The following is a 57,671-nucleotide window of genomic DNA, read 5'->3' on the forward strand; positions in this document are numbered from 1 at the left end:
CCTCTGCAATTCAAGCCCGGGTAAGGTTCCTCGCGTATCATCGAATTAAACCACATGTTCCTCCGCTTGTGCGGGCCCCCGTCAATTCCTTTGAGTTTCACCGTTGCCGGCGTACTCCCCAGGTGGGATGCTTAATGCTTTCGCTTGGCCGCTGGCCCAGGTGGGTCAACAGCGGGCATCCATCGTTTACCGTGCGGACTACCAGGGTATCTAATCCTGTTCGATACCCGCACTTTCGAGCTTCAGCGTCAGTTGTGCTCCCGTAAGCTGCCTTCGCAATCGGAGTTCTTCGTGATATCTAAGCATTTCACCGCTACACCACGAATTCCGCCTACGTTGCGCACACTCAAGTCTGCCAGTTCGCGCTGCAATTCAGATGTTGAGCATCTACATTTCACAACACGCTTAACAGACGGCCTACGCTCCCTTTAAACCCAATAAATCCGGATAACGCCTGGACCTTCCGTATTACCGCGGCTGCTGGCACGGAATTAGCCGGTCCTTATTCATACAGTACCTGCAAATAACCACACGTGGCTAACTTTATCCCTGTATAAAAGCAGTTTACAACCCATAGGGCCGTCATCCTGCACGCTACTTGGCTGGTTCAGGCTTTCGCCCATTGACCAATATTCCTCACTGCTGCCTCCCGTAGGAGTTTGGACCGTGTCTCAGTTCCAATGTGGGGGACCTTCCTCTCAGAACCCCTACTGATCGTTGCCTTGGTGGGCCGTTACCCCGCCAACAAGCTAATCAGACGCATCCCCATCCATAACCGATAAATCTTTATTCCTAATCAGATGCCGTCAAAGGAAATTATAGAGCATTAGTCTTACTTTCGCAAGGTTATTCCCTAGTTGTGGGCAGGTTGGATACGCGTTACTCACCCGTGCGCCGGTCGTCGACAAGGAAAGCAAGCTTTCCTCTCGTTACCCCTCGACTTGCATGTGTTAAGCCTGTAGCTAGCGTTCATCCTGAGCCAGGATCAAACTCTCCATTGTAAAATATTATATATTCTATTTCTAGAATGTCTGTAATCTGTTCAGAACGAATCTCCTAAATTATTGTAGTCTAAAACCTGATTTTTTCGAAACCGAACCTAAGTCCGGTGACGGTTTGTTTCTTTTTACCCGAGTACCGAAATAAATCCCAGCACTCGCTTCTTGTACTACTTTTCTGTCTATGTAAATCTTTTCAAAGAACTCTTTCTTTTGCTGTAAGAGAAGCGTTGTTCTCAAAAGCGAATGCAAAAGTATAGGTTTTTATCCGAACCTCCAAATCTTTTTATGAAAAAGTTTCAATTATATTTCATTATTTCCGTTTTGTTGACAGAATCATGTATTTCAAAATATATACACATTATTATATATAGAAGGAACTCTTAATGCTTATAGTTATGTCTGACAAATAGCTAAACAAAGGGGATTCCTACCTGTGGAAATTCGTTTTTTCTAGCTACGAAGCTACGTAAACGGATTAACTTACTGTCATTTAGCAAGTTACGTAATATTTTACAGAAATACAGCTACGGCAGGCTACGTTCGAGCTACGGCATGGGATGGCGTTTCAACGATGAAACGGAAAAGATGGAATTATTCGGGATTACTTTTGAACCGGAAAAAGAAAACGTTTTAACGATGGAATGGAAACGTTTTAACGATACAACGGAAACGTTTGATCGATGGAATGCAAACGTTATGTCGTAGGAATGAAAACGTTATAACGATACAATAGAAACGTTTGATCGTAGAAACGGTTTGATGGATGGGTATTAATGGTCTGCCGTCAGTCTTCTAGGTTTCATTCTTCCTACATACAGTTTTCTAAAAAAAAAGCGTCGAAGTGTCGAGTCCTTGATCATCAGGAAGTTATGTTAAGAACAAGTGTCGGCAAGGTGTCGGTGAAGTGTCGGTAAAAATCAGAAATGCGCCGACACCTTACCGACACTTCACCGACACTTAAATCACAGCTAACATATTGATAGTCAGACATTCGACACTTAGACACTTATATTTCAAAAACTCCTAGTACGCGCGTACGTACATAACATATATAAGCGTTTAAAAATATATCCCAGAAAGAATGTCATATTGAAATTCACCTATGATTTTGGGCTAAGACTCCAATTCTATATCAAAACACCTGATATTGGCGTAGCTTGAACGTAGCCTGACGTAGCTAACTTTCCTTGTTAAAACATTCTCCTTCCCTTTGTATAAAGGCGGTTCAGAAGATGACGTAGCTTCGTAGCTAAAAAACATAATTACATGTATAACATCCCAAGCCACATGCGTGTAAACGCTTTGACTTGGTCTGCCATTTTTATTAATGCTTCTGCGTCGATTAATAATTTGTAATTCTATATTTACTTGGAGTCATACATTTAATGCGACGAAACACACGGCAGAAATATGGGATATCATTAAAGCCCGATTTATAACAAACTTGCGATATATTAAAGTCTGTCTTTTTAAGTAATTCACATGCTTTTGCTATTCGATACTCATTTAGATAATTCACAAATGACATACCTATATTATACTTAAAAAAACGGCAAAACGAAGTACGGTTCATATTTACATGACGAGCTACATCATCAATAGTTATTGACCTATAGAAATTACATAGCACATAAGTTTTTATTAGATTAAGCTGATATTCTCTTGCATCAATTTTATTGTTATGTCCTACAATATAAATATCCTTATTATCAGACGAAACACTAAGGAGCCGTATTAGCGAAGCTAATTTCTCTGCATTATTTTCTTTCTTCATACCATTTAAAATAGATATGATTACACCAGCTTTTCTCTTACCGAATTTTACAGCATCAATATTCTCACGTATCTTCATTATCACAGCAGACATTTCAGGAAATGCTGAAGCACATTTATTCAAGAAAACATCATCAAAAGTAACAGTTATATTTGCTATATGACCATTAATATCAGTTTCAAAATCATTAAATGACCAACAATGAGGTATTTCTGGAGGTATAAGGACTACATCTCCAGAATTAAACATTTCGGTCTTATCTCCTATAGTTCGAATCCCTGAACCCACAGATACATAAGATAACTCCCATGTTGATTGCTGGTGCAAATCAATTTGATTCTTAGGAGCAATATGAATATCATGGTAAGAAAAAGAATGTAGGATGTTGTCATTCATATATAGTTGGTATTATAATACGAGATGCAAATATAAGACAATTCTAATAAACAATAATACAATTATATGTTTTTTATTTCTTATAATTTTACCGACACAAATTAAACAATCAATTATGGCATCAACTTATTTGGCATCAAAGCCACGATATGAAATACTAGATGGACTGCGCGGTGTTGCAGCAATGATCGTAGTAGCATTCCATTTGTTTGAGACTTATTCAAAAGGACCAGTTTTTCAGATATTGAATCATGGTTATCTAGCTGTAGATTTCTTTTTCGTTCTGTCAGGATTTGTTATTGGTTATGCTTATGACGACCGTTGGAACAAAATGACAACATGGGGATTTTTCAAACGACGTCTTGTACGTCTACACCCTATGGTCATAATGGGGACAGCTTTAGGGGCCTTATTGTTCTACTTCAGTGACTGCTCTGGATTTCCACTTATCAGCAAAACATCATGGCAAGAGTTGATAATGATGATGTTGTTTGCTTTCACTATGCTACCTGCCACAACGAAAATGGATATACGAGGATGGGGAGAAACAAATCCTTTGAACGGTCCAGCTTGGTCTCTTCAATGGGAGTATATAGCTAATATTCTATATGCAACTATCATACGTCATTTTTCGAAGACGATGCTAGCTATATTCTTGGTTTTTGCAGCATTCCTGACATTAAATTTAACAATGAACTGGGATGTTTTAAATGTACTTCAAACTCGCAATTATGCTGCATATACAGTAATTGGAGGATGGAGTTTAACCCCCGACAAAATATGTATAGGAGCATCTCGCCTACTATATCCAGTTTTTGCTGGTCTACTACTATCACGTATCAACAAACTGATAAAGGTAAGAGCAGGATTCTGGTGGTGTTCTTTACTCATTGCAGCGCTACTAGTGATGCCTAGAATAGGAGGCACAGACAAAATGTGGATGAATGGAATATATGAATCAACAACAATTATAGTTCTTTTCCCCTTAATTGTATCAATGGGAGCAGGCAGTAATGTGTCAGGAAGATCGGTTACCGTATGTAAGTTTTTTGGAGAAATATCATATCCATTATACATCATTCACTACCCATTAGTCTACCTACAAGTAGCATGGATGCGAAGCCACCCTGATGCCCCACTGGGAGTACATATTTTTGTAAGCATATCAGTATTTGCAATGGCTATAGCTGTAGCATACGCATGTCTCAAACTATATGATATCCCAGTACGCAACTGGTTGAAAAAGAATTGGCTTATGAAATAACGGCATATAATATTAGCAGACAAGTTCAACAAAAAACATCTGCATTATCTGTAGATAGACAAACAAAAGATAAAAAAATTACTGCATCTCATTAGATGCAGTAATTTTTTATTTATCTATAATCACCATTAATATCCAGGATTTTGCAAAACTTGTTTTTCATCATCTGAAAGAGAAACACCATTAGCCTTTGTAATAGAGTTTAAGAACGTTTGAGGAATTGGACGATAATAATGCTTCGCTGCATCAAACTTACCAACACCACGAACAGAGCCATCATTGAATGCATTCCAACGTGCCTCAAGAGTCTTTGTACGTGCAAGATCATACCAGCGTAAACTTTCTCCACACAATTCACGAGTACGCTCATCTAGTAAGAAACACAGCATTTTCTGAGCGTTCGTCGTACAACCTAAAGCTTGATATATTGGACTATCAACAACAGAGTTATATACATCACTTACACTATTTAAATGCATTGCACTCTTTGTAGATTCTGTTGTGGCACTAACATTATTAGATTCGTAATATGTATTCTCACTTGAGAAAATTGCACCATCAGCAGAATAGCCACCTCCCTTATCCTTACAATAAGCATTATTCTTATAAGCCTGACCTCCATCAACATTTACTGCACGATCTTCACCTGAAGCATATCCAGCACGGTCACGCAACATATTAATATAGGTAAGGGCATCATCATAATGACTTTCACCCTGCCTTATGTAAGCCTCAGCCACCATAAGAGCATCTTCGGCACTGCGAGCTATAATAGCGTCACGGGTACCAAACTGCGAAGCTATTGCTATACGATATCCATCACGGAACTTACTCAAAGCAACAAAACGCTTCTGCGCACCATAATACCCTTCATTACCATGAGCATCAAGCCAAGAGTTTTTTTCATCTTTAAAATAACGCACGAAAGTATGTGTTGCATCCAACACTCCATTTTTTAACACATCAGCTTCTGCCGTTCCATATTTTACATATCTGTTATCCCCTGCATTATTTACAATATATTTTGTAGCGACCTGACCTCCTACAAATCTTTTTGCATTGGCTGCAGCACCAGATGGGCAAACGCCGGCTGCGATGGCAGCAGCATTCCATGCAGGGGCATCAGAACTACTATTACAACCATAACATGTAACAAATGATTTCCAAAAACGAGAGTCGTTTACACGGTCAAAGACATCCATTGTGTAATTAGTAGAACGTGCGTAACAGAATTCACGATCTCCTGAAATATCACGTTTCGTACCAGACATATCCTGGTAAACAGCTGGATAATAAAGATGCATCTGATTTCCATAACGTCCCCATGTATTTTGATCATCAGAGAACTGTGCTGCAAGAACAACTTCGCTCACTTTTTCGTTTACATCATTAGCCTTGGTGTAATTCCATAAATCCACATAATTAGAACAAATAGGACATGCAGTAACAACCTCCTTACCATATTTTATAACAGCTTCTAGATCAGAAGATACATAGTCTTTATTCCATGAAGAGTATAATTCACTTGCACGGGCAAGATGAACAGAAGCAAGGAAATGTGCAGCAGCCCATTTCGTTATTTTTCCAGTACCATCCTGTTTTGTTGGCAACAAATTATAAGCTTGCTCTAAATCAGATATAATTTGAGCAAAACAAGCATCTTCTGAAGCACGAGTAAAATATGTCTCTACGCCTGCAGATGGTTGTAATTTTAAAGGAACTCCACCATATTGCTGTACTAATCTATAATAATAAAATCCACGGAAGAAATACCCTTCTCCAAGACGTGTATTGTAATTCGCGTCAGACTTATTATAATATTGAGGTATGTTAGCTATCATTGTATTAGCAGATTCTATACCACTGAAATAATTATCCCATATAGGGGAATTCACTTCTGTATTAGTAGAATTTAAAGTCTCACCATAATTATTATAGTCTGGTCCAGAATTATTAGCATCTGTAAATTCATCAACACCCCAATTAAAAGCCTTTATTCCCCAAGTGTAGTTAAACTGGAACTTCAATTTCTGATAAGTTCCTACAGATAACTCGTCTAGTCCTGACTGAGTCTTAAAATGATCAGTACTATATTGTGTAGTTAGCTTTTCATCCAAGAAATCACTACTACAAGATGTAGCAAGCCCTAATGTAGAAGCCGCCATAAATGCTAATAAATATATATTATTTTTCATTGTATTCTTTAATTATGAATTAGAAACTTAAATTCAAACCAAATGCCCAAGAGCGTGTAGAAACTCCTGCTCCTGAAGTAACCGTATTATTGTCATAGCTTGACAAATCTGTATCAAGATATTTAATTCGGTGATAAATCATAAAAGGATTTAATGCCTGCACATATAATTTTAGTGCACCAATGCCTAACTTATCAAGATATCTTTTAGGAACATTGTAGCCAAAACTAATATTACGCATCTTAATAAACGAACCATCATGGTAATTCATTGAAGAACTATAAGTATCGGCAGCCTCTCCATTTGAACCAGGAGCATAATACTCTGCATTTTCATTAGTATTTGCGACCCAATAATCGATTTTTCTCTGTGCATAGCGACCGTCCAAAGTCAGCCCACCAGTGCGTACCATAAATCCCCAACGCGCATACATGAAGAATGATAGTTCAAAGTCTTTGTAAGTAAATGTGTTTGTCATACCTCCACTCCATTTAGGACGTAGATAACCACGTATGCAACGATCATGCGTAGCATCAATTTTACCATCGCCATCCAAATCTTTTACTTTGATCTGTCCTGGTTTACGATTATACTTAGCAGCTTCTGTTGCTTCTGACGTTTTCCATATACCATCATAGACATAATCATAACCTACAATTCCAATTTGTCTTCCAACAAACCATCCATTATTCAAATCCTCTTTCACACCATTAGCAAGTTCACTGATTTCGCTTCTATCCATAGAATACGTGATGTTTGTCATCCAATGAAAATCCTTAGTCATGATATTAATAGTATTCAACTGAAAATCAATACCCCATCCTTTGGTCTTGCCAACATTTGCATAAGTTGAAGTATAGCCCGTGAGAGAAGGAATTGACATATCCATAAGCAGATCATTAGTTTTTGTACTATATATATCAAAACTACCAGTAATTCTATTTTTAAGGAAACTATAATCCAAACCAAAATTGTATTGTGAAGTACGCTCCCAACCTAAGTTAGAATTAGCCATTTTTGCAGGATGTGATTGTGAAGGATCAGATGCGACATAGCCAATCGAAGAATCTGTATTACCATAATTATAATAAAGAGTTGTAATAGCTCCCTTAGTTCCATAAGGAGATATTGCGGCATTACCTGTAACACCATATCCAAGACGAAGTTTCAAGCCGTCAATCCAAGTTATACCTTTCATAAAATCTTCCTGATCAATACGCCATCCAAGTGCTAGAGAAGGAAAATTAGCCCATTTATGACCTTCAGCTAACTGTGACGCACCATCACGGCGAACAGAAGCTGTGAGCAAGTATTTATCTTTATAACTATAGTTAAAACGTGCCATGTAAGATTCCAGCTGCTTCTCTGTTAGCCCTGTACCGAAAGAATTCAATTTACCTGCAGAAAACAAATTAAACCATTTTTCGTCTGTTGTTGCAGTACCTATAGCTTTCATATCCCCTAACTCATAATGATAGTCAGAAGATGATTGCAACAATGTTAGGTTTATTTTGTGATTTTGTGCAATTGTACGATCATAGTAAACCAAGTTATCCCAAGTCCAACTACGAGTTTGATTCGTATTATAACTAGCAGTATTATTACCATCACCATTTATGCCATCGGCTGCATAAGCAACACCATCACGATAATATCTAAATTCAGGTCCAAACTGCGTACGAAATCGAAGTCCTGTAAGCGGTTTCCACATTTCACCGATATTGAGTTCTGCATAGAAGCTACCATTCAATGTAAGTTGCTGACGATTATTCTCTGTATATTGCAACTCATTAATAGGATTAATGATATTGACATCGCCAGCTGCCGGATTTCGAATATATAATCCGTTATCGTCATAAGGAACAGTCCAAGGTAACATTGATTTTAAAGCTGAGTAATAATCTCCTGAACCAGTAACTGATTTAGCAAAGTTATATCCATACTGCTGATCACCAAAAGCGGCATTGATATTAGCGCCCATTTTGAACCAAGTCTGTGGAGTTGCATCTACACTTACCTTTGCTGTATAGCGTTTATACAACTGACCAGGCTGAGTACTTTCCTGACGCAAGAAGCCGAATGAACCATAAGCTTGTATCTTATCTGTACCACCAGCTACGCTAAGCGTATGTTCGGTAGATACACCAGTCTGCTTACCATATTTTGTCCAATCATAAGTAATGGCATCATCACCATTCCAAGTACTATGATCTGCGGACCACCCAGCCTCTATATTAGCCCAAGAAGCACCTATAGATCCCCAAATAGCTTTGTCTGCATTATAAGAAGGAGTGTCTGAACCATACAAGTTCTGTCCTGTTTTACTAATTTGATTCATTTTTGCCTGACGTGCATAAGCTATCCATTCTCCCGTATTCATCATGTGAGTCACGTCATACATATTTTCAACAGTAACAGATCCAGAATAACTAATGACAGCTTTACCATTACGTCCATGTTTCGTGGTTACAAGAATAACTCCATTGGCACCACGTGAACCATAAATAGCAGTAGCAGAAGCATCTTTTAATACATCAATAGACTCAATATCCTGTGGATTTAAGTTTTCAATACCTCCATTCTGAATAATCATTCCATCAACAACATACAATGGTCCCTGATCAGCATTTAATGAACGTACACCACGTATACTAATACCACCAGTTTCACCAGGGCGTTGATTTGTCGTAATATCCACACCTGCTGTTTTACCTTGCATAGCTTGTAATGCATCTTTTACTGGCATAGCATTCAATTCAGTTTGTCCGATACGAGTCAAAGCACCTGTAACATCACTTTTTTTCTGAACACCATAACCAACAACGACAACTTCTTCCAAAGTTTTTTTATCTTCAACTAAAGATACTTTTAATTCGTGACGACCATTCGTAACGATAGTTTGCGACTCATATCCTATATACGACACTACCAAAGTAGCATTCTGTGGTGCATTTAGAATAGAGAAATTACCATTTAGATCGGTAATAGAACCATTAGTCGTTCCCCGCACCACAACACTGGCACCAATAACAGGTTCCCCAGTAATATCAGTCACGACTCCTGTAATTTTATTTTGCGCAAATGCTCCTATAGCGAAGACTATAAACAAAATAAAAAACGATAACCTTTGGATATTATCCAAATGATTTTTCACAAAAATACTCACGCTTTTTTTCATGTTATTTTTTAGGTTTAATTAGATATTGTTATAATAGACTATTATTTTACAAAGATATGTTTAACATTTTTTTCTCTACACAGTTTTTTGATTTTTAAGCTATAATTTTTGATATCAGTACATAAAAAAGGAGCACTCTCGTGCTCCTTTGTAATCAAAGTATCCTTTGTTATTTTACAACATCATCACTCAATGACCATCCCATCATTGCAGATATTTGGGGAATGAGGGTCATGGCTATCTTACGTTGTCCTATGTAATTAGGATGCCAATCGGAACCTAAATCGGTATCATCAACTATAATATTAGCTAAAGAATTAGCCATGTGAACATTTTTGTCGTCAGCCACACGCTCCTTCAATAATTGCAAAGCTGCACAAAGATAGCGAGTAGCAGAGTGTGGGGTAATACATAATATTGGAACATTACCATAATGTTTGCGTAAACTTGCTATCAACTTCAAGTATTGCCCAACATATTGTTCGTCCGTAGGAATTGCGGTTGGTGAAAAATCATTAGTACCAAGATTTATCATAACAAGACTTGGTTTGTATGCAGCAAATGAATATACAGTGGTATCATGCTGATCCATCACTTTGTCATGGCGAATATACATATTAATATCTGACATCTGATTCTTATCCGCCCAATCACGCACCATGCCTTGTCCACTATGAGCAACTAGTGCATAATCCGCATCAAAATATCGGGCTATGATACATCCATACGCCTTATTGCAATTCTCTGTAGACAACTTAAAAGGTTCATTATACTTCAAGCCCTCTGCTCCATATCCACATGTATAAGAATCACCATATACTTCAATAAACCTTTTTTTAGCCGGCACTTTATAAGTTAAACCACCAGTAGCAAGATAAACCCCACATACTGTCGTCATGCCATATTGGCCCTCAGTGCATTTCTGCAAACGTAGACGATGCATGCCCTTTGAAAGATTCTCGGCAAGAACCACTGCATGAGGCTGTTTGCCATACACCTTTATTTTTTTCAAAAGCTGTCCATCAATAAATACATTATGATAACTGGTGTCAGCCTCAGATATATCAACTGCAATTGAACCACCAGTAAAGTCTGTTTGCAAATACGTACCAATCCAATCATAGCTTACATTTCCCTTTGTATCAGAGACAGTTCTACCAGTATAAGAAATACCACTATTAAAAAGTTTGTTGAAATTAATACGTGTAGCATGTGCAACACTAAATGTCGCACAAAAGATTAAAGACCATATTATTTGCTTTTTCATATTAAATTATTATAAAAATACAATTATACAACGTTTTCTTATGGATATTATTGTGAAAAAAGAAAAGGCGTACCAGCTTCACAGCTGCAATACGCCCCATACTTAAATTGACTCAAGTAAATAAAATTCTTTTATCATTCGATATGCATATAAATTATTAAAGTCTGCAATAGACATTTAAATATTTCATCTTTACAGCATAGAATGGACATTTCCACGATCATTATTCTATCATGTAATTATATATCAAAAATTATGAGTCGTTTTCAAAACAAAAAATATTGTTTCATTTATCTCTTTTGCAATCCAAAATATTGCTAAACATTTACAAGCTTTATCTTAACACTTACATTCACCTATTTTATACTTTTAGGCATCGCAAAGGTATAAAAATATATTTAAACTCCCAAACTTTATACGAATAATTATTTATTAAAAAAGGAATAAAATAGCCACATTCCTTTCAGAATGTGGCTTAAAGGGGGGTATAGCAAGTATTTAGCAGCTATATTGTAATTTTTATCAATAAATATTCAAAACAGACTTTATACTAGATAATATCTGTTCATCTGTAAGATTATTATCCATCAACAACTTATTTACATCATAACGATCATAAAGAGCCTTCTTAACTCCGAAGTTTAAAACTTTCATTGTTGTAGGACCATAGAAACGAGAAATACGTTCTCCGAATCCACCATCAAGACTTCCATCCTCAATTGTAACCACAATCTGATGATCTTTTTTAAGTCCGTCAAGCATATTCTCATCCACCCCAGACAAATAACGAGGATTGATAAGAGTTGCATCTATTCCATCATTTGCAAGAGATTGTCTGATAGCATCTCCTTTTTGGAAAAAGTTACCAACAGCAATGATCGCAACTTTCTCACCACAATGCGCCATTTTAAACTTATTCAAATCACTATAATCGGTATCATATTCTTCTGGACTATGAACAACGGGTCCTTCTGGTACACGAATTGCAATGCTGTATTTATCCTGATTGATTGCCCATTTCTCCATTGCAATAAGTTCCTCATAACTTGTTGGCGCAAGATAATGCAGATTAGGTATATGACTAATCATTGGAATATCAAAGAAACAAATATGGGTGAAATCATTCATTCCATATATTGTTGCTCCAAGAACATTAAACACTGCCGGATTACCATTCACGGCTAAATCTTGGCACAGTTGATCGTAAGTACGCTGAAAGAAGGTAGCAAAATCACTGAACACAGGATGCGCTCCTCGCTTTGCCATACCAGAAGCCAAAGCAACAGCTTCCTCTTCAGCAATACCGACATCAATAAACTGCTTACCGGCTTGTAATCTTTCTTCTTTTGTAAATCCGAAACTAGCAGGTGTACCTGCTGTAATAACAACAAGCTTCTCGTCACGTTTCATTTCATCCAACAGCCAATGACCAAGCATCGAAGAAATAGATTCTTTACTATTTATTGCCTTTAGACTTCCATCTTCAATATTAAAAGGCATACTCCAATGCCAACGTTCTTTATTCTCAACAGCTGGTTTATATCCATGTCCTTTTTCAGTATGTATATGAACTACCATTGGATGATCAATATCTTTCACCTTATTGAAGGCATCAACAAGCCTAGATATATCATTACCATCATTTACATACATATAGTCAAATCCCATTGATTTAAAGAAATTCAACTCAGCCTGACCATTGGATTCACGTAGCAGTTTCAAGTTCTTATACAATCCACCATGATTTTCAGCAATGCTCATTTCATTATCATTAACAACAACAATAATGTTAGTTCCTATTTCGCTTGCTGTATCTAAGCCCTCGAAAGCTTCACCACCAGATAACGATCCATCACCGATTACAGCAATAACATTTTCTGTTCCGCCAATTATATCACGAGCTTTCTGCAAACCAGAAGCAAGAGCTATAGATGTAGAAGTATGACCTATTTCGAAATTATCATACTCAGGATTTTCTAATGGAGAAGAATACCCAGAAATTGCATCCATATCACTAACATCAAGAAATCCTTTTGCACGACCTGTAAGCATCTTATGAGGATAGCTTTGATGACTGATATCAAAAACGAATTTATCTTCAGGAGCATTAAAAACATAATGCAGTGCAACTGTGGCCTCGGTGAAACCCAAATTAGGTCCAACATGTCCTCCATGATTACTTACACGATTAAGAACTCCTGCACGAACTTCATCAGCTACAATTTTTAGTTGTTCAATGCTAAGTCCCTTCAGATCTTTAGGACTATTAATTTTTTCTATATACATAAATTTCTATCAATTATATTCATATTCTTACGGATGCAAAGGTATTTCAAATAATTGAAATACATAATAACCAAATTACTGATTAATTTACCAAAAATACGTTTTTGCATTTTCACCTTAATTATATTACCTTTGCAGAATGGGAAACAAAATTGAGAAAGATAAAGATACGATCCAGCAGATGGTAACTTTATATTGTCGCCACAAACTAAACATGCCAAAGCCAGACGAGCAATATCAAAAATTGATATCCTATTGTTGTTTGCGTCTTGATAAATGCAAATGGGGTGAAAACAAAATGGCATGTAAGAATTGTCCAGTGCATTGCTATAAACCAGAAATGCGCGAACAAATAAGAAGAGTTATGAGATGGGCAGGACCAAGAATGCTTTTCTATAAGCCAATAGCTGCAATAAAACATCTACTAGGTAAATAAGAACTTTCTTGCAAATTTCATTTTTCTTTATTATATTTGCAGATACATATAAAATCGGATTAGGATGATAAACGACAGAGTATTACATGCATTGCATAAATGCCCTTTATTTGAAGGGATGAACGATATTAGTATTGAACTAACACTTGGCGGTTCAAACTACAAATTAGTAAAATATGCAAAACGAGATGTATACATACTCGCAGGAATGCCATGTAAATACGCAGATATCGTTATAAGCGGAAGACTTTTATGTCGATTGGTTTCATTGAGTGGAAAACAAGTTGAAGTGAGCCAACTTAAAGAGGGTGACATTATCGCCCCTGCATTTATTTTCTCACATAAAAGGGATATGCCTGTAAGCGTAGAGACAGACACGGAAGTTACGATATTACGAATGGCTCCCGAAACCTTGAAAAGACTCATTGACACTGACGAAACAATAAGAATGAATTTTATTCGTTCACTTTCGGATATAGACGTATTTCTTACTAACAAGATGAAAGTACTTAGTCTTTTTACTATCCGCGAAAAGGTAGCTTACCTCCTTTTGGAACGTGCAGGAGAAAAAGATTCTAACATCATTCACCTTCATCGCAGCCGTCAGGAAATAGCAGACTCATTTGGTATTCAAAAATTTTCACTCCTGAGAGTATTAAGTGCCTTTGAGAAAGAAGGCGCAATAAGAATTGACGGAAAAACCATAGAAATACTAAACAGAGAAATATTAAGATAATATCAAATGTTCCACAAATTCACTAATTATCCAGATACTCTACCTGTAAGATTTAACAATCCATTTTATTACGAACCTGACCAACTATGCTTAAAAGCTGTTGACGAGGTTAAAAATTGGATAGAGAATGCCGATGCAACATTTCTCTCGGAAATAGAACAAGGCAAGATGTTTGGTGTCCTAATTGTGGAAAATAAAAAAGAATTAGGATTTATAGCTGGCTATAGCGGTCAAATATGTGGGCGCAGTGACTGGAAAGGTTATGTTCCTGCCGTATTTGACTATTTGCAACCTAACGGATATTTCAAGTTGCATGAAGCTGAGATATCATCCATTAACAAAGAAATAATATCATATGAAAACAGTGTTGAAAAAAGAAATGCGGTAGAGGAATTACAATCAACATGCAATGAAGCAAAACTTGAAACAGAAAAATATAAAGAGTATATAAAAGAAGTGAAGTCTGAACGTCCTGAGAATAAACCATTGACACAGGAAATGATTCACCAATCACAATTCATGAAGGCTGAACTGCATAGGATCAAGAAAAGATATTCATCACTGATAGCTGAAAAACAAGCCGTTGTTGATAATATTAATAAGGAGATAAATACACTAAAGCAACAGCGTCGACAAAAAAGCGATTACCTGCAACGTTGGCTTTTCAAGCAATTCATGATGCTGAATGCCAATGGTGAACAAAAAGACCTTATTGACATATTCTATAATTATAACGAGCTACATACAATTCCACCAGCTGGAAGCGGAGAATGCTGTGAACCGAAAATGCTACAATATGCTTTTTCACACAATATGCGCCCTATAAGTATGGCAATGTTCTGGTGGGGCAAGAGTCCAAAAGAAGAAATACGCCATCATCTACATTTCTATCCTGCATGCAACAATAAGTGTAAGCCTATATTAAAGTGGATGCTTCAAGGCATAGACGTAGAACCTAATGCTTTAGACCGCGAAGACAGCAGAACATTAGAAATAATATACGAGGACGAAGATATTGCAATCGTGAACAAACCTGCAGGAATGCTGAGTGTTCCTGGAAAAAGTAATAGACAAAGCGTGTATAGTATAATGAGAAGCAGATATAAAGACAATGCTGATAGTCCACTTATCGTACATCGCCTAGACATGGCGACAAGCGGTCTGCTAATTATAGCACGTACGATGAATGCATATCTTGATATTCAAAGGCAGTTTAAACAGCATAAAGTTCACAAAAAATATGTGGCACGTCTAAGTACACCACATACCAATGATAAAGACGGAACAATATCTCTCCCATTGAGACCCGACATAAACGACCGTCCAAGACAACTCGTTGACCATATCAACGGAAAAGAGGCTATAACAAAATACCACTTCACTGAGACTGATCGTGTGGAGCTGTATCCACAGACTGGCAGAACACACCAGTTGCGCATGCATTGCGCTCATAATGAAGGCTTAGCAAATCCAATAAAAGGTGACGAACTATACGGGAAAAAAGACAAGCGACTATATCTGCATGCAGAAGAACTGACCTTTATACACCCTACCACAAAAAAAGAAGTTACATTCTTCTACAAGGCAGAATTTTAAGCATCGTAGGCTTCTTTTGAACAATAATACCACTTTTTGAACTATTTTTGTGTAATTAAGGACCTTAAATATCCTAATTTTGCATATATAAAATCAAAAACAATATAACATGAAAAAGATTACAGCGACAGCGCTAATCATGCTTATGTCTCTTGGTACAGCTTGTGCACAACAAAACATATTAGAGACAGCCCAGAAGGTAAACAATTATTTCATAAAAAAGTATGCTGATCCAACAGTGCCTACATTCGTGAAAAAAGAAAGAGCAAGTAGTTTATGGACACGTGCCGTATACTATGAAGGTCTTATGTCCTTATATGCAATTGACAAACAACAAAGATATCTTGACTATACAGATACTTGGGCAAACTTTCACAAATGGACTCCACGCAATGGTACAACAACAACCGATGCCGATGATCAATGCTGCGCTCAGACTTATCTTGACAGATACAAAATGGAAGGCGGCAATGAGAAACTAGACAAGGTGAAAGAAAATCTTGACAAGCAAATATCATCAGGAAAAGCCGACTATTGGACTTGGATTGACGCGATACAGATGTCTATGCCTGTTTATGCAAGAATGTATAACATCACAAAAGATAGGAAATACATCGACTATGCAATGAATGCATATAACTGGAGTCGCAACACATGTGGTGGCGGACTCTTCAATACTAAAAATGGATTATGGTGGAGAGACAAGGATTTTGTACCACCATACAAAGAAAATGACGGAAAAGACTGTTATTGGAGTCGTGGTAACGGTTGGGTATATGCAGCACTTGTAAGGGTAATGAATGAACTCTCACCTAAAGACAAATATTACAAAGAGCTTAAAAATGATTTCATAAAGATGAGTGCCGGCATAATTAGCTGCCAACACAAAGATGGTTTCTGGTATCCAAGCCTTGTGTCAACAAACTATGCAGGAAAAGAGATGACTGGTACAGCACTGTTTCTTTACGGAATGAGTTGGGGTATAAATAAGGGATACCTTAACAAGAAAGTTTATCTTCCAGCTTGCAAAAAAGCATGGAAAGCACTTGAGGAATGTGCACACGAAAATGGGTTCTTAGGTTGGAATCAAGGAACAGGAAAAGACCCTTCAGCTGGTCAGCCTGTTACATATACAAGCGTACCTGATTTTGAAGACTATGGTACAGGTTGCTTCCTGCTTGGAGCTTCTGAATATTACAAACTAAACAACAAATGAAAAGAATATTTTTATGTGTTATATGCGCTATAGCAACATTGAGCATATATTCACAATCATGGCCTAAACAGTTACCTGAATCACTTCCCGGCACACGCTGGTGGTGGTTTGGCTCTGCTGTAGACTCGACCAACCTGAAATGGAATCTAGCAGAATATGCATCACATGGATTGGGAGCTGTAGAAATAACTCCAATATATGGAGTACAGGGAAATGATAAAAACGAGTTACGCTATCTCTCTCCGGAATGGATGAAGGCTTTGCAATATACAGAATGTCAAGCAAAAGCCAATCATATAGAGGTTGATATGGCTACTGGTACAGGCTGGCCTTTCGGTGGTCCATGGGTTCCTATAAACGAAGCTGCGTGCAAGGCTGTATTTATAGACACACTCGTAAGCCTCAACACTAAAATAAAAGATATAGCCTTTGCATTACCTAGTAAGGAGAAGTCGTTTGCAACACTCCAAAAGGCAATGGCTTTCAAATCTGACATCAAAGGAAAGAAAAGAGTTATAGCACTATATATAAGCCGGACACGACAGATGGTAAAACGTGCCGCTCCTGGTGGAGAAGGATATGTGATCGATCATTTTGATAAGAATGCCGTTATGCACTATCTGGCACATATTGACAGTGCCTTTAATGCAACAAATACCCCATATCCACATACATTCTTCAATGACAGCTATGAGGTATATGGCGCAGACTGGACACCAACATTACTTGATGAATTTGCGAAACGCAGAGGATACAAACTAGAGACTTGCTTCGACAAGCTACTTGACGGAGACAGCAAGACGTTATCTGATTATCGTGAAACATTAAGTGATATGCTATTGGAGAATTTCACGAATCAATGGACAGCATGGGCACACAGCCACGGAGCTATAACACGAAATCAGGCTCATGGAAGTCCAGCAAACCTCATTGATTGTTACGCTGCAGTTGATATCCCTGAGATAGAAGGATTCGGATTGTCAGACTTCAAAATAAAAGGATTGCGTAAAGATCCAGGAATGACAAGACCTAATTTCAGTGATCTAAGTATGCTGAGATATGCTCCTTCAGCAGCCCATATCACAGGAAAGCAGTTCACATCAAGTGAAACATTCACTTGGCTTACCGAGCACTTCCGTACATCATTGAGCCAGATGAAACCAGACATGGACCTAATGTTCTGCGCAGGAGTAAATCACATGTTTTTTCATGGAACGGCATACAGTCCTAAAGATGCAGAATGGCCAGGTTGGAAATTCTATGCATCTGTAGACATGAGTCCAACTAATTCTATATGGCGTGATGCTCCTTTCCTTATGAGCTACATCACTCGTTGTCAAAGTTTTCTGCAATGGGGACAGCCTGACAACGACTTTATTGTATATCTCCCAGTAAGAGATATGTGGGCAAAAGAAAAAGGACAAAGACTTATGCAATTTGACATACACAGTATGGCAAAGAAAGCACCAGAATTCATCCATGCAATAATGAAGATAGATTCATTAGGCTATGACTGTGACTATATAAGTGATCGCTATATACTTTCAACAACTTGTGAGAACGGGACATTAAAGACAATTGGTGGAGCTAAATATAAAGCTCTGATAATACCTGGCAACAATATTATGACACCTGAAGTGAAAGCACATCTCGCTGAACTTGAAAAACAAGGTGCACATATAATATTAGGAGTTAACTCAAAGGAAATGTCACTTTGTGCCGTTCCTGAACAGATTAAACTTCAGACTGGAATGAAAATGATACGCCGAAGTGATCCAACAGGTTATCATTATTTCATGTCGAACTTAACACCAAATGATGTTGACTGCGATATGCCATTAGCAACAAAATTCAAAGATGCGGCTTGGTTTAACCCTATGAATGGAGACATTAACAAGGCAACAATAAATAATGGGAAAATAAGAATCAAACTGAGAAGTGGAGAATCTGCAATTCTGCAAACATACAGAAATGGAAATCCTAAAGAACAAATAATTAATGAGCCTGCCAAACAAAGCAGACAAGATATCGAACTCACAAAGCATAAATGGCAATTGAGTTTTATTGAAGAGGCGCCAATGGTTGCAAAAACATTTAATCTAGACTCTTTGCAATACTGGCAGAATCTTGACAGTGAAACATCTGTGACAATGGGAACAGGTGTCTATACAACTGTCGTAAAGCTCAACAACACACAAGCTAAAACACACTGGAATATCAATCTAGGCGATGTGCGTGAAAGTGCAAGAGTTTATATCAATGGAGAATTTATCGGTTGCGCTTGGGCTGTACCATATATACTAGACTGCAAGAATCTTTTGCATAAAGGTAATAATGTAATACGAATTGAAGTAACAAATCTACCAGCAAACCGCATTTCAAACCTTGACAAAAAAGGAGTGAAATGGCGCAAGATGAAAGAAATAAATATTGTAGATTTAAACTATCAAAAGACAACTTATGCAAATTGGAAGTCTGTAGATAGCGGACTTAACAATGTGACATTGACAACAGATAATTGAATTAATTTAATTCACAAATAAAGAGAGGCTCAATACTCAAGGAATTCAACTATAAGTAAATTCATTTGAGTATTGAGCCTTAAAATTTATCTTTATAAAATAGCTTCAGACCTGTCATATATTAACAAGCATCACTATCATTGCTAGCATGATAACCATCATTCTAATCTTGAAATATGCACTACATTTGTTATAAACTAAGAAACAGGAAAAGAACCTAAGCAAACATTATTTTAATAAAAAGGGAAATACGCTTTCATTTATTTAAAAAAAGCATTAACTTAGCGGCGTTAAACTTATATATAAACTATAATATTATGGCACAGAAAAAAGAAATTGATGCATACCGTATGGCTGTTTTAAAAGTTATGATGGAAGCAAAAAAAGAAAACGGGGAACCTCGGTTTGATGAAGAAGAAGCAAAAATCACATTAGACATTCTATCAGATGCTGATATTGAATTTGGAATGCCGTTCAATACTCCACAAGAAACTGCAGAGATGTTGATGGAGGATTAATAATAGGCAAAAAAAATCGGTGAAGATTTCTCTCCCCGACCACTGGTGGGCCGCCAATCGGCGCCACCGTCATTCTGTAACTAACAATCTTTAAACCTAAAACTAATAACTAAAAACCTAAAACTTTAATCCTTGTTACCCTTGACAATCTTCCTTTTTACCTTTCACTAATACCGTTTATCCTTATTGCAATCTTGCTTTTACCTTAGCTAATACCTTTATACCCTATGAATCAATCTAAGTACCTTATTACCTATTTTTTGTCTTTTGACAATGCAAAGGTAGGCAATATTCTAATACATGCAATAGCAAAGTATGTATTTTAGTAAAAACACAACGTATTTTTGATATAAATCAAGTATGTGCCCGCACACAACACGTTTTATAGCACAATTTACGGCTTATTTATTCATTTTCGCTTTTAATATTCTACGATGACTATTATCAATTTCTATTCGTTAAATATGATACAGAAATATTATTTGACGAAGAACCCTAAAAAACAATATACTTTTGCAGCTGCTAATGAGAACCAAGAAATATGCATATTAATTACTTTGTATGAATTTAATTTATTAGCGATATAAATAAAGATATAGCAGAATGTCATTATCAGGTTGCTTATATAGAAATATGTATACAGAATTAGATATTCTATAGACCATACAAATTACTAAAAATGGATAATAAGCGTGACATTTATACCATTATATATATTTTAATTTTTTTTATTTGCCGTTGCTAGGTATTTTCGTTATATTTGCATAAATATTTCAAAACAACCGTTTAAATCGGATAATCAATCTATCGACATGAACAAGAAAACAATTTTAGCTTGCCTTGCATGTTCGGCATGCGTGACTGTTGCGTTAGCACAACAACCTACTTTTACAGAATGGCATGATATGGAAGTAAATGAAGTAAATAGATTCAAACTTCATACAAACTTTTTTGCCTACAATTCTGTTGACGAGGCTCAAAAGGGCAACATGTATCAATCAACCAACTATCTTTCTCTTGAAGGTAAATGGAAATTCAACTGGGTTGAGAATGCCGACCAAAGACCAACAGACTTTTTCAAGGCTGATTTTAATGATTCCTCTTGGGGAAATATGATTGTTCCTGGTATATGGGAAGTCAACGGCTTTGGTGATCCTGAATATGTAAACAATGGTTTTGCTTGGCGTGGACATTTTCAAGATAACCCTCCACAGATACCAACAAAAGACAACCACGTAGGCAGTTACCGACGCATTATCAATATTCCAGACAATTGGGATGGCAAACAAGTTATTGCGCATTTCGGCTCTGTCACATCAAACATGTATCTATGGGTCAACGGTCACTACGTTGGCTACACAGAAGACAGCAAAGTCGCTGCAGAATTTGACATAACTAAATATTTGAAGAAAGGTACTAACCTTATTGCATTCCAAACATTCAGATGGAGTGATGGTTCATATTGTGAAGATCAAGATTTTTGGCGTCTTTCTGGTGTAGCAAGAGAGTGCTACTTATATGCACGTGACAATAATTTTCATGTTGAAAACATACATATTACTCCTAATCTTACAAATAATTATGAAGACGGAGAAGCTTTGGTTAAGGTTAACGCAAAGGGAAATCCGATCATTGACTTTGAAATATTCAATGCTAATGGCATAAGCATTCTTAAAACTGAATCTAATTTTAAGAACCGCAACATAGGAAGTGCCAGATTTATGCTTCGCAACGTAAAGAAATGGACTGCAGAGACACCTTATTTATATACATTGGTCGCAACTGTCATGGACAGGAAGAAAAATGTTAAGGAAGTCATTAAGCAGAACCTTGGTTTCCGCAAAGTTGAAATCAAGGGTAGCCAATTGCTTGTAAACGGACAACCAATACTTATAAAAGGTGCTGACCGCCATGAAATGGACCCGGACGGAGCTTATAATATAAGTCTTGAAAGAATGATTCAAGATATAAAGATTATGAAGCGCCTAAATATAAACGCTGTACGTACATGTCATTATCCTGATGATCCTCGCTGGTATGATCTTTGTGACAAATATGGACTTTACGTAGTTGCCGAGGCAAATCAAGAAAGTCATGGTTTCGGATATGGTCCTGATGCAATTTCAGGAACTCCACTATTTGCAAAACAGATCATGGAACGTAACCAGCATAATGTTTCTATGCAATACAATCATCCTAGCATTATCGTTTGGAGTCTTGGAAACGAGACCAAGAATAGTAAAAACTTTGTTGATGCATATAAATGGATAAAGAATTTTGACCAAAGTCGTCCTGTACAATTTGAACAGGCAGGAAAGACAGGAGAAAATACCGATATTTTCTGTCCTATGTATTATTCCGTAAGTGATTGCGAGAAATATTCAAAAGATACGACATACACTCGCCCACTAATACAATGTGAATATAATCACACAATGGGTAATTCTGGAGGAAATCTAGCTGAATACTGGCAGTTAATCCGCAAGTATCCGAAATTCCAAGGTGGATTCGATTGGGACTTTGTTGATCAGGGATTACATCGCAAACTTGATTATAAGGCTGACCGTACTCTTGCAGATTATGAGAAAATGACTGCTAACTGGTCTAAAGATACAGAATATACTTATGGTGGCGACTATAACAAATATGATCCATCAGATAATAATTTTAACTGTAACGGTATAATTGGTCCAGATCGTCAGCTTAATCCTCACGCTTATGAACTAGCATATCAGTATCAGGATATTTGGGCAAATCCAGTTGACTTAATGAACGGTAAGATTAATGTTCATAATGAATATTTCTTCCGTGATCTCAGCAACTACAAAATGGTTTGGACGTTGCTTAATGATGGTAAGACCGTAAGCAGTGGAGAAATTGACAACCTTGATGTTGCACCACAACAGACAAAAGAATTTACTCTTCCATACAAGGCAGAAGGTAATGAACTTTATTTGAATATTGATTTCAAACTTAAGGAAGCAGAACCACTTCTTGACGCTAATCAGACAGTTGCTTATCAGCAATTATTGGTTAAGAAGTCTTCTGAAAATCTAAGCGTTGCAACATACTCAGGGAAAGGCAAGCTCAATGTTAAAGACAAGAAAAACAGTCCTGTAATAACTGTAACAAATAACTACATACAAATAGCATTTGACAAGGCAACCGGACTTCTCACAAAATATAATGTTAATGGCACAGACTATCTTGGAGAGGGAGGAACCCTTAAGCCAAACTTCTGGCGTGCTGTAACTGATAATGATATGGGTGCCAACATGCAGAATAAGTTTGCTTTATGGCATAATCCAAAGATGAATCTTGTGTCTCTAAGCGCAAATGAGGTAAAGACACAAAATAGTGGTAAGGTTGCGGAAATAGCTGCAGTCTATGATATGCCTGAAGTTAAGGCGCAAGTCAAACTAAAATATGTTGTATATGCAGACGGAACAATAAACGTTAATCAGAAGCTAAACACAACAAAGGGCGCAGAGATCTCAGATATGTTCCGTTTCGGCATGGTAATGGAAATGCCTTACACTATGGACCACAGCACTTATTATGGTCGCGGACCTATCGAAAACTACAAAGATCGCAAGGACTTTGCATGTGTAGGCATTTACTCACAGACAGCAGAGCAACAGTATTACCCATATATCCGCCCTCAGGAAAATGGAACAAAGTCTGATATTCGTAACTGGATGCAGACAAATGATAAAGGTTTGGGACTGCGCATAAATAGCAATAATCTTTTCTATGCAAGTGCATTGCACTATGCGATAAACGATCTTGACGACGGTGTAGAGAAAGACCAGCGTCACAGTCCTGACGTACCTAAATCAAAATACACTAATCTTTGCATTGATGGCGACGAAATGGGTGTAGGAGGTACAAACAGTTGGGGTGCATGGCCACTTGAAAAGTATCGTCTACATTATCAGGATAGAGAATTCAACTTCTCTTTATCAGTTGTAAAATAATACAATTTAGTGTATCATAAATACAAATTATAAAATATCCACCTTATTATGATAGAAAGTCCACCTCTTCTGAGGTGGATTTTCGTATTTTTGCATCACTATTAATATATCTAAAAGCAATAACCCAAATTATGAGAAAAAACAGATTACTATCTACTATGCTTTTGTCGGCACTGGCTTCTATCGGTGTCAACGCACAGCATCAGTTCACAGTAAACACCAAGCCTGGTGCACCAGTTCAGTCAACAATGTACGGAATCTTCTTTGAAGATATAAATTTCGGTGCTGATGGCGGACTGTATTCCGAAATGGTAGAAAACCGTTCATTTGAATTTCCAGACCGACTTATGGGTTGGAATGTATTTGGTAATGTCGCTGTTAACGACATCAAGCCTGCATTTGACAGAAATCCTCATTATGTAACAGTGTCACCTTCTGGTCATCGTGAAAAACAGTCGGGATTGGAAAATCACGGTTTCTTCGGTATGGGCATAAAAGAAGGCATGAAGTATGACTTTTCTATCTACGCACGTCTTAACCTACTACAAGGTAAGAGCACTAAATTCCGTGTCGAACTTGTTGGTGAAGACGATGTACCAATATGCCAAGACACGATTGTAGTGACCAACAACCAATGGCAAAAATATACAGCTACACTATCTTCAGACAAGACGATGGAGAAGGCTTTCATGAGGATTTTCCTTATGTCTGGAGAAAGCGTTGATTTGGATCATATCAGTTTAATGCCACAAGACAACTGGCATGGAATGCGTGCAGATCTCGTAAAAGATCTTGCCGACCTTCATCCAGGCATATTCCGTTTCCCTGGTGGATGTATCGTTGAAGGTACTGACCTTGAAACTCGCTATCAATGGAAGAATACGGTAGGTGATCCAGAAAATCGCCCACTTAATGAGAATCGCTGGAACTATACATTCCCTCACCGTCTGTATCCAAACTATTACCAGACTTTGGGACTTGGCTTCTACGAATACTTCCTGCTTTCAGAAAAAATCGGCGCACAGCCTTTACCTATTTTAAGCTGCGGACTAGCATGTCAATACCAAAATAGCGACAACGACAAGAATGCCCACGTCGCTCTTGACAAATTGCAACCTTATATAGACGACGCCTTAGACCTTATTGAGTTTGCCAACGGACCAGTTACAAGCAAATGGGGAAAACTACGTGCAGACATGGGACACCCTGCGCCTTTCAATCTCAAACAAATTGGAATTGGAAACGAGCAATGGGGAGCTCTGTATCCAGAACGTTTAGAAATGTTCGTAAAGCAAATTCGTGCCAAATATCCAAATATTAAGATATGTGGTTCAGCCGGACCTTCAGCTAGTGGTAAGGAATTTGACTATGGCTGGGAACAAATGCGACGTTTAGGCGTGGACCTTGTTGACGAGCACTATTATATGAGCCCGGAATGGTTCCTTAAGAATGCCGGACGTTACGATAAATACAGCCGTAAGGGACCGAAAGTATTTGCTGGAGAATATGCGAGCCATGTTAAAGGACAAGGTGACAAGCCTACTGTTGCAATGAACAATTTTGAAGCAGCACTATCTGAAGCAGCATTCATGACTGGTCTTGAACGAAATGCAGATGTTGTACACCAAGCAACTTATGCTCCACTATTCGCACACGTAGAGGGGTGGCAATGGCGCCCAGACCTAATATGGTTTAACAATCTTGAAAGTGTACGTTCTGTAAACTGGTATGTACAAATGCTATACGGCACAAACAGAGGAACAAACGTTTTAAGCTTGCTTGAAGACGGCAAACCTATAGAAGGTGCAGACGGATTGTATGCAAGTGCTGTATATGATAAGGAAGCCAAAAATTATATCATAAAGATTGCAAATACAGGTGATGCAGACAAAGACATCAATATCACTTTCAATGGTATAAAGAACCTTGGTCCTGGCAAACTCATTACATTACACAGTAACGATCTACAGGCTACAAACACTTTGAGCAACAAAGAGAATGTAGTCCCACAGACTACAAATATCGAAGCTAAAGGTAATACGCTGTCGGTAAAAATACCAGCAAAAACATTTGCTGTCTACCGATTCTAATCAAATGGATTGATATATATTAAACTTATAAAGAGATTTTGTTGCTAAATGATAAAATGTTTGGCTGTTTCATTGCTTTTTATTACTTTTGCACCCATAATAAGGTAAAAAGTATTGAAATGGATAAATTGCCAAATGACCCAATGATTCTCTTCAGCACATTAAACATGCTGTTGCGTGATGACTACACTTCTCTTGATGAACTGTGCGATGATATGAATGTAGACCGCACACATCTTGAAAATAAGTTGGCTTCTGTCGGCTTCGAGTATAGTAGGGAAAACAACAAATTCTGGTAAAGATATTATGTGAAGGACTCTCACGCATTGTGAGGGTCCTTTTTTTGATACTGCAAACTTAATCGAATTCAATTTGAATTAACAATAAAGAACTAAAGAACAATGGCAAACTTAAGATTTGAGGCTGTAGCTGGGGCCTTTAAGAAAAGACCACTCAACGTAGAAATACCTAAGAATAGACCTTCTGAGTATTTCGCTAAGTATGTGTTCAATCGTCAGAAGATGTACGAATATCTACCTGCCGACGTTTATGAAACATTGATAGACGTGATTGACAACGGCTCACGGTTAGACCGCAGTATTGCAGATGCAGTAGCCAGCGGTATGAAGAAATGGGCAATGAAAAATGGAGTTACTCACTACACTCATTGGTTTCAGCCTCTTACAGAAGGTACAGCCGAGAAACATGATGCTTTCGTAGAGCATGATGGGAAAGGCGGAATGGTTGAAGATTTTTCAGGTAAGCTCCTTGTTCAACAAGAACCTGACGCCAGCAGTTTTCCTAATGGCGGTATCAGAAATACTTTCGAAGCCCGTGGATATAGTGCATGGGATCCTACATCTCCTGTATTCATCATGGATGATACATTGTGTATACCAACTATATTTATTTCGTATACAGGTGAGGCTCTTGACTATAAGGCACCATTACTTCGCTCACTCCATGCTGTAAATATTGCGGCAACCGAGGTATGCCACTATTTCAATGAAGATGTTAAAAAGGTAAGTGCTAATCTTGGTTGGGAGCAGGAATACTTCCTTGTTGATGAAGATTTATACTCAGTTCGCCCAGACCTCATGCTCACAGGACGCACTCTTATGGGACATGATTCAGCTAAGGATCAACAGATGGACGACCATTACTTCGGAACTATTCCCGAGCGCGTGCAGGCTTTCATGAAAGACCTTGAAATTCAAGCTCTGGAACTTGGTATTCCATGCAAGACTCGCCACAACGAAGTTGCGCCTGGACAGTTTGAACTTGCTCCTATATTTGAGGAATGCAATCTTGCAGTAGACCACAATATGCTATTGATGAGTCTTATGAGAAAGATTGCTAACAAGCATGGCTTCAGAGTTTTACTACATGAAAAACCTTTTAACGGAATAAACGGTAGTGGAAAACACAACAACTGGAGCCTTACTACAGATACAGGTATTCTTTTACATAAGTCTGGAAAAACACCAGAGGACAATCTACGTTTTGTTGTTTTCATTGTTGAGACTCTTATGGGAGTATATCGTCACAACGGATTGCTTAAAGCTAGCGTAATGAGCGCTACAAACGATCATCGTCTAGGAGCTAACGAAGCACCACCTGCAATTATTTCCAGTTTCCTTGGTAAGCAACTTAGTGTTTTACTTGATCATATCGAGAAATCAGACAAGAACGATTTGTTCACTGTAGCAGGAAAGAAAGGAATGAAACTTGATATTCCAGAGATTCCTGAACTTATGATTGACAACACCGACCGTAACCGTACATCACCATTCGCTTTCACTGGTAATCGCTTTGAGTTCCGTGCTGTAGGTAGCGAAGCCAACTGTGCAAGTGCAATGATAGTATTAAATGCAGCTGTTGCCGAGGCTCTTACTCACTTCAAGGAGCGTGTAGATGCATTAATTGCAAAGGGAGAGGAAAAGAATTCTGCAATAGTAGATATTATCCGTGAAGACATAAAGGCAACAAAGCCTATACGTTTTGACGGCAACGGATATAGTGAGGAATGGAAAGTCGAGGCTGCAAAGCGTGGACTTGACTGCGAGGCTTCATGCCCAGTCTGCTTCGATCGCTATCTTGACAACAAGAGTGTAAAGATGTTCGAGGACATGAATGTTATGAAGGACTATGAACTTAAAGCCCGTAACGAAGTAAAATGGGAGACTTATACTAAGAAGATTCAAATTGAGGCTCGCGTTCTGGGCGACCTAGTGATGAATCACATCGTACCAGTCGCCACTCATTATCAAAGTCAATTGGCTAATAACGTTCAAAGCATGTTTAATATCTTCGGCCGTGAAGAGGGACAAGTTCTCACAGCCCGCAATATTAAGATCATCAAAGAAATTGCTGAACGCACTCAAAAGATTGAAACTGGAGTTGAGGAACTTGTTGACGCACGTAGAAGTGCCAACAAGATTGACGATGCACGTGAACGTGCTATTGCATACCACGACTCTATTGCTACAAGAATGGAAGATATAAGATATCAGTGTGATAAGCTGGAGCTCATTGTTAGCGATGAACTTTGGACACTTCCAAAATATCGTGAACTCCTATTTATAAGATAATAGTTAAGTATTTTAATAACTAGCATTAAATATAAAAGTCCGTGGAAGTGAAAGCTTTCACGGACTTTTATCTCATATACGCGATATCTTAGTTTAATAAGATATCAACAAACTTTAATCGCAATTAAACTATGTCTTCAAGGGTTTCTATCATGTTAGACATCAAGTGAATAATTGTATTCCAAAGGAATAATTATCTTAACTTGGCAGCCTTTACCATTGGGATTTTCATTCAATTCATAAACCATTTTTGCCTCATTACGTTCATTCAGCATGGCAAGTGTCTCTCGAATGACTATCATTCCAGTTCCTGTGCTATCATCTTTTGCTTCAAAAGCATTTATTCCACGACCATTATCTGTAACAAGTATCTGCATTATCTTACCAATATTACGAATATTTATATCAAGTCTTGTGTCTCCTTCCAATCCACGCAACCCATGCTTTATTGCATTTTCAACAGCTGTTTGAATTATCATTGATGGAATCAAAGCATCATCGTCTACATTTTCATCTATTTCCAAGTTATATTCAAAACTATTTGACAAACCATAACGCTGTAAATCAACATAATTATCAATAAAATCCAATTCTTGACATAGCGGAACACAGATTTCATCAGACTGTTCCAAACCACTTCTTATAAGATTAACCAAACGTTTTATATCTGTTTCCTTATTACCTTGTTTTCTATTATATATTTCATAATTTAGTACGTTGAAAATGAAGTGAGGTGAAACTCTGTTTCTCAATTCCTCCATACGCAATTTCAATATACGCTTTTTGGCATCTATTACAAGACGTTTATGGCGATTTTTATTATATCTGTATATTCCCCAATAGGCTAAAACTAATAATGATATAATAAACAATGACACAGCAAGCAAGAGTTGCGATGTACGGTAATGTTCCTGACTTCTTGACAAATCAAGTTTCAGTCTCAAAGCCTTTGAATCTTGTTGATAACGAAATGCTGATTCTGCAGTGGCTAATTTCTGTGTTTCACTTTTCACAGAATCATTTATATGTGTAAGTCGTTTAAGACAAATAAGAGCATTGTGGTCGTCACCTATACGAGTATAATAGTCTACAAGATAATTATATCTCAAACAAATCTGTTGACTGATCACAGATGAATCAGTATTATTCTTCAATAATGGCCTCACTTCTTTTAATCGATTTCGCTGAAGGAGCATGGCTATATTTTGTGTTTCTAAATAATAAATAGCAGTCTTATTATTTGTTTTTAAGTAAAAATCTTTGCACTTGTTATGATATATTTCAGCCGAGTCAATCATTCCATTTCGAATATATGCATCGGCGAGATTCAACCAAGTAATGTTTCTATCGAAATCATTACCTGTCATCTTATTGAGATTGGCATTGATTATCTTAAATATTTTGAGCGTATATTTGTAATCTCCTTTATAAAAATAATAGTTTCCCAACGTGTTATAATAAAAAAAACGTTGTCTTCCATGCATATAAGGAAGTAGTTTTTTCGCACTTTTGAAGTATTTATCTGCTTCTGGATAATTAGCTAGTCCTGTATATATCTCGGCTAATCCTACAGTTGCTTGAATCTTTGCATCAATATTATTTAGGGAGTCACTAACAAGTAGTACTTTTCTAAGACATGAAGCTCCTTTAGCATAATCTGGCATAGCCAAATAACCGTCAGATATGTCCGTAAGAATAGTTGTCTTGTATAATTTATTAGTTCCTTTATCTTGGTATGAATATGCTAAATTATAATTCTTTATTGCCTCCTTGTAAACAAAGTTCATCATCGCTCTATTACCAATCAGAACATAATATTTAGCAAGCAAGTCATTGAGTTTCGGGGATAGCTTAGTAGCATCGGCATATCGCTTGCACTTCTTGAGCAATAAATCCATCCCATGCGTATCATTTTTCCACATCATAGATGATGCATGATAAAGCGTAAAATAATAATAGTCAGTACTATCTTTAGATTTACGCATACCTAGGTCAGCCAAGCTGTCTATTTTATTTCCTTCACTACCTAGGAGTGTATCTAGTTGAGCTTTTATGGAATCGGTTGCTATATTGTAATGTTTATGAGATTCTGATTTATTACAAGAGCATATTGTTATAACCAATGCTAGCACTGGTAAAAAGTTGCGTAAGGTCATTATTATTAAATATTGGGATATATTTTCCTTAAATCAATTAATTTAGCATTGCTTATTTTAATATCGTCTACCTTTTCAAAAGGAGGTTTCATTATACAATGTCCATCTTTTATAAAAGCTAACAAACGAATGTTTATTATATGTGATTTGTATGGCATCATAAAGGAGTCTGAAAAACATAATAGTTTGTCACCTTTAGTACTTCGTTTCAAAGCATATTTTTTCCCATTGCTTAAGAATGCAGTCCAATATCTAGACTTTTCATTGTATGCAAAAAAAGAAATTTCATTAGGGGATAGCATTAGTGTTTCACCCTTTGCAGTGTTAAGCATCACCTGTTCACTTTCGGTTCTTGATTCAACATTTTCCTGTTTGGCATAGCCTTCATCAAGCACTCTTCCTAATACGATAGAAAGTTCTTTTTGATCTATTGGCTTTAATAGGTAATCAAACGCCTTTTCTCGCAATGCCTTTATCAAATATTTATTATATGCAGTGAAAAAGACTACATGGCATTCTTTTTTGAGAAGACTTCTTACTGAATGCAAAAAATCAAAACCCATACAATCAGGTAGCTCTACATCAAGAAATATTAAATCAGGATTAAAGTCAAGCAATAGTATTCTACCTTCAGCTCCAGTATAGGCATTACCGCAAATATTCAGCATTGAACATTTTACTAATTCTGTTTTTAATTGTCCAGTGGCAAGTTTATCGTCATCAATGATAATAGTTTTCAATAAAGATTTCATAATCACTTAAGTGTATTTAAAGTAAGACTTTGAGAACAAACAAAAATAACAACTCCCTATAAACAAACATTGCCATTTCAATCTGCATTGTTTTCATTATAGAGAGTTTACTTTAGTCTATATTTTTGCAAAAATAAGAATATATTTCTTTTAAAGCAAGTTTTATTGATATTTTTTGTCCCTAAAATAAGAGAGTGTTCCAATCTTGTTAATCATAAATATTAACCCATTCAAAATACAAATTACCTTTATTAAAAATTAATACCAGTTCAAGCACTTATTTCATCAATTCAAGCACGAAAATGACAAGTTTGGGGCTTTTATTAGATTTCATCATTTTTATATTCGAACAGTAAGCTCTAAATTTGCAGCAGAAATACATATATAAAAAAATAATAATAAATACAAATAATAACAACTTATAGTAGATATGGAACAAACAAAATATCATCAAGTGACTCATGGCATATAAGAACGCCAACATATTAATTGGGGAAAGTTGTATGTAAATGGAGACACATTGACATTGGAAGTTGAACAAAATAATAATAGAGAGCCAAGATCTGATTATTTCACATTAAGATCAGGTAAACACACTCTTCGTGTAGATATAAAACAAAGTAACGAAAACTCATCACATAAGGCTCCGGAAACTGAGACTCAAATTTTAACAGAACCAATGGCTGAAATAATAAAAGTATGGGCTGACTACAATATATATAATAACTCCTTAAAAGGAATGAATATTCACACAAAATTTTCCACATCCGACGAAATAAGGAAAAGGATATATATGATAATCGCTTTTTATTATTCAGATAACAAGAGTAATTAAAAAAATAAAGATGGCAAAAACTTACAGTTTGAATTTGATGATATTTCACCATATCAATTTTCATTATGGCCAGATGTAAGCATTTTTGTACCATATACAGATTTAAACATGTCTTCTGGATTTAAAGGAATATTATCTTATGATATTATAATTTTAGATGAGAATAGTCATCTATTGGCAAGAAGTTAAAATCATGTTTTCGTTTATTCAAATCAGTGATATCACAATATATTTAAGTCACATTTATAAAAAGTTGTGCCCGACACATAATAGGGTATGAAAAGATGAAGAATATCTTGAAATTAGCATTATTATCTATGCTTGTTCTCATTATCCATTCTTGTAAGGACTCATCTAAAAATTCTTACAACACAAGCAATGATATAGAAGAGCAAGAACTGAGTGAAGACACTATTGCAGATAGAGAAGAGCAACCTTTAGCAGAAAAAATGGTCACATGCCCAGGATGTAATGGCAAAGGAGTAATTGAATTAGATCCTGGTAGTCTAATGGCGCCAACAGTACCTTGTTCTGCATGTAATGGGACAGGAAAGGTAAGCGAATCTACAGCAAATAAGATTATACAAATAAACCAACAATTCCATCAACAAAGCCAACAAAGAGTCAATCCTGCAGAACTTGAATACGAGTTGGAAAAAGCAAAAACTATGCTTGACCAACTTATAGAAGAACGAGAAAACTGTAGTAGTGTTACACTTCTTCCATCTTACGATAATTTAATTATGAAACAAAAAGAAAGAATTTACGAATTAGAAAATCAACTAAATGCTATAGCATATTGATATATGAATTTATTAAAGTTTAAAAAAGACGACAAGAATGAAGAATATTGCTAAAACTATATGGTCAACCTTTTTACGAGGTTTTCGCTGGTTATTTGTTTCTCAAAGTGAATCTAAGTTCGGAATCTTTGTCCGAAGAGCTTTTATTACATGTATAGCAATAATGTTGTTTGCTTTGCTTGCTCTATCCATCGTTTGCTCTTATGAAGATTTAAGAAACAAATATGCTACTAATAAAACGGAAAATGAAGTAGAAGATGGTTCAGACAATATATATATTAGTCGCCATATATATTTCTATATACCTAAGGATAGTATGGGGTATATATATAACTACTATACTAATGAGAAACTGATAGAAGATGTAGGATTTATAGCCAAACCTGTTGATGGAGATAAATTGATCTGTTTTTCAACTGGAACAAAGCGAGGATATTTCAATGCATATACTGGCAAAATAATGATTCGCCCTTGCTATGACAAGGCTTGGGTTTTCAGTGATGGTTTGGCTGCAGTACAAAAAGGTAAGGATTTATTTTTTATAAATCATAAAGGGAAACGAGCATTCAAAAAATCATTTGAGTTTTCTGACAATGCTGACGGGTATTGTTTTCATAATGGCTATTGCATAATAGCTTTAGGTGATTGCCATTTTGGCGTTATAAACAAAAAAGGAGAATGGGCTATACCTCCTATCTATGTCGATTTAAAACGTAGACTTGATGATTACTGGATTGTTAAGAATAAAGATGGATATGGACTGATGAAAGGCTTCAGAAAGATGATACTACCATGCAAATATATTTATATGGATGTTGACGATTTTGGGATTCTTGTTCAGAACAAAGATTGTACTATGCAAAGGCTGAATTTTGATCTTACAATAAAGGACAAATTTGTTTGCGAAGAAATTGAGCCACTTCTATATCGTACCCCTAAACTTAATAAGAAAGGTGGACATCTTATGGCTGTAGCTTCATGTAACAGTTATAGCGTAGGAGGTTGTAATAATGGTTATGGCTATGGTTTGATTGACTATAAAGGCAGACCACTCACTAAGCCTATTTTCTCTCAAATTGTTGCCATTAACAAAAATGTATTCCTATGTAAGCAAGAAGACAATGGTATTTTGTTAAACAATCATGGTGAAAAAATAAACAAGTAAATAAAAATAAGCAAGAAGCAGGGATCGTATGACTAATTCTATATTAGTCTATACTTTCTGCTTTTTCTTGTTTGAAAAACTTTATCTCTAAATATCCTATTATATAAATCATTCGCGTCCACTTAAAATGATTAGCTTTCAATGTAATGTATTATATAATAAATGCTTAGAGCCTAGATTTCTCCGTGACGATTTAAATTTTTGTGGATTTAGGCTGTCTCTCCAACTTTTTTTTTGTGTTTTTAGCTACAAAGCTATGGTACTTGCCCCAAAAGCCGATAAACAGAGGACTTAACGAAACGTAGTTTGCTGGATTTAGCTACGTTATTTTGTGTCATTGAAGGATGAAATATATTTTATGAGTAAATTTATCAAAGAACTGTTGACTGCATCAGAGGGACTGAGGATGTGTAAATAGATACCGTAAACAGGATCAGAATTTTCAAGCTTGTTTAAATATTCTGCTGAATTCCGCTGAATTCTCGGCAAAGATACTGCTAAATTTTTGCCCATGCAATCAGATTTAGGTTAGCCTGTTAGCCAAAGTTATAATTAGATACACATTATGGTACATGTACGCACACGCACTGTGAATTTTTCAGCAAAAGAAATGTCGAAGTGTCTATCCATTGAGCATCAACTTGTTAGGACTCTTTTCGAGTAGAATAAAATGGAGGTTATTCGTCGATAAAATATGGGGACAAATTTTCATCATTTTGCATTGCACTTTACGAAGTAATTTGATGCGCTTTTTGATATTTTCCAGTGCTTTTCTTCGTAAAACGCACTGCGTTTTACGAAGAAATAGGAGGTAAAACATCGTAGAAACGTTTGCGTTTCTATATAGAAACGCATGCAAAACTTAAAATTTGACGGCCAGATCATCGACGCTTTTATTAGTAGAATTCGTCGGTAAAATATTGGCATTCATTATGTTAACACTTCGACGCTTATATTTTGGAAACTCCTAAGTTCGCGCGTGCCTGCACGTACATTATATATATATAGAAATAGATAACATAGCTAAATCGACCTAACTACGTATCGTCACTTCTTAAATAAATTCACCATTTATTTTGTATTATGTTCGGCTTGCACTATCTTTGCATAAGATAAGGCTGCACTCGACAAAACATATAAGTAAACTTTATGATTTTGTTCTCGTTGGCACTATCTTTGCATAAGATAAGGCGGCACTCGACAAAACATATAAGTAAACTTTATGATTTTGTTCTCGTTTGCACTATCTTTGCATAAGAAAATATTAAAACAATGGAAAATCCTTATATCAAGCAGTTTCCCGAACTTATGGCGGGAAAAAAGATTATGTATGTTCACGGTTTCCTTTCTTCAGCACAAAGCGGAACAGTGAAGATGCTTCAGGAAATGATGCCCGAAGCTAAAATCATAGCAGAAGATATTCCTGTACACCCAGAAGAAGCAATGCAATTATTAAAGTCTATGGCAGAAAACGAGAAACCAGACTTGATTATCGGTACTTCCATGGGGGGTATGTTAACAGAAATGCTACACGGCTTTGACAGAATACTTGTTAATCCTGCTTTCCAAATGGGTGACACTATGAGCAGTATGACTGGACGACAGGAATTTCAGAATCCACGTAAAGACGGAGTAAACGAAATTATAGTTAACAAGTCACTGATTAAAGAATATAAGGATTTAACAACGAAAAGTTTCACAGATATCAGTGATGATGATAGACACAGAGTCATCGGTATGTTTGGAGACAACGATCCTGTTGTACACACTTTCGATATTTTTAGGAATCACTATCCAAATGCAATATATTTCCATGGTGAGCACAGACTAATTGATAAGGTTGCACATCACTATCTCATTCCTATCATAAGATGGATTGACGACAGACAACAAGCAAAGGAACGCCCAATTGTCTATATCAACTATGACGCCATGCATGACAGCTACGGGAAACCAGCAAGTAGCATGCATAAGGCTTATGAAATGCTGATAGAAAACTATAACGTATATATAGTGGCAGAGGCACCAACAAACAATCACGAATATACAGAAAAAGTTCAGAATTGGGTTGAGGAATACATATCCGCACCAGCATACAACCACATCATATTCACAAACCAGAAACATCTGCTTTATGGAGACTATATGGTTGATTTATTTCCCGATGAGAATTTCATGGGTACCGCAATTGAGTACGGTAGTGAGGAATTTAAGACATGGGAAGAGGTAATAACATTTTTTGAAAGACTTGGAGGACAATAATTTATGGATACAGAAATAGTTTATGGTTTCGCTGAATGTAAATTCGGAACAATTGTAGTAGCATGCAGGTCGAAGGCTATCTGCGACTTACAGTTTTTAGGATATAATAAAATGGAGGTTATCCACGAACTCGCTTCTCACTGGGGCGTGTACACTCCTACTACCCAAGATGATATGATGGCTGATACCGTAAAGAGGATTATCTTTGACGGATACGACCAAAAAATAGACATAAACCTTCATGGGACGGAATTCCAACTTAAAGTTTGGAAAGAAGTTATGAAAGTACAAAAAGGTGAGACTATTTCTTATCAGGAACTGGCAGAACGTATTGGCGAACCTAAGGCTGTAAGAGCTGTCGCCAGTGCCGTAGCTCAGAATCCTATTGCAATGCTTGTGCCTTGTCACCGCATCATACATAAAGACGGAACTCTAGGGGAATACCATTGGGGAAAAGAACTGAAGAAGCAACTTCTTGATTGGGAAAAGAGTACAGATGTCTAATTTCATATCAAGCAATGAACTCTTTGACCGCATCCTTGATATTATTCGCGCGGATGAAGGCTCACCTATAAACAAGATGCTTCATGAGACTCTTGTTCTGGCATGCAGTCAGGGGCTGACAGGCAACATCCTTGCTTTCGGTAACTTATTTTCTCAGGTAGACTTTCTTTGTAAGAAACATCATGTAGCAACGAATGATGCGATTGCCATTCAACGAATGAGACGTAACAGTAATCATGCACAAACTATTGACAAAAGCGATTTTATGTATGATTGCCGTGCATTAGCTATATTCATCTCAGCAGTTTTTGATACAGATATTCCTTCTTCGTTGGTAGGATTATTACCTGTCGAAGATAAACCACAGCAAGAATATCGCCATATAGACTATCGTTATATACGATGCATCGTAAAAAGCTTTGAAGATAAATATCTCACTGCCGAAATTGATCAAGATTCTACAAACCGTGAAATCAGCATACATCTAAAAGAAGAACAGGCATATCTTAACAATATACTGAAAGAAGGTATGCAGATAAATCTTATAGACGTTACTTCTCCTTTGGAAGAGTACGAAGGAAAAAGTGAAGCTTCTATAATTGTGATTGAGCCAGACTTTCTTATAGATATAAGTAGCATTGCAAGATGCTTCACCGAATATGGACATAATCCCTTGTCATATACAGTAAACAGTATGTCTGCTGTAGCCAACAGTCAAGCTATACTAATAGGTAATTTTGCAGGAAGCGCTCTTGACGACATCATAAACAGTAAGGCGAATTATGACTGGACGGAAACATTTAAGAAGAATTTCAAAGAGAAAGCTTTGGAATATTGCACGTGTCCTGATTTAAACAAGAAGGAGGATTTCCGCTTGGCATCAATAAGACAGACTAAAAACATTCTGCAAATTGTTGATTACATTAGGAATAACTATATATCTCCTGAAAGTAAAAGCAGTGCAATACTTGAGCCGTCTTTTATATGCGAGCAACTTGGAATACAGGGACGTGCTGACCTTATGACGAATGATTTTTCTCTACTTGTTGAGCAAAAATCAGGAAGCAACTACAATATTCAGATTAATCAACCAAATGAATACGGAAGTTTTCAGAAAGAAGACCACTATGTACAGTTGTTATTGTATTATGGTGTACTTAAACAGAATTTCCACGTAGGCAGCAACAAAACTGATATAAGACTACTCTATTCTAGATATCCACTTCCAGGGGGACTTGTTGTTGTGAATTTCTACCAAAAGCTGTTTCGTGAAGCTATTAAATTCAGAAATCAACTAGTGGCAAATGAATTCAGCTTCGCCATAAATGGTTTTGATGGAGTTATAGAAGAACTCACTCCCGAAACGTTGAATGAAAATCAACTTAGCAACAGCTTTTTCAACAATTGGATATTGCCAAGATTCGATGAACTGCTAACGCCTTTACACAAGCTATCAAGTTTGGAAAAGTCATACTTCAACCGAATGATGACATTTGTATACAGAGAGCAGTTGGCTAGTAAGGTCGGTTCACAGGAAGGCGTAGGCAACAGCATTGCAGACTTGTGGAATATGCCTTTAGCAGAGAAGAAGGAAACAGGAAACATCTATACCAATTTAAGAATAGTAAACAAGGAGAAGAGTAATGACTTTAATGGTTACGACACAATAACCTTTAATGTTCCAGACCAAGGCGCAGACTTTCTTCCAAACTTCAGGATTGGCGACATGATATATATGTACGCATATAAGGAAGACGCTGAACCTGATGTAAGAAAGACCATATTATTTAAGGGTAACATCACTGATATACATTCAAATAGTATTGCTGTGCATTTAACTGATGGACAGCAAAATTCGTCTGTGTTTACCGACACTACTTATGCAATAGAACATAGTGGTAGTGATGCATCTACAACTTCCGCTATCCGTTCGCTTCATAAGTTTATCACATCCCGACAAAGTTTCAAAGACTTACTTTTGGCTCAACGTCAACCACGCAAGGATGAAAGTATACAATTAAGCCGCAGTTATAATCCGTCTTATGATGAGATTATACTTAAAGCCAAACAGGCACTTGATTATTTTTTACTTGTAGGTCCTCCGGGGACGGGTAAAACAAGTATGGCTCTACAATATATGGTGAAAGAATCTATAAGTTCCGACCAATCTATTTTACTTATGAGCTATACCAACAGAGCTGTTGATGAAATATGTGGAATGCTGAGTGACAACGATATAGATTATATACGTATAGGCAACGAGTTTACTTGTGATACAAAATACAGACAACATCTATTATCACAGATAATAGAAAACTGTCCGAAATTAAATGTCATAAGGCAAAAGATTTTAGATTGCAAAGTAATCGTTGGTACAACATCCACAATTCAAGGCAAGTCTTACCTGTTCAATTTAAAGCACTTCTCTACTGTTATTGTTGATGAGTCAAGCCAGATTCTAGAGCCGAATATCATCGGACTATTGGCTCAAGCTGATTCCAAGTTCGTTCTTATTGGCGACTATAAGCAGTTACCAGCAGTCGTTCAGCAAGATTCTGCCGTTTCATCTGTAAATGATGTAAGCCTTAACAACATTTCCCTAGACAACTGTCGAAACTCATTGTTTGAAAGACTTATACATATTGAGAATACCAATAACAGAAATGAGTTTACTGGTGTTCTAAGACGTCAAGGACGCATGCATCCTGACATTGCGGAATTTCCAAACAAGATGTTTTATTATAAGGAAAATCTACAACCAGTTCCTCTTGAACATCAGACAAAAAAGCAACTTGAATATTCATTGGAATCAATTGATTATCTTGATGATGCATTAAAAGCTCACCGAATGGTATTCATTCCTTCAAGATTCTGCAAGGAACCTAATATATCAGACAAGGTAAATTCAGAAGAAGCTAAAATAGTGACAGATATACTAAGACGCATATACAGATTCTATGGAGTTAAGTTCAATGCAGACAAAACTGTAGGGGTGATAGTACCCTATCGCAATCAGATTTCAATGATAAGAAAGGAAATTGAGAAACTTGGTATTCCAGAACTAGAAGATATAAGTATAGATACTGTTGAGAGATATCAAGGAAGTCAACGAGATGTAATAATATACTCGTTCACCATCCAAAATCGTTATCAGTTAGACTTCCTTACAAGTAATTGTTTTGAGGAAGATGATCATATTATTGACCGCAAATTAAATGTCGCAATTACAAGAGCTAGAAAACAAATGATTCTCACTGGTAACGCAGAGATACTTAATAATGATATCATATTTAAAAGCCTCATTGAGCACGTAAAGTCCAAAGGCGGATATATTGCATACGAATAATAATAGGTAGCAACGAATCTTATTTGAAAATATCACTAAGCTTAAACTCGTTTTTTGGCTTTCATAGCGGCAATTCAATCTAATATTTAATTCAAGAAAAATTTGGAACTAAATAAATATATATATATCTTTGTAATGACTAATTAATATTAGAGAGTTGCTTCCACAGAGGGAGCGAAATTAATATAAATATAAAACATTATGAAAAAGATTTTATTCGCAGCAATGTTGATGTTTGCTTCAACATCCTTTGCACAACATGCTATCGGTTCATTAACTATTCAACCAAAGGTTGGTTTAAGCATAGCAAACATTACGAAGGGTGACAACAACGATCCACGATGGAGTGGCGTCGCTGGTGCAGAGTTTGAGTATCAGGCTACGGACATGTTCTCGATAAGTGCCGGTGCTCTTTATTCTATGCAAGGTGCTAAAAACAGTGGGACAACAGTAAAGTTAGATTATATCAATGTCCCAATTCTTGCAAATGTTTATGTAGCAAAAGGTCTTGCCATTAAACTTGGTATCCAACCTGGTTTTAATGTAAACAGCAAGGTCTCTGGAAATGAAGGAATTTTTACTTATTCTAGCAGCTTTGACGCAAAGACTCTTGATCTTTCAATTCCAGTAGGTATTTCTTATGAATACAATAACTTTGTCATTGACGGTCGCTACAATTGGGGTACAACCAAGATTATTGATGGTTCAGACTCAAAAAACAGCGTATTTCAGGTTACACTTGGTTACAAATTTGAGTTGTAATCAACAATAAATACGTATAAAAAATTAAACCGCCATCAGGTTTCACAATCTAATGACGGTTTTTTCATACACTAAAATGATTATTTTGAGGTTTGGCTATTGGTTTTCACCATAGCCGAGTAATTATTTTATATTAAATCTGCCAATGCAGAGTATTTTTTTATCGAATTTGATTCACTTAGCAGCCTATAAAACTCGCGTGCACTGTTTTTAACATACGCATTTTTCAAAAGATGAACACATCCTTCCATGTTATCATTGACTCCATCAAGAGGTATACCTATCAATTTCTCTTCATCATGAATAGTCGTTTCCGCAAGTACAGTGACATAACTAGTTTCTCTAATTAGCTTCAGTAAGATGCTAACATCATTAAGTTCTATTCTGACATTATATTCATGATCGGTATTCGAACATATATCATCAAATGTATTGCGTGCCTGAAGTCCTAAAGTCGGTAAGGCAATATCGTAACGTTCAAGTTCAGAAAGAGAGACTGATTTATGACCAGCTAGTGGATGGCTTTCATTAACCACAACATTAAGCCTATTATTAAAAAGCACATGACTCTCTATATGTTCATATCTTCGTGTAGGTTTGAAAGCTAACACAAAATCAACTTCTCTCTGTTGCAACATATCCATAAGTTCAGTCATTGGCTTATAGTATATATTAAGTTTCACCTTCGGATAACTCTTCATAAATTCAAGAAGGGAATCCGTTAACAACGGGCTGAACGTATATGTTACACCAATGTTCAGAGTTCCACCGATCATTTCTTTCAAGTCGTTCATGCTTTCTACGCATGTATCGGCGTCTATAATTGTCTTTCTTGCATAAGGAAGCAGATGCTCACCATTTTCTGTAAGCAGCACCTCATGACTATTACGCTGGAACAAAGACACTCCCAGTTCACGCTCCAACTGTCTGATCTGCTGCGAAAGCGTACTCTGCGTTATAAAAAGTTCTTTAGAAGCTTCCGAAAAGTTCAGTGTTTCTGCTGCCTTAAGGAAATATCTCAACTGTCTTAATTCCATAAATTTGTTCAATTATTGTATCGTGTAACTCTGAATGAAAACTTCTTAAATATGAAAATCGGAACTGTGACTCCCAATACCATACCCAAGATATCAAATGAACAAGTAAATCCATTCGATGCACAAAGATACAAATAATGATTGAATAATTCTTCTTTTTGAGCTGACAAACAGAAAACTAATCCTTCTATAGTATGATAAGCATATATTCCAGGAATCATTGGAAGAAGAGACGGAAAAGAAAAAGTCTCTGGTGGACATTTAGCATAACTTGACAGCAATACAGCCAAACAACCTATAACAAGAGCAGCTATAAAACTTGCATTAATTATCCCCCAATGAAGACTACTATTCATTAGTATAAATCGTGTTGCATGTCCCATACCAGCAATCAAAGCACAGTATTTATATGCCTGTTTTGGAGGATTACTTATACTAGCAAATCCTATTCCTGCAAGAGCGCCAAAGAATGCATCCTGAAAAATTTCTAAGAAAAACATCTATATCTATATTTTGTATGCTAAAACTTTTTCCTATAAACAACCATCAATCCGTCTGCTAGAATATCTTCAAATTCATCAATAGCATTCCTGCAGCAAGTCCACATGACAGGCAGAAGGTCAGCATTGCAGCTCCCATAAATCTACTAAAAGACACTAGATAATGTCCATCAAGCATATCGCTCAACGAATTGATATATGGTATACCTGGTACAAGATATAAAACGCTTGTTCCAACGGCCAGTTCTGGGGTAGTTCCAATATGGAATACATATCCTGCCGAGCCTATAACTGCTGAGAAAAAAGAACAGACTAAGAATACTACTCTGTCATCAAAGCCATCCTCAAGCATCATTTGCTTCAATCTAAATCCAGCGAATGTTGCGACAAAGACTATAAGCATAGCTATTGGATCACCACCAAATAAACGGCAAAAAGACATATTGGCTAGAGAAGTGAGTACCAGCACAAGCCATTTATTTGTATACGGTGCAGCTATAATTTTATCAAAGCGTTCACGTGCTTCTTCAAAGCTTACCTTTGCGTCAGTTATCGCCCAACTTAGCTCGCTAAGTCGTGTGTTTTTATAGAAGCTAATACCCGTCTTTGGCTTTCGCTTCAAATAAATAAACGATTGCTTTGTATCATTATCAAAAACACTCAGATGCACAGAACTAGGCATGATTGTAATCTCTGTTTTGAGATTCCAGGCCTCAGCTATTCGTGTAACATTCTTGGTTATCCTAATACATGTTGCGCCACATCCTAACAACCATGCTGCATATTCTGCAAGGAACACATAAGCATCACGTACATCAACAGGGGTGTTATTAGAGCACGTCATCTTCTGAGCCGTATATTGAGTAATCGTCCCCAATCTCAATAATATCATGATGATTTATTGAATTATGAAACTTGTTGATTATCCTTAAACAAAACATCAATAACAAGACAGCTACGACAACACTCCACATTATAACCTGATTATTCATATCGAAATACTTATTTTATCGAAATACTTATTTATAAATTCGATGCAAAGGTAATACCATATAGTTACTCACGGAAGCAACGATAAGTGTTTATTACGATAACGGCTATTGGTTTTTTCGATAGCAACAACTATCTATTACATCGACAGTCATAAAACAAAAAAAGGGACTCCGCTGAGTCCCACCTTTGTTAACCTTAAATCTAATACTATGAAAAACACGTTGCAAAGATATTCCAAATATCCATTAGTATCAAGCTATTGAGACTGGAATTATATTTTTATTTAGGTTTTCATGATATAAATCAAGCCTGTGTGCGATAACAGCCCGTATTTTGCGTTATTATATAATATAAATATCTCTTAAAAACTTGTTTAATTCAAATATAATCTCTAACTTTGCAAAAAGAAAGATAAAACATAGCGAGTATATTATAGGATACAGAATTCCGACACCACATGATGTCGGAATTCTTTATTTTATTGTCCTCGCCATAACTTCGTAATATTAATTAATAATAAATTAAAACATTATGGCTTACATGTCACAAGAAGGCTACGATACATTAGTAGCAGATCTTAAAAGGCTCCAATCAGTAGAGCGCCCTAAGGCATCAGCCGCAATTGCTGAAGCCCGCGACAAAGGTGATTTAAGTGAAAATTCTGAGTATGATGCCGCTAAAGAGGCACAGGCTCATCTCGAAGATAAAATAAACAAGATAAAGATTGCTATAGCTGAGGCTAAGATTGTTGATACATCTCGCCTCAGCACTGACGCCGTGCAGATTATGTCTAAGGTAGAGATGACTAACATGGCAACGAAATCAAAGATGACCTACTCTATCGTCAGCGAGAGCGAGGCCAACCTCAAGCTAGGCAAAATAAGCATCAAGACACCTATTGCACAAGGACTACTTAATCATAAGGTAGGCGATGTCGTTGAGGTAAAAATTCCACGTGGCGTAATAAAGCTGCGCATTGACAAAATCACGATAGAATAATCATTGCTTTATTCCTTAACTTTTAATTCAAAAAAGATGAGCACTATATTTTCAAAGATTGCAGCAGGAGAAATTCCAAGCTATAAATGCGCAGAAAGTGATAAGTTCTACGCTTTTCTTGATATCGACCCAGTAACAAAGGGACACACTTTAGTTGTTCCACGCAAGGAAGTTGACTATATCTTTGATATGGAAGATACTGAATTGGCTGAATTTGAGGTCTTTGCGAAAAAAGTAGCAAAGGCTATCAAAGCAGCGTTTCCTTGTAAGAAAGTAGCTCAAGTCGTACTTGGTCTTGAAGTGAACCATGCACACATCCATTTGCTGCCAATGAACAGCGAAGCTGATGTTGACTTTAAGCATCACGTAAAACTAACAGAAACTGAGTTTGAGAAAACCGCTGACAAGATTTACAAAGAATTTCAAAAATTGTAAACGCCAATAAACAAAGAAGGTAAGAATAAAGTAACACACGACTTATTCTTACCTTTTTTATTTTTATATTATCACATTAGATAAATTTATCACCTTTCTTCATTTGCACCTCAGTAACGTATTTTCTTACAAGGGCTGAAGAATCCTCTTTCTTGCAAATCAACAGAACATTATCTTTTTCTGCTACTATATAACCATCAAGCCCATTAATAACAGCAAGTTTATCCTTTGGAAGTTTAATCACATTACTATGGGAATTCTCCAAAATCACATCAGAATTTATAACAACATTATCATTCTCGCTCTTTTGCATAGACTCATATATCCCGTGCCATGTTCCTAAATCAGCCCAACCGAAGTCGCATTTTTTTAAAAACACATTGTCTGACTTTTCCAATACTCCGAAGTCAATTGACAGATTAGGATATAAAGGGAAATTCTCCTTGACGAACAAATTTTCATCCTCCATTTTCCAGTCTTCATTATCCTGATCCAACTTACGCAATACCACAGGCAACAACTTACAAAGACTATCTGCAAGATATCTCACATTAGAGAGAAATATTCCTGTGTTCCAATACCATTCACCGTTCTCCATAAATACACGGGCGAATTCACGTTCAGGTTTTTCTATAAACGACTTAACTTTATATATATCATCGAAATCAGTATTATCACCAATCTGCACATATCCGTAACCTGGTTCTGGGCGAGTCGGCTTCACGCCCATTGTGAGTAAGCAGTTATTTTTTTCTACAAATTCAAAGCCTTCTATCACATTATCTTTAAATGCATCCTCATTGATTACGGTTTGATCAGAAGGCGAAACTATTAAGTTTGCCTCCGGACATATTTTCAATATTCTATGTGCAGCCCATGCTACACTCGGAGCGGTGTTACGATATATAGGTTCAGCCATGATTCTGCTTTCAGGAACATTTGGTAACTGTTCCTTGACTATATCTATATATGCCTCGTTAGTATTTATAAAAATATTTTCTTGGGGAATAATCTTTGCAAAACGTTCATAAGTCTGCTGTAATTGAGTTTTCCCAGAACCGAAGAAGTCAATAAACTGTTTTGGATAGCTTTCACGGCTGCAAGGCCATAATCTTCGACCTTTACCACCAGCTAATATCACGCAAAAATTGTTATTTGGTGTTTTGTTCATAGTCATTTCTTTATTTTGGTACGAAATTAAATATTAAAAACGAAATTGCAAAGTATTTTTTGTTTTTTAATCAAACCTTATCCTTATTGAACACTTTTCTCGTAAAAACTTTGCACATTCAAAATTATTATGTACCTTTGCACCGTCTTAATAAAAGACGTCTCGCCCAGATGGCGGAATTGGTAGACGCGCTGGTCTCAAACACCAGTGGAGCAATTCATCCCGGTTCGAGCCCGGGTCTGGGTACAAAAATCCTGTAAATCTTTGATTTACAGGATTTTTACTTTTTATCAGTGTGAGAGTTATGTACTTTAATAAAGATTCTATTTTATTCACCACATTAAATCAAAACGGCAAATCTAAATTGCAGAATTATTTAGTTCCATTTCCTTAAATTTTTGGAGTTCTTTCTTATCTTGCATTATATTTAATAAGATAGAGTCTCTGTCAACCTTCGTCTTTCCACACATATCTTTCCGTATTAATAACATGACATCTAAAAAGCTATCCACCTGCCTATTAAGATCAAATTCTGTAAGGGAACTTAAATATTTGTTCAAAGCGAAAACTACATCATCGGTCCCATACATAATAAGTTCTTTTTTAGCATCGATAAGACTATTACGCATATCAGTATCATCCAAATTTTGGCTATTTTTTCTTTTCTTTTTTGCCTTAAACATTTCATAAAAAAAATCATAAAGTTTAGCATAAGCAGAATATCTTTTTTCAGAAAGTTGTCCTTCCATAATTTTTATTCTTTCTGTTTTACGATGAAGTTGATTTCCTAACCAAACACATGCCAATGTTGCAATGGCACTAATAAATCCTAATAACAAATTAACTACCATATTGTATTCTTATAATTTAAGTTGTTGTTTTTCTATTATTATCTTATTGTTTATCGAGTAGGAGTAATACTATAACCAGATGCATCATTCTCACTTTTGTCATAAGCGTTATTAATATATTTTTGGGGATTAGATAGAAAATCGTCCTCATTTATATACTCAATGTAAGATCCATTTAGCCAATCATAAGTTTTACAACTAGGGCAATGCCATTGAGGTGGATCTGAATTAAAATGATTTTTATATATAATTGGGTACAAATAATCATTTCTATAATTGATAACAAAGGCACCATGACAATTAATAAAATGATTGGTGAACCAATCATATCCACCATTAAATTTCATAATAACTCCAACAACACCATTTGTATGAGATGTTCTTTCTTTTCTTGTTATATTTTTTAGACAATACTCTATTTCCCAATCGATCCATTTACTTTCTTTCATGTGAGGAGATATTATGACTATAGTAACAGATGTATCAAACATCATATCACAAAGATTTTTTTTAATATTACTAGTTGAAGTGTCTTTCAAATCAGGGGAATCCGAAGTCTCACCCTTGTAATATTGAGCATCATCGCCCAAAGCTTTAATAATATCATCTCGCAAATCTTGTGCTTCACTATATTTGTAAGATATAAATGTTTTATGTGCCATAATTATTTTATTTTATTAATTAACCTAATTATTATTTCAATTAGTTCATCCAATGTTTTTGACTCATTACCTAAATCTTCAAATTCAGACCGATAGATGTCAAAGGAGCAATCATCTTTTTTCTCTTTCATTAATTCTGCCCATAATTCTTTCGAAATATATCCAGTTCTACCTACTGGAATTAGAAAATTTCCTTGGTCCTTTGATATTTCATATTCAGAGCGCATACCATTAGAAGAAACGACAGAACCTTTCTCTATTTTATTGCCTAATAAAAAAATAGATATTCCACTATACGATATCATATCTTGTCTATACTTTCCCCACAAAGCTCTAGCATCGTCGCCTTGAGGAAAAGGACGTAAAATTAGTTGATCGTTGAGCGACTTTTTCTGTTTATAATAGATTTCAGAAAGAGCACCACTAATTATTGCACTTCCAACCCCTAACCCATAGCCAGAAACGATTTTATAACCTTCTTTTATTAGTTGACTACTCAACTTGCTAAGAAATATTTCATAAGATTCTTTTCCGTCTGGATTATATTCAGCAGCAGCGCCAGATATGTACACAGTCTTATTATTATATCTTCTCTTTATATTCTGTAATATTTCGGTGATTTCGGAATAATCAGCAATCAATACTGTTCTTATATTGAAGCGTTCAAGATCATTAATGAAGTAAGATAATTTTTTTTGCGCATATTTGTAGTCATCTGAATTCTCATAATCAGCTTCCATATTATTCTTTAAAAAGCAATAATGTTCTCGCATATTTGTTTTTAGATGAGTCCTCAAATGAGAACATATATACGAAAAATTAGGATCCGAAAAACTAAATCCTATAAAGAGGAATGTTTTTGTCATTAAATCACCTGATAAAGTATTTATAAATGGAGTTTTTTCATGATAATACGACTCATAATCATCTCTTGTTAAAACAGAATTCTCAGGGTGATCCACATCACCATGCATTTTATAAATGACGGCATTTCTACCTTTCAATGTAGTAGTAAGATTCTCGCAACTAGATTTTACATCACAAATTTTACCATTATTTTCAAGTGTCTGTTCTATCAGCTTATCATAATTTGTTGTCCAATAAGTCGAAATTGGCAAGTGAGCTAAAAGATCATGATTCTTATTTGGGGTTTTCCCATTTTGGAATTCATCCCTGATTATTTGGTTTAATTTTGTACGATTACCTCCATTTGTGTTACAATAATATTGAGCAATTGCAACTAGATCTGACTCTTTTTGGATATCTAATTCCAACTCAATTGCTATGTCTTTCAATAAGTTCTTCCAATTAACATGCCCACTTGAGACAGACAAACCTGCCCCTGCAAAAATTGCAGCATCACCATTATTTAGTGCTGCAAGATAGTTCTTTATAAAGACTTCTTTATTCATAAGTAAAATCTTGATTTATTTAGGATACTGATTTCGAATTCTAATAGCTTCTTCAACCCAATCTTCAATATTTTGCTTAATATAAGAATATACATATTCACTACTGAGAAAAGGAGCATCGTAAGTTTTACAAACTTTGCCTAAGTTTATTTCATTAGAGTCAGATGCTGAAGATTTTTGTGCAATATAGTTGAATGTTATATCAATATAGAAAAGCCTAAATGGATTTTCCCCTTTTAACGATTGCTGACTTAATGCATTTTTAAGCCCATGAATGTAAATGCCAACAATACCTTTACCTTCCTTCCAAGCTTTCTCGATTTCATATCTACACCAAGGTCTATTTGAGGTTTCCTCACCAATAAGCACAATGATACAAGAACGATAATTCATATTATCATGAATCCATTTTTTGATAGCATACTCTCCTTTCCGCTTTACTTCTTCCCAATCGTTTGAAGATACTGGTGCATTACCTTCTATCGCACCAATGTTCCTTACTTGTCCAGCGCGCCAACTGTCATTTTTGAAATGAAAGCTGTAAAAAACTTGTCTTTTTTTCATATAATAAACCGTTATAAATTATTATACCATTTTAAGTAATAGGATTAACTCCCGAATAATTAGTGCCAAATTTATAGAACCAGATAACAATGCTATAGTTTTAACCCACACACCAGAAACAATAACCTCCGCCTATATATTTTTGTATAGGAATTGTAAATAATGGTATTAGACCATCATCTTTAACTACATCATTATAAACTCCTCTAAATTATGTTTTGCTATAAATAGTACGAACCTAAAATCCAAAGCAATAAAGTCGAAGCTATTGCAACAAAATAAATGCAACATTGTTACTATCAGCATACAGTGTTAATAGGGCCAACATAATAGTTATTGCCTATTTTTTATTTTGAATGAGTTTGAGTTCATTCGTGTAGTTACGCTTTTAATAAATTCTAAATGCTTGAATTGTTCCGATGTCATAATGTAATTTTATATAATTTATCTAATGCTTCCATCCCAGTTGTGTTAGTTGCTTTCCACTGATTAAGAGTATCATTGTTTATAACTTTAAAATGTCCAATGTTTAAAGGATACTGTACTTTCAATGGCTCATTAGCATCTTGAGCCTTTTCTAATATTTGGTCATAAGAAAAGGATCTAAGAATTGGTCGTTTTGGTCTTCTTTTTTGTATGGTTCTTGTTATCTCAATTTCGCCATATATCCAAGGCGACAATGTTTTATTGCCTATATCTTTAAACAAAACAGAATTTTCTGTATCCAAAAAGAAAACACACTCTGTTTTATCAATCATCTTATTTAATGCTGTCATAAGCATCATATGGACGTGACTTGTAGAGCAATTACGCTTACCATAGTCATACACATCTTTGGTTGCTTTCCAACAATACTTATCATCTATCTTCTTCAATAGTTCATTAGCATATCCCCATACACAAGAGTCAACAAAAGCGACAAGTTCGAAGGTATCATATAACCAACAAGCTAAGTTAATAGCTAACTGTTCGTCATTGTGAGAATGAGAAATAAAAATATCTGCTTTGACTTCAGGGAACCAATCTTCTTGTATCAGATGTCCATCAATCACCCCATCTTTTGTAATGTATTTATCTAGGGCTGAACGTATTTCAGTTTTTTGTTCCTCAAATAGAGACTTCCAGCCTTTTTTAGATATAGCATTATTGCCAATAATTATACCTTTTAAATTAAATCCTGTGTACATAATATTAATTTATTGAGAGTTTAGAAAGTAGAAGCATTTACCATCCAAGGACTTGTCCTAAGGCAAGTTTAATCAGAAGGTAAAACTTCATTATTAAATTTGTTGTATTTTCAATCGCTAATATTTCTCCATCATATTGAACAATAGTTATCTTATTACTATTACGACATGTAACAGCCCCATAACCATATTGTTGTGATTGTACAATTTTACATAAAGACAGATTTGTATCTATAGTGTTCGCAGTGGAAGAAATAAACTTCTTCTCAATACTGAGTCCTAGAAGATTATTTACTTCAAGAGCTTTATTCCTCACATCTATTAATTGGATGTAATGACCGAGTCTTTTATAATTATCTTTATTCATCATTGTATCTCTTTGTTTGAAGATAGTGCAAAATGCAACACGCATTTTTTGCGTATTACTGAGGGCAAGAAGTCGCTAGATTATGATATCAAGTTTATCTTAAAAAGGAGCGGGCATAAAATGCACGCTGGTTGGAGTATATATTATGCTTTATCATTTAATTCCATAGCTTAACTCTTAAATAAATTAAGTACTTTCAGCTTGCTCTCTTTTTCCTATTTCAGTAAATTAAAGAGTTCGACTTACAGTGTTTTCATCTTTGTGTTATATAAGAATATTCACGACATCCTTTCGATAATCTGTGATTTATAATAATTTAGTGCCTAATGATGCAAAGATAATAAAATTATGACAAAAAAATATATTTGCCCCAATTAATTTTAATAAGTAAATTACCATTTCTAGAAAACACACTATAACCAATTCAAATAAAGATAACAACAAGGTATCTTGCACACATCATGAATTTCATTTCAGAGTCTATAATGTAACCATATTGTAACATTACATTTTATTTTGTGTGTGTTGAGCACCTGTTTCCTACATGTTTTGACTTAACAACATATTAATCAACACGTTAGACCATGTATAAGAACTCAATCTCCTACACTAAACGGAGTGATTAGGGCCTAATCACTCTGTTGTTCTACATGCTTTATTGAGTGATAAGGCCCATATCACTCAACAGCGTAACGAAAAAGGTGATTTGATAATCGTTGCGCTGATTGATTATTATGGTATAATAAACTATGTTCATATATCTGGCCAGTGTAGGATCGATGTAGGAAACATGTAGGATAAGGGACTCATATACACGAACAAACGAACTGTATATCAACAACTTGCGCAGTTAGTGTATATAATGTAGGTAATTTTTCTTTTTTTCTGGGATTATTTTTTAAAATACCTCATTTTCAGTGAAAAAGCCATCATAATCATGCACACAATACAAGTATTTAAAGAAAAAAGAACTTATTCAGCCCATACTATATATCGAGTAATTTGGGATTTATAATACTAAATAAATTAAGAAAGAATATAAATTCAAAATCTGCTTTCATTTCTTTTCGCCACTTTAAACTTATTATCTCTATCTTACTGTAGATAAATGAACTACACCACCTATTAACAAGAACTATATTTCACAACAATTGACTATAATGTTTGGCTATAAATTTGAAAATATGTAACTTTGCCACGTCAAAATTAATAACAATGACTAGTAAAACTAAAAAAACAGTGTTGACAATCGTGGCATTGTTGACATTAATGCCATGTATGTCACAGGAAGAAGGACAAAAGAAATGGGGACTGCAAGTGGAATTCGGACAGACGACATTGCAAAATGACGATGAAGCAACACATGACTTTTATCCATCTGACGATCAAGGTAATACTTTCGCTATTACTGCAGACTATTATTTAAAGCCCAGACTTGCCTTGATTGGCGGAGTGTATTTTGAACAAAACGGAATACTTACTGATTATTCAGGCGGAATTGGCCTGGCAAAGGTAAATCAAATGGGGCTTCAAGCTGGAGCTAAATTTTATTTCTTTCCTAAGAAATGGATTTTCCAACCACATATCGGAGCAAGTATATATACTAACTTCGTGAACTGGGACAGAAAAGGCAATGGAGATTATCGACTTACAGAAGGATACCCTGACAGTCATTTACATGTAGACTGGAACGTGAAATGCTCACCAATAAGTATTGTTCCTAGATTTGGATTTGACATTCGTCTTATCAGTACGCTTTCATTGACATGTGGTTGGGATCTACGCTTTCCATTAGGAGGCAGCACTAAATACAACGCTCACTTTACAGACGGGCCGATGGTTGGTCAAAAGACATTCGTGAAAGAATCATTACGCCAAGGTGTTTCTATAGGTATAAAAATGGATTTCCCTGCAAAAGCTATAACAAGTAAAACAACAAATAGCTTGCTTATGCTTCTAGGTAGCTGGATTTCATATAAAGCCGGCAGATATTAAGGATTATGTTTCTTTGTTACAAAGAAAAAGGAATAGAGATACATACAGCAATAAAAAAATAGCCTGGCGAATTCGTCAGGCTATTTATATTTTAATCCATGTGAAACAACTCTTCCAGCGGTATGCTTACAGGAGAGTTATCCTTGTTGGTATCCATAATATCCGCCATCATATCCCACCACTTCTGTGTTATAGGGTCTACGTTGTCAGTGTCTTGACTATTGGTTTCCTTTGAACACTCCTGATAGGCAAACAATAAATTAGTTTCCTTATCCCAGAAAATGCTGTAATTGCTCACACCAGAATCCTTAATCATTTGTTTCAGTTCCGGCCAAATAGCAGCATGTCTGCGTGCATATTCTTTTTCACAACCGGGTTTAAGGTACATTTTAAATGCAAATCTCTTCATAATTAAACTATTATTATTAGGTTTATTTTATTTTCTTGCCGTTAATAACTACATTCTTGACAAATGTATTATCAATTAAGCTTTTTGAAAATTCATTAGCCTCATCTGTAACATTCACATTTACAAAAGAAAATGATAACAGATGATACTTGTCACTTGTACCAACATCAAAGAAGTTACGACAAGTTGCTTTTACGTTGCGAACAGTGATGTTATTGCATTCAGACAACGGCATATCATCACGCTTCTGTGGATTGAAGAATTGAGACCAAGGACGAACAACAATATAGCTGCCTACGTTTCCACTCACGTTATCTACTGTTACATACTCATAATGCTGTGGGGTATCGGGACGCATTTTAAGCCATAACACACGATTTGCATTATCAGCGATGCAGTTGCGCAAGATGATATTACGATCGTTCACACTCTCAGAACCAAGTGTAAGGCAACCATGAACCGTTCCGTAACGACAATTCTGTATTAAGATACGCTCACAAGGTCCGTTAGTAGAGTCCTTATCAGCGAAAGTACCCTTTCCACCTTTCAGTACAACAGCATCATCATTAACGTTCATATAGCATCCGTTTACAATTAGATCTGTGCATGCATCTATATCTATCGCATCGCTACTTGGAGCTTTCACCCCTGTTGTAGGAGCAAATATATAACAATTTAAGTAGCGTACGTGACTGCTCTTGTAAACATGATTTGTCCAAAACGGACTGTTTATCAATCTCACATCCTGAACAGTAACATTCTTGCAATTAGAGATATATGTGAGTCGTGGACGCTGTGCATCCTTATTCGTACATTGACGGTTCCAGTCACGTCTGATCCAGAATTCACGCCAATAGTTATATCCATTTCCGTTTATCGTTCCGTGTCCAGTTATTGTAAATCCATCAACATGATCTGCATTTACCAACGCTGCAAAATATCTACAAGTCTCGCCTTCAATACGAGTATTAACGATACTAAAGTCGGCTATGCGGTCAGAACCTTTCAAGACACCGTTTACATGAAGATGCGTATTTGGTTTGAAAAACAGCGAACCACTAAGAAATGTACCATGTGGTATTACGATAACTCCACCACCATTAGAGGCTGCTAGATCTATTACCTTTTGTATTGCTTCTGTCTGAATAACATTACTGTCATTAACAACTCCGTAATCGGTAATAACATACTGTTTGCCAAGTTTGGCTACATCAACATGAGAAGTGTCACTAAACCATTTATCCATTTGCGAACCATCAGGCCATTTGTCAGCCATCGCATTTCCGGCAAGCATACCTAAAACAACCACAAGCACAGTCTTTCTTATACTCTTTACTACATTCATTGATTTATTTTTGTTTGTTCGATTAATAATACTTTTGCAAATATACATAAATTTATTTATACTATTTTATTGACTGCAGAAAATCAACTTCCACGATTCTCAGTTTTACATCGTCTTTCTTTGATGAAGCGAAGTCAAGTTCATTCGTCTTTCCTCCAGCAAGTTCCTTAATCTCTCCATATTGAGAACTGTCTATGGCAGGACCAAGCATTTTAATCGTTATATTACTGCTTTTCTGAGGACGTGGAATGTTTATATGTACATACCCCAGTGTAGCATATGTGCTACCTTGCCATACCTTTTTATTACCTTCATATACAGCCAGTGGATAGCACTTGCTGCGCCAACCAGTAAGCTTTATTGTTATTTCATCAATAGCAACTTTATTAGTAAAGTTATAGGTGATCCAAGCATTCTCACGCTTTCCGTCACTACTCCATTCAGAAAGTTCGTTATCATCAAAACTCTTTTTCACGCTGTCCGAATTACTTCCGGCATTGGCTGAAACGATATCTATTTCCTTCTTCAAATCCTTATAAGAAGGAGTCAATGGAGTTTCACCACGATCAAGATGTCCACTTAACATCAATGAAGGTATGTATTTACTCAAACCATTCATATTGTCAACAGGAAGAGTCTTCAAAGTATCGCTTACCATAGGCAATCCGGTTGCCCCAACACATAAATAAATGTTACCAGCATTGACAGTACTGCGTACAAGTACACGTTCCACGCCACATTCAACAGGAATATTTATCTGATGTATATAGTTACCATCCTTTGTAGAAGTTGCAATACCACCAATCCATTCACCTTCACCATATTGATTCCAATGAATCATTCTATTGTCAAGCGGGCAACGTCTGCCAACACTATCCACAACCTCAACCTGAATAAGAGCCATATCAGCACCATCAGCCTTGAAGCCCAATGGATTCTTTATAGTCGTAAGTTTCAGATGATGAGGTTTACCAACGGTCTCAACAGAATATCTTGATAATTCATGTCGATTAGAATCATAGCTTACAGCCTCAAGCTTTCCAGGTTCATAGGCAAGATGATCAAAGGTAAACAGATAGCGATAACTATTTATTCCTGTTGCAATCTTCTTGCCATTAAGCAGTAAGTCAACACTTGTGCCATTGCTGATAACATAAACAGGCTTAACAGTACCAGCATTATAATTCCAATGTCCAACAATATAAGTATGATTATTTTCTGGAGTAACCCAGCCGTCCCACATCACTTGCATTGCATAAAATGCATCTTTAGGTATGCGCATCGCATCAGTAACACCACTTGTGCGGAAATTTGCTTCGCCACGCCAATGGGTATTGGTATCAGAGAATACGATCTTCGCTCCACCTGCATTAACACGACTACCAGTTCCAGGGCGTTCAAGATAATAATCATACCAAGACTTTACCTGTCCTACGGCAAACATATCCATATTGTGATTATAGTCAGGAGCTGCAGCGTTGCGATAAAGCGGACCATCTCCCTCCTTGTGATAAGGATAGCTGTATTCATCCCAATACTTGCGCAATCCCTCGTCACGATAATATTCCATCATCCACATAGGATGCTTGCGGCTCTTGTTAACATATAACATTTCACCGCCATACTCAGCCTCATCAATATCCAGCATCTCACGACTACCCATAGCACGACCACCATAAGAATCATACTCATCACGAATAGCTTTCAGCTCAATCATGTGTTCACGACTTATGCTTTCATTACCTCCTTCATAAAAAAGGATGCTTGGATTATTACGATTATATATGATAGCGTCACGCATGAGCATGCTGCGCTGTTCCCATTTTCTGCCAGTAACATCATGTTCTGCGTCTCCGGCAGGCATAGACTCGATCAAGCCTACACGGTCACAACTTTCAACATCCTGTTTCCAAGGTGTTACATGCATCCATCTTACAAGATTTCCACCACTCTCTACTTGCAATTTATTGCTATAATCGCTAAGCCATGCTGGCACACTCATCCCTACTCCAGGCCATTCATTACTTGTGCGCTGAGCATAACCATGCATTGATATCACACGATCATTAAGCCATATTTTCCCCTCGGCAAAGCGTGTCTTGCGAAATCCTGTACG

Annotated in this window: 41 protein-coding genes, 1 tRNA gene and 1 rRNA gene (2 of these 43 only partly in view); 22 read left to right on the forward strand and 21 right to left on the reverse strand. The window is 36.2% G+C overall.

The features are described 5' to 3' along the window. A 16S ribosomal RNA gene (locus prwr041_RS04575) occupies window positions 1–1,001 on the reverse strand; it reaches 529 nt to the left of the window's first position. A 1,342-nt stretch (window positions 1,002–2,343) separates the two neighbouring features. Continuing rightward, window positions 2,344–3,171: an AraC family transcriptional regulator gene (locus prwr041_RS04580; protein ID WP_207155167.1), complete on the reverse strand. Its 828-nt coding sequence runs from the start codon at window positions 3,169–3,171 to the stop codon at window positions 2,344–2,346. Between the two features lie 115 nt (window positions 3,172–3,286). Between prwr041_RS04580 and prwr041_RS04585 the strand changes: the two genes are divergently transcribed. Next, the gene (locus prwr041_RS04585) at window positions 3,287–4,435 is read left to right on the forward strand and encodes an acyltransferase family protein (RefSeq protein ID WP_207155168.1); all 1,149 of its coding nucleotides are present in this window, start codon (window positions 3,287–3,289) and stop codon (window positions 4,433–4,435) included. Window positions 4,436–4,563: 128 nt separating this feature from the next. Here prwr041_RS04585 and prwr041_RS04590 read toward each other — a convergent pair whose 3' ends face one another. The 4 genes from prwr041_RS04590 to prwr041_RS04605 all read right to left on the reverse strand — a co-directional run bounded on the left by prwr041_RS04590 (window position 4,564) and on the right by prwr041_RS04605 (window position 13,361). Beyond that, complete coding sequence (locus prwr041_RS04590) at window positions 4,564–6,630, reverse strand: RagB/SusD family nutrient uptake outer membrane protein (protein WP_207155169.1); 2,067 nt, start codon at window positions 6,628–6,630, stop codon at window positions 4,564–4,566. 19 nt (window positions 6,631–6,649) lie between these two features. After that, entirely contained in the window at window positions 6,650–9,808 is a 3,159-nt protein-coding gene (locus prwr041_RS04595) for a SusC/RagA family TonB-linked outer membrane protein (RefSeq protein WP_207155170.1), read from the reverse strand. A gap of 169 nt (window positions 9,809–9,977) precedes the next feature. Then, complete coding sequence (locus prwr041_RS04600; RefSeq protein ID WP_207155171.1) at window positions 9,978–11,075, reverse strand: SGNH/GDSL hydrolase family protein; 1,098 nt, start codon at window positions 11,073–11,075, stop codon at window positions 9,978–9,980. Window positions 11,076–11,597: 522 nt separating this feature from the next. Beyond that, a complete protein-coding gene (locus prwr041_RS04605) occupies window positions 11,598–13,361 on the reverse strand; it encodes a 1-deoxy-D-xylulose-5-phosphate synthase (protein WP_207155172.1) in 1,764 nt (587 codons plus the stop codon). A gap of 139 nt (window positions 13,362–13,500) precedes the next feature. On the opposite strand from prwr041_RS04605, the gene prwr041_RS04610 reads away from it, so the two are divergent. From prwr041_RS04610 to prwr041_RS04655, 10 genes are all read left to right on the forward strand, one after another. Then, entirely contained in the window at window positions 13,501–13,797 is a 297-nt protein-coding gene (locus prwr041_RS04610) for a nitrous oxide-stimulated promoter family protein (protein WP_207155173.1), read from the forward strand. 64 nt (window positions 13,798–13,861) lie between these two features. Beyond that, window positions 13,862–14,533, forward strand: a complete 672-nt coding sequence (locus prwr041_RS04615; protein ID WP_207155174.1) for a Crp/Fnr family transcriptional regulator — start codon at window positions 13,862–13,864, stop codon at window positions 14,531–14,533. A gap of 6 nt (window positions 14,534–14,539) precedes the next feature. Next, window positions 14,540–16,129: an RluA family pseudouridine synthase gene (locus tag prwr041_RS04620; protein WP_207155175.1), complete on the forward strand. Its 1,590-nt coding sequence runs from the start codon at window positions 14,540–14,542 to the stop codon at window positions 16,127–16,129. Between the two features lie 109 nt (window positions 16,130–16,238). Next, window positions 16,239–17,345, forward strand: coding sequence for a glycoside hydrolase family 88/105 protein (locus prwr041_RS04625; RefSeq protein WP_207155176.1), 1,107 nt, complete (start codon window positions 16,239–16,241; stop codon window positions 17,343–17,345). Beyond that, window positions 17,342–19,867, forward strand: coding sequence for a glycosyl hydrolase (locus prwr041_RS04630; protein WP_207155177.1), 2,526 nt, complete (start codon window positions 17,342–17,344; stop codon window positions 19,865–19,867). Before prwr041_RS04625 ends, prwr041_RS04630 begins: the two co-directional genes overlap by 4 nt. Before the next feature lie 317 nt (window positions 19,868–20,184). After that, a complete protein-coding gene (locus prwr041_RS04635; RefSeq protein WP_207155178.1) occupies window positions 20,185–20,385 on the forward strand; it encodes a hypothetical protein in 201 nt (66 codons plus the stop codon). Between the two features lie 812 nt (window positions 20,386–21,197). Beyond that, entirely contained in the window at window positions 21,198–24,362 is a 3,165-nt protein-coding gene (locus tag prwr041_RS04640) for a glycoside hydrolase family 2 TIM barrel-domain containing protein (protein ID WP_207155179.1), read from the forward strand. Between the two features lie 131 nt (window positions 24,363–24,493). After that, window positions 24,494–26,452, forward strand: coding sequence for an alpha-L-arabinofuranosidase C-terminal domain-containing protein (locus prwr041_RS04645; RefSeq protein ID WP_207155180.1), 1,959 nt, complete (start codon window positions 24,494–24,496; stop codon window positions 26,450–26,452). 119 nt (window positions 26,453–26,571) lie between these two features. Continuing rightward, window positions 26,572–26,751, forward strand: coding sequence for a DUF4250 domain-containing protein (locus prwr041_RS04650; protein WP_018464245.1), 180 nt, complete (start codon window positions 26,572–26,574; stop codon window positions 26,749–26,751). Window positions 26,752–26,853: 102 nt separating this feature from the next. Beyond that, window positions 26,854–29,043: a glutamine synthetase III family protein gene (locus prwr041_RS04655; protein WP_207155181.1), complete on the forward strand. Its 2,190-nt coding sequence runs from the start codon at window positions 26,854–26,856 to the stop codon at window positions 29,041–29,043. A 155-nt stretch (window positions 29,044–29,198) separates the two neighbouring features. Here prwr041_RS04655 and prwr041_RS04660 read toward each other — a convergent pair whose 3' ends face one another. Together prwr041_RS04660 and prwr041_RS04665 are read right to left on the reverse strand one after the other, a co-directional pair. Then, complete coding sequence (locus tag prwr041_RS04660) at window positions 29,199–31,199, reverse strand: histidine kinase (RefSeq protein ID WP_207155182.1); 2,001 nt, start codon at window positions 31,197–31,199, stop codon at window positions 29,199–29,201. A 5-nt stretch (window positions 31,200–31,204) separates the two neighbouring features. Next, complete coding sequence (locus prwr041_RS04665; protein WP_207155183.1) at window positions 31,205–31,951, reverse strand: LytR/AlgR family response regulator transcription factor; 747 nt, start codon at window positions 31,949–31,951, stop codon at window positions 31,205–31,207. A 526-nt stretch (window positions 31,952–32,477) separates the two neighbouring features. On the opposite strand from prwr041_RS04665, the gene prwr041_RS04670 reads away from it, so the two are divergent. The 7 genes from prwr041_RS04670 (at window position 32,478) to prwr041_RS04700 (ending at window position 41,628) form a co-directional block, all read left to right on the forward strand. Next, window positions 32,478–32,786, forward strand: coding sequence for a hypothetical protein (locus prwr041_RS04670; protein ID WP_207155184.1), 309 nt, complete (start codon window positions 32,478–32,480; stop codon window positions 32,784–32,786). A gap of 284 nt (window positions 32,787–33,070) precedes the next feature. After that, on the forward strand, window positions 33,071–33,589 hold the full coding sequence (locus prwr041_RS04675) for a DnaJ-like cysteine-rich domain-containing protein (RefSeq protein ID WP_207155185.1): 519 nt from the start codon (window positions 33,071–33,073) through the stop codon (window positions 33,587–33,589). 37 nt (window positions 33,590–33,626) lie between these two features. Next, window positions 33,627–34,754, forward strand: a complete 1,128-nt coding sequence (locus prwr041_RS04680; RefSeq protein WP_207155186.1) for a WG repeat-containing protein — start codon at window positions 33,627–33,629, stop codon at window positions 34,752–34,754. A 1,272-nt stretch (window positions 34,755–36,026) separates the two neighbouring features. Next, window positions 36,027–37,016, forward strand: a complete 990-nt coding sequence (locus tag prwr041_RS04685; RefSeq protein WP_207155187.1) for a YqiA/YcfP family alpha/beta fold hydrolase — start codon at window positions 36,027–36,029, stop codon at window positions 37,014–37,016. Window positions 37,017–37,019: 3 nt separating this feature from the next. Further along, window positions 37,020–37,520 carry a methylated-DNA--[protein]-cysteine S-methyltransferase gene (locus prwr041_RS04690; protein WP_207155188.1) on the forward strand — a complete coding sequence of 167 codons (501 nt, stop codon included), beginning with the start codon at window positions 37,020–37,022 and terminating at the stop codon, window positions 37,518–37,520. Continuing rightward, the gene (locus prwr041_RS04695; RefSeq protein WP_207155189.1) at window positions 37,513–40,866 is read left to right on the forward strand and encodes a DEAD/DEAH box helicase; all 3,354 of its coding nucleotides are present in this window, start codon (window positions 37,513–37,515) and stop codon (window positions 40,864–40,866) included. The genes prwr041_RS04690 and prwr041_RS04695 overlap by 8 nt, the downstream gene beginning before the upstream one ends. Before the next feature lie 201 nt (window positions 40,867–41,067). Further along, entirely contained in the window at window positions 41,068–41,628 is a 561-nt protein-coding gene (locus tag prwr041_RS04700; protein ID WP_207155190.1) for a porin family protein, read from the forward strand. A gap of 128 nt (window positions 41,629–41,756) precedes the next feature. On the opposite strand, the gene prwr041_RS04705 is transcribed toward prwr041_RS04700, so the two are convergent. Genes prwr041_RS04705 through prwr041_RS04715 form a run of 3 tightly spaced genes read right to left on the reverse strand, consistent with a single transcriptional unit; the run spans window position 41,757 to window position 44,009 of the window. Further along, window positions 41,757–42,665 (reverse strand): LysR substrate-binding domain-containing protein, encoded by a 909-nt coding sequence (locus prwr041_RS04705; protein ID WP_207155191.1) that lies wholly within the window; start codon window positions 42,663–42,665, stop codon window positions 41,757–41,759. 8 nt (window positions 42,666–42,673) lie between these two features. After that, on the reverse strand, window positions 42,674–43,165 hold the full coding sequence (locus prwr041_RS04710; protein WP_207155192.1) for a threonine/serine exporter family protein: 492 nt from the start codon (window positions 43,163–43,165) through the stop codon (window positions 42,674–42,676). Between the two features lie 58 nt (window positions 43,166–43,223). Then, a complete protein-coding gene (locus tag prwr041_RS04715) occupies window positions 43,224–44,009 on the reverse strand; it encodes a threonine/serine exporter family protein (protein WP_207155578.1) in 786 nt (261 codons plus the stop codon). Between the two features lie 680 nt (window positions 44,010–44,689). Between prwr041_RS04715 and greA the strand changes: the two genes are divergently transcribed. Next, window positions 44,690–45,157: a transcription elongation factor GreA gene (gene greA / locus prwr041_RS04720; protein WP_207155193.1), complete on the forward strand. Its 468-nt coding sequence runs from the start codon at window positions 44,690–44,692 to the stop codon at window positions 45,155–45,157. A 36-nt stretch (window positions 45,158–45,193) separates the two neighbouring features. After that, window positions 45,194–45,592 carry an HIT family protein gene (locus prwr041_RS04725; protein ID WP_207155194.1) on the forward strand — a complete coding sequence of 133 codons (399 nt, stop codon included), beginning with the start codon at window positions 45,194–45,196 and terminating at the stop codon, window positions 45,590–45,592. Window positions 45,593–45,668: 76 nt separating this feature from the next. Here the strand turns inward: prwr041_RS04725 and prwr041_RS04730 are convergent, their stop codons facing one another. Next, entirely contained in the window at window positions 45,669–46,763 is a 1,095-nt protein-coding gene (locus tag prwr041_RS04730) for a mannose-1-phosphate guanylyltransferase (protein ID WP_207155195.1), read from the reverse strand. Window positions 46,764–46,927: 164 nt separating this feature from the next. Here prwr041_RS04730 and prwr041_RS04735 point away from each other — a divergent pair. Then, window positions 46,928–47,009 (forward strand) — tRNA-Leu (locus prwr041_RS04735). 113 nt (window positions 47,010–47,122) lie between these two features. Here the strand turns inward: prwr041_RS04735 and prwr041_RS04740 are convergent. From prwr041_RS04740 to prwr041_RS04765, 6 genes are all read right to left on the reverse strand, one after another. Then, on the reverse strand, window positions 47,123–47,614 hold the full coding sequence (locus tag prwr041_RS04740; RefSeq protein WP_207155196.1) for a hypothetical protein: 492 nt from the start codon (window positions 47,612–47,614) through the stop codon (window positions 47,123–47,125). 50 nt (window positions 47,615–47,664) lie between these two features. Beyond that, the gene (locus prwr041_RS04745; RefSeq protein ID WP_207155197.1) at window positions 47,665–48,276 is read right to left on the reverse strand and encodes a TIR domain-containing protein; all 612 of its coding nucleotides are present in this window, start codon (window positions 48,274–48,276) and stop codon (window positions 47,665–47,667) included. A 2-nt stretch (window positions 48,277–48,278) separates the two neighbouring features. Further along, entirely contained in the window at window positions 48,279–49,688 is a 1,410-nt protein-coding gene (locus prwr041_RS04750; RefSeq protein WP_207155198.1) for an SIR2 family protein, read from the reverse strand. A gap of 15 nt (window positions 49,689–49,703) precedes the next feature. Continuing rightward, entirely contained in the window at window positions 49,704–50,252 is a 549-nt protein-coding gene (locus tag prwr041_RS04755) for a TIR domain-containing protein (protein ID WP_207155199.1), read from the reverse strand. Window positions 50,253–50,674: 422 nt separating this feature from the next. Then, the gene (locus tag prwr041_RS04760; protein WP_207155200.1) at window positions 50,675–51,439 is read right to left on the reverse strand and encodes a hypothetical protein; all 765 of its coding nucleotides are present in this window, start codon (window positions 51,437–51,439) and stop codon (window positions 50,675–50,677) included. A 37-nt stretch (window positions 51,440–51,476) separates the two neighbouring features. Further along, the gene (locus prwr041_RS04765) at window positions 51,477–51,809 is read right to left on the reverse strand and encodes a hypothetical protein (protein ID WP_207155201.1); all 333 of its coding nucleotides are present in this window, start codon (window positions 51,807–51,809) and stop codon (window positions 51,477–51,479) included. A 1,212-nt stretch (window positions 51,810–53,021) separates the two neighbouring features. Between prwr041_RS04765 and prwr041_RS04770 the strand changes: the two genes are divergently transcribed. Further along, window positions 53,022–53,801 carry an outer membrane beta-barrel protein gene (locus prwr041_RS04770; RefSeq protein ID WP_207155202.1) on the forward strand — a complete coding sequence of 260 codons (780 nt, stop codon included), beginning with the start codon at window positions 53,022–53,024 and terminating at the stop codon, window positions 53,799–53,801. 91 nt (window positions 53,802–53,892) lie between these two features. Here the strand turns inward: prwr041_RS04770 and rhaM are convergent, their stop codons facing one another. The 3 genes from rhaM to prwr041_RS04785 form a co-directional block, all read right to left on the reverse strand. Further along, on the reverse strand, window positions 53,893–54,210 hold the full coding sequence (gene rhaM, locus prwr041_RS04775; RefSeq protein ID WP_207155203.1) for an L-rhamnose mutarotase: 318 nt from the start codon (window positions 54,208–54,210) through the stop codon (window positions 53,893–53,895). Between the two features lie 22 nt (window positions 54,211–54,232). Then, the gene (locus prwr041_RS04780; RefSeq protein WP_207155579.1) at window positions 54,233–55,504 is read right to left on the reverse strand and encodes a rhamnogalacturonidase; all 1,272 of its coding nucleotides are present in this window, start codon (window positions 55,502–55,504) and stop codon (window positions 54,233–54,235) included. Window positions 55,505–55,616: 112 nt separating this feature from the next. After that, window positions 55,617–57,671: the 3' portion of a sugar-binding domain-containing protein gene (locus prwr041_RS04785; protein WP_207155204.1), read on the reverse strand. The gene runs 915 nt beyond the window's last position; the window shows 2,055 of its 2,970 coding nt (coding positions 916–2,970); its start codon lies beyond the right edge, outside the window; the stop codon is at window positions 55,617–55,619.

Origin of the sequence: Prevotella herbatica, assembly GCF_017347605.1 — a bacterium.
GTDB classification, from domain to species: domain Bacteria; phylum Bacteroidota; class Bacteroidia; order Bacteroidales; family Bacteroidaceae; genus Prevotella; species Prevotella herbatica.

What these genes read in the sequence shown, in the direction of transcription:
- prwr041_RS04780 (WP_207155579.1), bottom strand. Translation starts at nt 55,504, where the DNA reads ATGCTTGCCGGAAATGCGATGGCTGACAAATGGCCTGATGGTTCGCAA.
- prwr041_RS04710 (WP_207155192.1), bottom strand. Translation starts at nt 43,165, where the DNA reads ATGTTTTTCTTAGAAATTTTTCAGGATGCATTCTTTGGCGCTCTTGCA.
- rhaM (WP_207155203.1), bottom strand. Translation starts at nt 54,210, where the DNA reads ATGAAGAGATTTGCATTTAAAATGTACCTTAAACCCGGTTGTGAAAAA.
- prwr041_RS04655 (WP_207155181.1), top strand. Translation starts at nt 26,854, where the DNA reads ATGGCAAACTTAAGATTTGAGGCTGTAGCTGGGGCCTTTAAGAAAAGA.
- prwr041_RS04645 (WP_207155180.1), top strand. Translation starts at nt 24,494, where the DNA reads ATGAGAAAAAACAGATTACTATCTACTATGCTTTTGTCGGCACTGGCT.
- prwr041_RS04725 (WP_207155194.1), top strand. Translation starts at nt 45,194, where the DNA reads ATGAGCACTATATTTTCAAAGATTGCAGCAGGAGAAATTCCAAGCTAT.
- prwr041_RS04765 (WP_207155201.1), bottom strand. Translation starts at nt 51,809, where the DNA reads ATGATGAATAAAGATAATTATAAAAGACTCGGTCATTACATCCAATTA.
- prwr041_RS04705 (WP_207155191.1), bottom strand. Translation starts at nt 42,665, where the DNA reads ATGGAATTAAGACAGTTGAGATATTTCCTTAAGGCAGCAGAAACACTG.
- greA (WP_207155193.1), top strand. Translation starts at nt 44,690, where the DNA reads ATGGCTTACATGTCACAAGAAGGCTACGATACATTAGTAGCAGATCTT.
- prwr041_RS04685 (WP_207155187.1), top strand. Translation starts at nt 36,027, where the DNA reads ATGGAAAATCCTTATATCAAGCAGTTTCCCGAACTTATGGCGGGAAAA.
- prwr041_RS04580 (WP_207155167.1), bottom strand. Translation starts at nt 3,171, where the DNA reads ATGAATGACAACATCCTACATTCTTTTTCTTACCATGATATTCATATT.
- prwr041_RS04745 (WP_207155197.1), bottom strand. Translation starts at nt 48,276, where the DNA reads ATGGCACATAAAACATTTATATCTTACAAATATAGTGAAGCACAAGAT.
- prwr041_RS04660 (WP_207155182.1), bottom strand. Translation starts at nt 31,199, where the DNA reads ATGACCTTACGCAACTTTTTACCAGTGCTAGCATTGGTTATAACAATA.
- prwr041_RS04635 (WP_207155178.1), top strand. Translation starts at nt 20,185, where the DNA reads ATGGCACAGAAAAAAGAAATTGATGCATACCGTATGGCTGTTTTAAAA.
- prwr041_RS04740 (WP_207155196.1), bottom strand. Translation starts at nt 47,614, where the DNA reads ATGGTAGTTAATTTGTTATTAGGATTTATTAGTGCCATTGCAACATTG.
- prwr041_RS04695 (WP_207155189.1), top strand. Translation starts at nt 37,513, where the DNA reads ATGTCTAATTTCATATCAAGCAATGAACTCTTTGACCGCATCCTTGAT.
- prwr041_RS04665 (WP_207155183.1), bottom strand. Translation starts at nt 31,951, where the DNA reads ATGAAATCTTTATTGAAAACTATTATCATTGATGACGATAAACTTGCC.
- prwr041_RS04610 (WP_207155173.1), top strand. Translation starts at nt 13,501, where the DNA reads ATGGGAAACAAAATTGAGAAAGATAAAGATACGATCCAGCAGATGGTA.
- prwr041_RS04600 (WP_207155171.1), bottom strand. Translation starts at nt 11,075, where the DNA reads ATGAAAAAGCAAATAATATGGTCTTTAATCTTTTGTGCGACATTTAGT.
- prwr041_RS04640 (WP_207155179.1), top strand. Translation starts at nt 21,198, where the DNA reads ATGAACAAGAAAACAATTTTAGCTTGCCTTGCATGTTCGGCATGCGTG.
- prwr041_RS04615 (WP_207155174.1), top strand. Translation starts at nt 13,862, where the DNA reads ATGATAAACGACAGAGTATTACATGCATTGCATAAATGCCCTTTATTT.
- prwr041_RS04590 (WP_207155169.1), bottom strand. Translation starts at nt 6,630, where the DNA reads ATGAAAAATAATATATATTTATTAGCATTTATGGCGGCTTCTACATTA.
- prwr041_RS04690 (WP_207155188.1), top strand. Translation starts at nt 37,020, where the DNA reads ATGGATACAGAAATAGTTTATGGTTTCGCTGAATGTAAATTCGGAACA.
- prwr041_RS04595 (WP_207155170.1), bottom strand. Translation starts at nt 9,808, where the DNA reads ATGAAAAAAAGCGTGAGTATTTTTGTGAAAAATCATTTGGATAATATC.
- prwr041_RS04760 (WP_207155200.1), bottom strand. Translation starts at nt 51,439, where the DNA reads ATGTACACAGGATTTAATTTAAAAGGTATAATTATTGGCAATAATGCT.
- prwr041_RS04715 (WP_207155578.1), bottom strand. Translation starts at nt 44,009, where the DNA reads ATGACGTGCTCTAATAACACCCCTGTTGATGTACGTGATGCTTATGTG.
- prwr041_RS04680 (WP_207155186.1), top strand. Translation starts at nt 33,627, where the DNA reads ATGAAGAATATTGCTAAAACTATATGGTCAACCTTTTTACGAGGTTTT.
- prwr041_RS04620 (WP_207155175.1), top strand. Translation starts at nt 14,540, where the DNA reads ATGTTCCACAAATTCACTAATTATCCAGATACTCTACCTGTAAGATTT.
- prwr041_RS04730 (WP_207155195.1), bottom strand. Translation starts at nt 46,763, where the DNA reads ATGAACAAAACACCAAATAACAATTTTTGCGTGATATTAGCTGGTGGT.
- prwr041_RS04770 (WP_207155202.1), top strand. Translation starts at nt 53,022, where the DNA reads ATGACTAGTAAAACTAAAAAAACAGTGTTGACAATCGTGGCATTGTTG.
- prwr041_RS04630 (WP_207155177.1), top strand. Translation starts at nt 17,342, where the DNA reads ATGAAAAGAATATTTTTATGTGTTATATGCGCTATAGCAACATTGAGC.
- prwr041_RS04700 (WP_207155190.1), top strand. Translation starts at nt 41,068, where the DNA reads ATGAAAAAGATTTTATTCGCAGCAATGTTGATGTTTGCTTCAACATCC.
- prwr041_RS04750 (WP_207155198.1), bottom strand. Translation starts at nt 49,688, where the DNA reads ATGAATAAAGAAGTCTTTATAAAGAACTATCTTGCAGCACTAAATAAT.
- prwr041_RS04675 (WP_207155185.1), top strand. Translation starts at nt 33,071, where the DNA reads ATGAAGAATATCTTGAAATTAGCATTATTATCTATGCTTGTTCTCATT.
- prwr041_RS04605 (WP_207155172.1), bottom strand. Translation starts at nt 13,361, where the DNA reads ATGTATATAGAAAAAATTAATAGTCCTAAAGATCTGAAGGGACTTAGC.
- prwr041_RS04625 (WP_207155176.1), top strand. Translation starts at nt 16,239, where the DNA reads ATGAAAAAGATTACAGCGACAGCGCTAATCATGCTTATGTCTCTTGGT.
- prwr041_RS04755 (WP_207155199.1), bottom strand. Translation starts at nt 50,252, where the DNA reads ATGAAAAAAAGACAAGTTTTTTACAGCTTTCATTTCAAAAATGACAGT.
- prwr041_RS04585 (WP_207155168.1), top strand. Translation starts at nt 3,287, where the DNA reads ATGGCATCAACTTATTTGGCATCAAAGCCACGATATGAAATACTAGAT.
- prwr041_RS04650 (WP_018464245.1), top strand. Translation starts at nt 26,572, where the DNA reads ATGGATAAATTGCCAAATGACCCAATGATTCTCTTCAGCACATTAAAC.